Here is a 47,280-nt window from a genome sequence, read left to right as displayed (position 1 = left end):
TTGCGAACAAGATCGCAACAGCATTTGGGACAACCATTCCGGATTGGACTGTATCTGCCGATGGGACGAAAGTGATCTTTACAGCCAAACTTCCGGCAGCGAATAATAGCAAAGCTCTGGCAAGACTATCTGGCTTAAACACAGGAATCGGCATGCCAGATAGTAAGATTACAACCGTAGGGGCCACACATCCTGTTGGAGTTCCTCAAAAAAATTACTATCCCAGATGATGATAAATCTGATTTAAGGGTAGTTGCCTACCAGGAATAAAGAAATAGTAAGAATAGCTTAATAACTAAACACCTTTAGAGTAGATATATTCATATCGTTTCTCTAGAAGGTGTTTTTTGTATGGTGAGCGATTTGGGAATTACTTTCCTCAAACAGGCTCTATTTCAAAAACGAGCGAATGCCTGTGGTAACAAGGTCATGGTCTTCCTCATCAGGCAGACCTGATACCGTGATTGTTCCCACTTGCCCTTCTTCTTTTAAGATCAGCGGAAATGCGCCGCCAGCCAGTACATAATCGGAGCCAGATCGTTGGTAATCTTGCTCCAATGTTTTGTTTTCGCTCCGTAGTCGTAAGGCCGTATGCCAGGAGCTGGAGCCGAAGTGGTTGACCACGTTGTTTTTGCGCCGAATCCAGTTTTCGTTATCGGGGTGCGTGCCTTCCATCGCATGCAAAAAGAGACGATGTCCCTTTAGCGTAATATCAATAGTCACCGCTTGTGAACGGCGTTTCGCTTCCTGAACTAGATGAAGGCCGAGCTGTAGTGCTGTTTCGGAGTTGAATGTATCCCATACCAGTTCCTGTTCTTCCTGCTGCATTTGCGCAAGTCTTGCAGCGATTGCGGGATTAATCGAATTCAAATGAAAGACATCTCCTTCGTATGTGTGATGAAGCTCTACATTCGACGCGTAGCAGGGTCCTACCTGCTTGAAGTGAATTGCTTATTTTATCTGATGTTAGAAGAGACTTAAGATCGGATCATTTGGAGACGTTATAACCGCTGTGGTAGAGTAAGAAGAACGTTATAATGATTTTTCTGCAATTGAACATAAAGAGCGGCTTAGGCAGGCAGGGGGAAAACGATGTTGTTTTATTTTATCGCGTTGCTGGTTACGCTTGTGGATCAGGGTACTAAAATTGCAGTTCGGATGTATATGGAGGTTGGCGAAGTGATGCGGCTTGGGGATTCAGGGATGCAGCTGCAACATTACGAAAATAGCGGTATGGCCGGAAGCATGTTTCAAGGGAATGCACGTTTATTCGGGGTCATTGCCGTGCTGTTTATCGTAGGTATGCTCTATTATCGGCGTAAAGGTGAGATACGGGGATTCTGGATGCAGGCCGGGGCAGGTTTCATGGTCGGCGGTGCACTCGGCAACGCCATAGATCGCTTTGTTTATGCTCGTGTGACGGACTTTCTGGTGTTTCCGTCTGGCCGGGGCATATTGAATCTGGCGGATGTGGCGATTAACATCGGTGTAGTGATGATCATCATCGGCATGCTGATTCGTGCATACCAGCGGTATCGGGAGAAACGTCTACGTAATGCGCTACCTAAAGGGTAACAGTGATGGATATAAGAAATGATTAGTGACGAACATTCTAATGTATGGTTGCAAAAGAGCCGAAGCAGAGGTTAGTCCTGCTTCGGCTCTTGGTTATGGCGAATTTTTATAAGGGGTTTAGTCATTTAATTTAGATAATTCTGCATCAAGATCGGCTAGTTTTGCAGACGAGGTGGTTAGATCCTTTTGTAAGTATAGCCGGGTCATGATTGCCTCTTCGTTTGACAATTGGGCGAAATTTTCATTGATATATTTTTTATAAATGGCTGTGTTTATTTGGACGATTTCATTTGCAAGTCTTAAGCTCTTATCTAAGCTAGTAGTTACAACTAAGTCAGAAGCGGATTCGCTTTGCAAAAGAAGTTTTTCAAACATAGCTTTACTTGAATTAAAGTAGATAAAACCAGGAAGATAATTAAGAGTAATAGGTTCATTCTTATCCAAAGAAAAAGCCTTTTTCCCGTCAGGAGAGTTATAGACCAGTACATAGTTTGCATATTGAATCTGATTTTGTTTTAACTGTTCATAGCTATTGCATAAGAATAGCAGTTCTTCTCTACTAATCTTCTTTTTATTTATAGCGCTCTTCAAAGTTGACAAGATTGAATCTGAGGTAGAAAGAATGTTACGTTCGTAATCTGACAGCACCTGACTGTATTGTTGATTTAAATAATCTTTTAGTTTTCCGTTACTTGAATTATAACCAACAACATTTGCAACTAGAGAGGCTAAAAGAGCAAATATTAAAATGATAATCCAATTTTTTTGGCTCATTTTTTTCATAAGTTAAGAATCTCCTTAGAAAGTTAGGTATTTGATATCATTTTTCATATTGTCTATCATAATAGAATATTTCATAATATTATATATAATTACATATTAAGGAGTTTCGTGGGGGTGGAGCTTCCATTGCTCCATGTCCTCCTCTTATCATGTTCTAATCTATTGAAAATCAGTTGAAATCCATTGATCCCCAAATAAAACTATGTTATCTTGAATGAGTTAATTTAATCGATAAACAAAGTTGGTCCGCTAAGAGGAAAAGAAACATAAGAGAGTTTAATTTGTCGGCTCTTTTGCAAGCGCTTCAATATAACCTTAACAGAATAACGTAGATGAATTCGGCATCGAGTGTATCCCGTCATGCAAAAAGACGGGCGTGAGATGGTGGGTTCTTTTACATGCAGAAAGAGGAGGAAATCAAACGTTGCGGCGGAAAACCAGACATTTTAACTCACTTCGCAATCAGATCTTCGTCGGTTTTGTAATGGTTATGCTTATTGTGCTGCTACTCGCAGGCATAACAGCCTATGACCGTGTAGCGGCTTTGTTGAAAAGCAATGCCGAAAAGCATATCCATCAGACCGCGGTACAGGCCAGCGGCAGGTTGGATGCATTGATTGCACAGGTGAATTCCCTGACCGCTCAGGTTGCAGATGATGCTTACGTGCAACGTTTGCTGAACGAGGAGAAGCGGGGGCAGAAAGCCACGTTTAACCAGCGGCAGGCGTTGCTGCAGATCGCAGGCAGTTATCAATCCTTTATCAATGGCGCACAGAGCATGGAGATTTACACGACGGATTACAGCCGTATCTTTCCGATGGATGATCGTTCCTTAAGTCATAGGCTGGAGCGGAACTGGATTGTCAAAGCGGACGAGGGTAAGGGGCGACTGGTGTGGGCTGGCTCCGATCCCGACGATCCGGGCATTCTTCTGGCTGTTCGGCGGATCAGTCTGCTGGAGCGTTCCTTTGAGCACGGGGGATACGTGGTTGTACGTATGCAGCGCAGTTTTTTTCAACTGAATGATTCGGCTGGGGCAGACGGCTCCCAGGATTCAATCATGTTGCTGGACGGTGACGGTGAAGTGGTGACCTCTAATTTGGATGTGCATCTCGATCCTCAGGCAGTGATGAACAGTGAATCGGTTGTTCAGAATGGCAAGGAATCTTATATCGTGGTGAAGCAACGATCCGAGTTAACGGGCTGGACACTGGCTGTACTGACACCGCTACGAGAGACTACCGAAGGAGTGTCAATCCTGAGAACGGCATTGCTTGTATCGGGAATGATCGGCGTTGTGCTTTTCTTAGTGATGTCCTTCTTCCTCTCCACGATGATTACCCGTCCGCTAATTCGGCTGATGCGGGCGATGCGCGGGGCACAACCGGGGGCAATGAGACCTAACCTCATGGTCAGCTCCACCTTAGAAATCAATGAACTGAATGATGTGTATAACCAGATGGTGTATAGGCAGAATGAATTGACGCAGGTGGTACATGAGAAGGAGGTCATGCAGTCCCGGGCTGAGATGAAGGCTTTGCAATCCCAGATTAATCCTCATTTTCTGTTCAATACATTAGAGGCATTCTACTGGTCGTTGGAGGAAAAAGGAGAGGAGGAGATGGCGCGGATGGTTATCGCGATGTCCCGGTTATTTCGCTACATCATCTCCAGCCCCCATCAGGATGAATGGGTTACGCTGGCGGACGAGCTTGAACATGTAGAACGGTATCTGAACATTATGCAGATGCGGCTGGGTGACAGGATGCAGTGGGAGATCAGGCTGAGAGAAGAGTTGCGAAGCGTACCCATGCCTAAGTTGCTGATTCAGCCGCTTGTGGAAAATGCCGTTCTGTACGGCATCGAGAATACGTTAAAACCTGGAATGGTAAAGATCAGCGTATATCCTTCATCCATAACAGGTCACGTGTGTGTGGAGGTACGCGATAATGGGCCGGGTATAGACGAGGAACGTCTTCAGAACATTAAACAGGCACTAAATGGTGGTGAGCCTGTGGCTCCCGGAAGAGGAGCAGGTATGGGGTTGATCAATGTACATCAGCGTCTACGGATTTATTTTGGTCGTCAGCTTGGTGAGCATGCCAAACTTACGGTCGAGAGCGAGGTTGGAGCAGGAGCAGTGATCCGATTCGACATTCCTAGGGGAACGGAGGATGCACATGATTCATGAGAGAACGATTCTGATTGTGGACGACGAGCCGCGTACAAGAGAAGGCATACGTAAAACACTTGAAGCATGGTCTGCCGGGAAGAACCGGATTCAGACGGTTGCCAGTGGTGTGGAGGCCAGAGATTGGCTTGCAAGCCAGCCAGCTGACCTGCTGATTACGGATGTACGCATGCCAGAGTTGTCTGGCTTGTCTCTGGTGGAAGCTATTCAACATTTTTCTATCAAACCTGCGGTGCTGATCATGTCAGGGTATGCGGATTTCAATTATGCGCAACAGGCGATTAAGCTGGGTGTGGTCGATTATTTGCTCAAGCCGATTGATAAAGAGCAGCTACTTCAGACGGTACAGAAGGCACTCTTTCTTCATGAGCAGCAACGACGTATTCAAGCGATGCAAGAGATCGTTGACCCGAAGCTGGTAGATATCCGGGAACGGAGAGAGCAGCAGGATAATACCCCAATTGGAGAAGCTCTGACCTACATTGAGACACATCTGGGTGAACCGATGACGATGCGGGAGCTTGCCGATTCCCTGCACTTGAATTCCAGTTATTTCAGTGTGCTGTTCAAAGAACAGGTCGGACTGAATTTTAGCGAATATCTCATGCGCAAACGGGTACAGCGAGCGAAGGAATTGCTAGTACAGACGAACCTGCCCATATCCGAGATTGCCGAGAGAGTAGGTTATCAGACCGATAAATATTTTATCAAAGTATTTAAAAGCCTGGAGAACATCAGCCCGAGTAAATATCGCCATGCTGTGAACGAAAAGGATTAACCGATGGGATGAAGGAGGATTCACTTCTTCAACAAAACAGGGAATGAATACTTAAAATAGTGGAGTTTTTCCAAATCATTCTACCCTTATAGGCTGATGTTGCCCATGCTACAATTTTTTTAAAGCGGTTACAAAACCGAAATTCAACTATTGGGGGTTGGAAATATGAAAAGAAAGACACTGGCGATGATCCTGTCATGGACACTGATTTTGGCTGTCATTTTGTCTGGATGCAACAATGCAGGTTCCGGGGCGGGCAATGATTCCGGTAGTAATGCAGGCGGCGGTGACAGTGGCGGAGACGGCAAGGTTACTCTGAAATTCATGCATCTTTGGCCTGCTGGCAGTTCCGCACAGCAAAACAAGCTGGTTAACGATATTATCCAGCAGTATCAGACCGACAACCCAAATGTGACGATCAAGCAGGAAGTGCTGGAAAATGAACAATACAAAAACAAACTGAAAATTCTGTCTGCTTCCAATGAACTTCCCGATGTGGGCGTAACCTGGGCTGCGGGATTCCTGGAGCCTTATGTGAAGGGCAACCTGTTTGCACCACTCGATGATTTGCTGAAAGGGGACCTGGGCGAGAAGTTTATCGCCGGAACGACCGAGGCTTACGCGGTAGACGGTAAAACGTATGCACTGCCGATCGAGCTGAACATCTCCCCTATTTATTACAACAAAGCGATTTTTGAAAAATATAATTTGCAGCCACCTGCGACTTATGATGAATTCCTGAGCGTAATCAAGACACTGACTGACAACGGTGAAGTGCCGATTGCATTGGGGAACAAGGATCGCTGGACGGGGTCACTCTGGTACATGTACCTGGCGAATCGTGTAGGCGGGGATGCACTGGAGAAAGCGATTAACGGCTCTGGCAAGTTTGACGATCCGGCATTGACACAGGCTGCGGCCGAAGTGCAGAAGCTGGTGGATATGAACGCATTCAACAAAGGTTTTAACGGCCTGTCCAACGATGAGGGCAAATCCGAATTCATGAATGAAAAAGCAGCGATGTATCTGATGGGAACGTGGGAGTTGCCTAACTTTACAACGAACCCGGATATTCCGCAGGAATTCAAGGATAAGGTAGGATTTTTCAAATTCCCGACGATTGACGGCGGCAAAGGAGACATTAACAGCTGGGTCGGCGGACCGGGTGTAGGATTGTTTGCGGCTCAGAACTCGAAAGTGAAGGATGATGCACAGAAATTTATTCAATACTTTGTGGAAAAATGGGGCGAAAGCTCTGTGACCGAAGCAGGGGTCATTCCAGCAACTAAAGTGGATACGGCTGCAGTACAGCTGCCACAGCTTTACATCGATCTGTTGAACGAGTTAAATCAGGCGAGCAGCCTGACCCTCTTTGCAGATGTACAGATGAAACCGGCTGCTGCCCAGGCGCATCTCGATATGATTCAGGCACTGTTTGGTAAAGCGGTAACACCGGAAGACTTTGTGAAGAATCATCAGGCTGCGATCGACAAAGGCAACTGATGTAGACCTCACCGACACGTACACCATATGAATGTTTGAACGCTTGAAGGGAGGATTACGTCTTGGACAAAGTCATGTCGAACCGTCTAGTGGCTGCGCTGTACGTGCTTCCTGCGCTGCTTCTGCTCCTGGTTCTGGTCTACATCCCCATTGTACTTACGGGTTATTACGGTTTGATGCAATGGGATGGAATTGGGGCAATGACGTTTATAGGTTTGGATAACTACGCCAGATTGCTTCAGGACAGTACGTTCTGGCAGAGTGCGAATCATACCTTTTTATTAGCCTTGTTCTCTGCGCTGAGTCTCATCGGTTATCTGATGATTGCATTGGTGCTCTCAGGCAAGATCAAAGGCGCGAATCTGTTTCGCAAAATATATCTGATTCCGATGCTGTTGTCTTCCGTTGCGATCGCTCAGTTATGGCTGAAAATCTACCACCCCAGCAACGGTGTGCTGAACAGCTTTCTGGAAGCCATCGGATTTAGCAATCCGCCAGCCTGGCTGGCGGAGCCATCCCTGGTGCTGTATGCACTGTTCGTGCCGATTCTGTGGCAGTATGCAGGTTTCTATATTTTGATTTACTATGCGGCACTAAAAAATATCCCGGAATCGCTCATCGAGGCTGCGCGGATAGACGGAGCAAACCCATGGCAGATTGCTTTCCGGATCAAGCTGCCACTCATTACCGAAGTGATCAAAGTGACCGTGGTGCTCGCCGTGGTCGGATCACTTAAATATTTTGACCTGATCTATGTCATGACAGACGGCGGTCCGAATGGCGCAAGTGAAGTCATGGCCTCCTACATGTATCGTCAGGCATTTCGCAGTTTTGACTTTGGATACGGCAGTGCAGTAGGGTTCTTCCTGCTTCTCATCTGTCTGGTTGTGACGTGGTTACTGCGTAAGGCAACGGCATCCAAAGACACAATTCAATATTCCTGACGCTTACTTATAATGAAAGGAGGTCATTCCGTTGAAGATGGAACCGGCTGTTCGGTTGCCTGTGGGCCCGGAGACAGGCCATAGCCCGGTATGGACAAGAAGGCTTGGATACGTCCTGTTATACGTGCTTCTGTCTCTGGTGGCTTTGCTTCAGATTTTGCCTTTAGTGTGGTTGCTGTTATTTTCACTTAAAAATAATCAGGAAGTATTCGACATGGCTCCTTTTGCGCTCCCGGCTACGCCGCGTTGGGAGAACTATGTCAAGGTATGGACGGAAGGCAATATCAGCTTATATTTTTTCAACAGTGTATGGATTACGGTCGTTTCCGTGGTGTTCACGGTGCTGTTTGCAAGTCTTGTCACCTTTGCGATCACACGCATGCGCTGGAAGGGACGTTCACTGGTGCTGGGATTGTTTATGGTGGGTCTGATGATCCCGGTGCATTCCACGCTGATTCCGCTGTTCAGCCTGTTCTTGAAGTTAAATCTGACCGATCATCCGTTATCGGTCATTCTCTCTTACATTGCATTTAATATGCCGATTACGATTATGATTCTGTTGGGATTCTATTACGCGCTTCCGAGAGAGGTAGAAGAGGCAGCGGTGATGGATGGCTGCTCGGTGAACCGCATCTTCTTCCGTATCGTGTTGCCGATGACAGCATCCGTTATTGCGACAACGGCGATCATTAACATGATCTATGACTGGAACGAATTTATTTTTGTCAACACCTTCATCAGTTCGGATGCGTACAAAACACTGACTGTCGGAGTGCAGAACTTTATCGGGCAATACACCACCGATTGGGGTGCCATTGGTGCAACGCTGATGATCAGCATTTTGCCGATTCTGATTGCGTTCCTGGTGCTGAGCGAACGAATTGTCGAAGGGATCGCTGCAGGTTCGGTCAAAGGATAATTGCTTGTCCGTGTTTCCAATGATTTTAAACGTAAGAGAGTATAGCCCTCCCACTAATCGCTTAACATGCGTGCTGGGAGGGCTTTGTTATGTCCTGGGGGCATTATTGAGCATCATTCAAAAGGAGTAGCCAGACAGGTTTCATGAAAGCGTTAAAATACCTATTACTGGAATTTTCAAAATATTTTCAATTATTTTCGCAAAACTACTGCATTTTCAAACCACCTGTGCTAACATACCCTATGAAATCAAGCCCACGTTGGAAAGGTGAGAAAATGACAGCAATATCCTCCACCAAAGAGTCCCTCCGTTCAGATGCCAAGGATTTGAAGTTGATTCGGCTGACCTGGCCTATATTCCTGGAACTCTTCTTGTTTATGTTGATGGGGAGCGTAGATACGCTCATGCTTAGTTCGGTCTCGGATAATGCCGTATCCGGAGTGGGCGCAGCCAACCAGATTATCTCGATTGCGATTCTTGTACTTGAAGTCATTGGACATGGTGCTGCTATCGTTGTAGCCCAATATATCGGTTCGAAAAAGCTGACAGAAGCAGCACAGGTTACAGGCAATGCCATCACGCTTAATCTAGCGGTCGGGTTGATCCTGAGTGTGATCTTCCTGGTGTTTGGCGGACATTTGCTGTCGCTTTTAAATATACAAGGTGAAATTTACGATTATGCTCGTTCCTATATAAGTATTGTCGGGGGCGGAATTTTCTTGCAGGCCCTCATTAATGCACTGGCGGCAACGATTCGTACACATGGTTATACCAAGGAAACGATGTATGTTTCCGTGTTTATGAACGTCATTCACGTCATTGGTAACTATGCTCTGATCTTTGGACATTTCGGCCTGCCGAAGCTGGGTGTGGAAGGGGCAGCGATCTCGACGGTAGGTAGCCGTTTTGTCTGCTTGCTGATCTTCTTCTGGCTCTTGTATCGTGTGAGCGAGGTTCGTGTCGATTTTGAATATTACATTAAATTGTCCAAAAATTTTATTGGCAAAATTCTGCGCATCGGTATTCCGTCCGCGATGGAATCGATGGTCTATCACTCCTGCCAGCTCGTATTCACGCTGTATGTGACCTATTTGGGTGCGGAAGCGATGGCAACCAAGCAATATGCAGGTAACATTTCGAGTTATATTTATCTGTTCAGTATGGCGATCGGCATGGGAACGTCCATCATTGTCGGCCGGCTTGTCGGTGCTAGGCGCAAGGACGATGCGTATAAACGTGTATTCGACAGTGTAAAATGGGCGCTTCTGGCTACCGTTGCGATTGACGTGATCATTATCATTTTCCGCGTGCCATTGATGAGCATCTTTACGGAAAATCCGGAGATTATCAGGCTGGGAGCACAGGTATTGTTACTCAGTCTGGTGCTTGAAACGGGGCGTACGTGTAACATCGTTATCATTGGTTCCCTGCGTGCGGCAGGTGATGCGAAGTTCCCGGTATACATGGGCCTGATCTCCATGGTGTGCATGAGTCTGCCTCTTGGCTATCTGCTCGTGTTCCAGTTGAATCTGGGACTGGCAGGTGTATGGCTTGCTATTGCGGCAGACGAATGGACACGTGCGGTCATTATGTACTTCCGCTGGAAGAGCCGTGCCTGGGAGAAGCATGAGCTGGTAGAGCATGATGAAGAAGAGGCTGGTGCACAGCCGGTTCCGGCAGTCTAAATACGCGGAGAGTCAGTCAAGGACAGAGTTGTCCTTGGTCTGGCTCTTCTTTTTTTATTTTTTCCGCAAAAATGATCAAAACGGCTCCTTCGTGAACGCGTATAGTAAGGATATGGAAGGGGGCATCTTCAATTGAGTCGATATCAGGATATGATTCAGGACAGCCTGTTCTATATCGAGAACCATCTGCATGAAGAGATTGGACTGGAAGACGTGGCTTCCAAGGCGGCATTATCGCCTTATCATTATCACCGGGTTTTTCGGGATGAGGTGGGGATGACGGTGGTTGATTACATTCGGCATCGGCGAATGAGCCTCGCGTCTACCGCACTTCGTTCGACGGAAGCAGGGATATTGGACATTTCACTTGCCTGCGGATTTGAAAGTCAGGAAGCGTTTACTCGGGCTTTTCGCAAAATGTATGGCATACCGCCTGGTCGGTTTCGCAAATTATTTGATCTGAAACTGTTCACTGGTAAAACCAGAGGAGGAGAAATAAAGATGAATACGACAACGGCAATCAAAGGTTGGATGTTAACAGGGAGTCACCCGCAAAACTATGAGATGGGACTTGATCCTGCCGAGGTACATCAAGGCAAGGCTTCGGGGTATTTGAAGGCTGTGACGCCCATGGAACCGAATGAATTTGCTACGATGATGCAGCAGTTCCGGGCAGACAAGTATGTAGGCAAGCGGATGAAGTTGACCGGTTTTGTCAAAACGGATCGTGTAGAAGCATTCTGCGGACTATGGATGCGTGTGGATAACCATGTCCATGATGTGCTGCAGTTTGATAACATGCATGACCGGCCGATCACGGGTACACAGCCATGGAATCAGTACAGCATTGTGCTGGATGTACCGGCAGAGAGCGCAGTGATCTCGTTTGGAGTGATTTTGAACGGGAAAGGCAAGGTTTGGGTCGATAGCTTCCGCTTCGAAGAAGTGGACTTGAACACACCTGTAACGCATATGGAGACGGAATATGAGATGTCGGACGAGCCGTTAAATCTGTCGTTTGAGGAATGAATAATCAAATGATGCTATATAAGTTGAGCTGTTCATCTACACGTTGACGGAGAGGACAGAAAAAAACTGAAAAAGCGGAGCGGTCGCCTGAAAGCTTTCTGCAAGAAAGCTACATCGGAAGCATACGCTGTTCCCCGGATTTTCCCCTTTGGAGAAGGGAATCGAAAAAATCTGGGATAACAGCGATTGGAAGGTTGTTCTGTCATCGGAGTGGATTGTGTAAATACTTTAGTTCATTATTTTTAAACGGAAGGATGGATGGGAATTATGGTATAATGCTGGTGAAGAATGGAGCTGATGATGTGTGGCGGAACTGCTTGATCCACGGGTAGATTTTGTGTTCAAACGCATTTTTGGAAGTGAGCAAAATAAAGATGTTTTGTTGGCTTTTCTGAACAGCACGTTTATTGAAACTGGCGAGGCTCCGTTGACGGAGATTACGGTTATTAACACGTACACGGATAAAGATAGTCCAGAGGACAAACAGTCCATTCTGGATATTAAGGCAAAGACGGTCGAAGGCAAGCTCATTAATATTGAGATGCAGCTGTTCAACCCGTACCATATGGAGAAGCGCACACTGTTCTACTGGAGTGAGATGTACTTCCACCAGATTAAAAAGGGTGAGAACTACAACCTGCTTAAAAAGTGTGTGACCATTAACATTTTGAACTATTCCTGTTTGGATAATGAACGTTACCACAATGTGTTTCATTTGCGGGAAGACCACACAGGGATTAGCCTGACGGATGACATTGAAATCCATGTGATGGAGTTAACGAAGCTGGAGCAACACCCTATTCCACTGGAAAAGGGCGGACTTGTGAATTGGCTGTTATTTCTGAAAGGGATCGACACATCAAACTGGGAGGTGCTGGCCATGAACGAACCGATGTTAAAGAAAGCTATGGATACGCTGGAATTTCTGAGTCATGATGCCGCTACCCGTATGGCGTATGATGCCCGGATGAAGGCCCTGAGCGATGAGAAGTCGATGATTGAGGGTGCGCGGGCCGAAGGCTTACGAGAAGGCTTACGAGAAGGCAAACAAGAGATGGCTCGCGAGCTGTTAGCACTCGGTGTGGACATGTCGGCTATTGTGAAGGCCTCGGGTCTTACCGAAGAAGAAATTCGGAAGTTGCTTCCATAAGTGGCCTCGGGAGGTGCTGGCCATGAACGAACCGATGTTAAAGAAAGCTATGGATACGCTGGAATTTCTGAGTCATGATGCCGCTACCCGTATGGCGTATGATGCCCGGATGAAGGCCCTGAGCGATGAGAAGTCGATGATTGAGGGTGCGCGGGCAGAAGGCTTACGAGAAGGCAAACAAGAGATGGCCCGTGAGCTGTTAGCCCTTGGAGTGGACATGTCCACTATTGTGAAGGCCTCGGGTCTTTCCGAAGAGGAAATCCGAAAGTTGCTGCCTTAGCAATAGGTACCAACAAAAATGATTAGCGTGTAAATACTATCAGTGAATTTCACGTGGTTACACTCAACATATAATAGAGAAAGAAATTTTGAGCCAGTCCATCGGTGGAATGGCTCTCTTTGCCGTCTTTGGGGTATAAAAGAAGAAGAGCAACGTACCTACTGCGAGGTATCCATAGGGTAATGAAAACGACCAAAGTTTCATGGCGTAATGATCGCGATCTTGTTAACATAAACGCATAAACCAATGACACAGATAAAAGAGGATGAATCCGATGAATAGAAAAGTGCTTGTGGTGGATGATGAATCCAGCATCGTCAGTGCCATTTCGTACGCACTGCGGCGTGAAGGATATGAAGTAGAGACAGCGAATGATGGCGAAGAGGCTTTGGAAAAGGTGGCTTTGTTCCATCCCCAGGTGATGATCCTGGATGTGATGATGCCTAAACTGGACGGATATGGCGTGTGTCGCCGGTTAGAAGACCGAGAGGATATCGGCATTATTTTGCTCACTGTGAAGAATGAACTTGTGGATAAAATTGTAGGTCTTGAAATGGGCGCAGATGATTATATGACCAAACCATTCGAAATCCGTGAATTGCTCGCCCGCGTGAAGGCACTGATGCGTCGGGTGGAGAAGAGCAGTACGCCGCCGCAGGACGACTCCAAGAGCCAAGCGATTGTCAACGGAACACTGCGTATTCATGTTGCTCATCGCACCGTGACGGTGGGTGAAGAGAAGCTGGATTTAACACCAAAGGAATTTGACCTGCTAACCATCCTGATGTCCAATCCGGAACGGGTGTACACACGGGATGATTTGCTGGATCGAGTGTGGGGCATGGAGTACGCAGGGGGGACACGGACGGTAGATATTCATATCCAGCGTTTGCGCAAAAAAATCGGGGATACCGATCAGCAAATGTTGCAGACGGTATACGGGATTGGGTACAAGGCAGTTGCTCCTGAAGCAGGCGGAGCGGTATGAGAGTCAGCATCAAGCTGAAGTTCAGTGTGTTTCTGGCTGCGTTGCTCATCCTCACCGTGGTTGTACTTAGTTCTCTTGTGCTGCGAGGTATTGAGCTTAATCAGCAATCACAGGTGGAGCGTACTCTCGCGCAACAGACGCGTCTCATTAATCTGAATGTACGCCAAGCGTATTATACGGAGGCGATTCGCCAGGAACCGGAACAGTTCTTGCAGCAAAATGGACGTAGATTGGCGCAAGCTCTCTCTGACTCAACAGGTCTGCCAGTTGCACTATATGACATGAGTGGCAAACAAGTGGGAGCTTCTTTTGCGCCCAGTGAGAATGAACTCGTTCAGGAGACTCTGAATTATGCATTGAAGAATAAAATTGCCTATCATGAGCAAGGGGAGACGTTGCTCTATGCTGCCCCGCTTGACGGCCCGGAGGGACAGATCGGTGCCATCTGGATTCAATATTCCGTACAGAGTTATCAGGATTTCTATGCCCGGATTCAACAATTATTCCTATGGGCAGGCATCACGGTGGTTGCGCTTAGTTTCATTCTAGGGTATCTGTTCTACAACCGTTTTGCCGTAGCGATTACCCGGTTGAAGAAATCAGCGGCCTCCATTCAAGAAGGGAACTATATTACCGAATCTCCGGTCAAACGTAAGGACGAACTAGGCGAGCTGGGACAAGGGATTTATTATATGAGCACGTCTATTCAACAAAATATTGCAGCCATGCATGCCGAGCAGCAGAAGCTGGAACTGGCGATTGAGAAGTTGCAGGCACTGGAGCAGCAACAGAAACAATATATCGGCAACATCAGTCATGAGTTCAAGACACCGCTGACGTCCATCAAGGCATATGTGGAGCTCTTAAACATGTACAAGGATGATCCCCAACTGCTGGACGATGCGACGAATAATATCGGGAAAGAAACCGAACGATTATATGAAATGGTGGAGAAGGTGCTGCACCTGTCCGCGCTTGAAAAGTATGATTTCGAGAATCAGGCGGAGGATGTGGAAATCAGGGCATTGCTTGCGGACGCTTGCGGACGAATGCGAGGTAAGGTTGAAAAGTTTGCACTGAACATGGAGCTTGATCTGGAGCCTGCCATCATTCACAGTGACCGTGAGAGTCTGATGCATATTTTCATCAACCTGCTGGACAATGCGATCAAATATAACGTTCCTGGAGGCATCATTCGAGTGGAGAATGAGGGGCGTATAGAGGAACATCAGGCGGTCATTCGCATCTATAACTCAGGTACGCCGATCCCTGAAGAGGCACGGGAGAAGATTTTTGAGCCGTTTTACACCGTCAATAAGGACAGAGCTCGCAAAACAGGCGGAACCGGACTCGGTCTATCCCTCGTAAAGCAGTTTGTTGAGAAGCAGGGGGGAACGATTACATTATTGCCGAGCGATCCAGTGCATCAAGAAGGCGTGACATTTCAACTCGTATTCCCACTTGTAAATAAAGATAAAGATATAGATACAAGTTTACAAGTTGGAAACAAGTCTGAATAACTTTGGAAGTATACCGGCTTTATGATGGGTGTATAGCATAAGTAACCGAGGGGGATCACCACATGATGAAATGGATGAAAGCGACATTTGGAGCGCTGGGGGCAGCTGCATTATTGACCACGGTTGCGTGTGGAAGCACCACAGAGCCGGCTGGCAATACACAAGGTGCAAAAACAGGCACAGACATTACCGTAAAAGATAATACGAACACGTCCGTTTACCAGAATTTTAAACTTGAAAAGATAGATAAATTGCCTAATATGCGCGGGATCGCTTGGTTGAGCGAGAGCTCGATCGTGACGGATAAAGAAAACACGTCCATGAAACCCGTTAGTGTAGAGGGAGAGGAGCGGTATCCGCACAACCTGTACATGTATGATCTGACGAAAGGCGCGGATACACCGCTTATAGAGAGCGAGGTTAGCCTGGGAGCACCGCAGGTATCGCCGGATGGACAGCATCTGTTCTACTGGCAGACGGAGGAAGCGACAGGCTGGCCTTTCATTCTGAACCTGAAGAGCGGAGAAGCGGTTGCTGCGGGTAAAGAGGATGGATTTGTTCAGGAAGGTGCCTGGCTGGATAATGAACATGTCGTTTTTTCCAATATGAAAGGAGATTTAATCTCGGCTGCACTGGACGGCACCACGAAAGTATTGGTAGAGACAGGTAACTTTAACGTGCGCAGTATCAAGGTGACAGGCAATATGATCTATTACATTACCGGAGAAGACGGTCAACTGAACACCTATGATGCGAAGACGGGCGAAGTCAAACAGGTGCTCAAAAGCGTGGAGTGGGTCATCCCTTCGAACGACGGAACAAGGCTTGCGATTGTAAAAAGAACAGCGGATACCAAACGGGCGCTGGTGCTCACCGATCTGGAAGGTAATGAGAAGGCCACACTCGCCAGAGGCACGCAGATTTTTGGCACAAGCTGGTCGGGTGACGACTCCAAGATTGCGTACACGATTAATTCCGATAAGGATAACGAAAAAGGATTGTTTGTTTCCAACACGGAGTCGGCAGAACAATTCCAGATCTCCGCAGAGATGGACAATGTGGCTGATTCGTTAGCCTGGAGCCCGCAGGGGAACAAAATTTTGCTGTCACAATCCGTGATGGAGAATGAAAAATATCACTTTGTGACCTCGATCATTACGATTTCGGAATAGTTGTCACATCAAAGGATAGTGACGGCATGGAAGGCGTGTTCCATATCTTTCATGCCTTTCTATACATTTATATTGACTAAGTCCTTCTGCTTCCGATAAACTAGTATGCAGGAATATAAAGTCGAATGGTTAGACAGCAGTTCGAGACGATGTTTCGGGCGGCTGTTTCTTTTCTTTTTCTGCAAGTCAGGGTGCAATGTAGGTGGCTCGCCGGAGGAACCGGCCAACAACATGGAAGAGGAACAGGTGATATACATGTGTAACAGCGCGTATCGCGTGCTTTTATATTATAAGTTCGTGAAGATCGAAGACCCCGAGACGTTTACGCAGGAGCATCTGCAATACTGCAAAGACCTAGGGGTGAAAGGCCGTATTCTGATTGCTTCCGAAGGCATCAACGGCACAGTATCAGGAACACCGGAGCAGACAGAGCAATATATGAAGGACATGCATGCCAACCCGCTGTTCAAGGATATGGTGTTTAAGATTGATGATGTGGAAGAGCATGCGTTCAAAAAAATCTTTGTACGTCACAAAGCAGAACTGGTGACTTTCCGCGTAGACGAAGAGCTTGATCCGAATGAGATTAGCGGTAAACGCCTCTCACCGAAGGAATTTCACGAGCATCTGCAACGGGATGACGTCATTGTCATCGATGGACGCAATGACTATGAGTATGAGATCGGTCATTTCCGCGGTGCGATCCGCCCTGATGTTGAATCGTTCCGTGAATTTCCGGAGTGGATTCGCGAGAATCTCGGCGATATGAAGGACAAAACGATCATTACGTACTGCACAGGCGGTATCCGCTGTGAGAAGCTGACTGGATTTATGATCAAGGAAGGTTTCCAGGATGTTGCCCAACTGGAAGGCGGAATTGTGACCTACGGGAAAGATCCCGAAGTACAGGGACGTCTGTTTGATGGCAAATGTTACGTATTTGACGAGCGGATTTCCGTACCGATCAACCGTACCGATGAGGATATTGTCATCGCCAGCTGTTATCACTGTGGTACGACACATGACCGATATATTAATTGTCCGACCTGCAACCTGCAGCATGTCTGCTGTGAGGATTGCGAAGAGACGCATAACCGCTTTTGCTCGGATGCTTGCCGGGAGGCAGCGCCCGTACAGGCATAAGCAGGAGAGCAGGTGCTGAACATGAAGCGTGAAGAAGAACGTACAACGCGTGAACGGATTCTGTTCATGCTGAAGCAGCAAGGAACGATGACGGCTCGTGAAATTACGGCGGAGCTAGGGCTGACCGGAATGGCGATTCGTCGCCATCTGACAGCACTGGAGCAGGAAGGCTGGATCGAGGTGCGTGAGGCTCGTGCAACAGCAGGGCGTCCCTCCTCGGTATATCATCTGACGGATCGCGGAGACAATTATTTCCCGAAGTCTTACTCTTCTCTAACGCTGGAACTGCTCGATGAACTGTCTGATACGGCAGGCAGTGGAGTGGTGGACGCCTTATTTGAAGGTCGCCGTGACAAGTTGCTTCGCAGCGGCTTGCCGCAGATGGAGGGACATGACCTTGCCGGACGTGTCGAGGAACTGGCGCGAATCCAGAATGCCAACGGGTATATGGCTGATGCATCTATCGAAGAAGATGGTACGTATGTCATTACCGAGCTGAACTGCCCGATCGTGCAGGTTGCGAGTGTGTACAAGCAGGCTTGTCGTTGTGAGCTGGAGCTATTTCGTTCCCTATTGCAAGCGGATGTCGAGCGCACCGAATGTTACGCCGATGGCGGCAAGAAGTGCAAGTACCAGATTCGTGAGGTATCGGGGAAATAATAGCGTGACAGTTGAATACATTAGCAGGAGAGATGGTTTCGATTCGTCGAGGCTGTCTTTTTTTATATTAAAAGAGACGTTTTTGCGAGTTAAAAACGCAATTACGTTTGAATATTGAGTTGAACATGCTATAATTGAACTCACATCCAGTGCATTCTACATCTCTATATCTGTTAGAAAAGTAGCGGATATATACTGTTAAATTTGCGCATAGGAGCGAATAGTGATGAAAGAACTTCTTGATCCCAAGAATGATTATGTGTTCAAGCGTATTTTTGGAAGTGAAGATAATAAAGATGTACTTCTAGCCTTCCTTAATCAAACATTCAAGAATGCAGGGGAGTCTTTGTTAACGGAAATTATTTTACTAAATCCATACACGGATAAGAATACTCCGAGAGAGAAACAGTCCATACTGGATATTCATGCCAAAACGGATGAAGGTAAACTAATTAATGTGGAAATGCAGTTATTTAACCAGTATGATCTAGAAAAAAGAACTTTGTTTTATTGGGGGAAGCAATTCTCTGGACAATTGCTTGAAGGACAGCGTTATAATGAACTTAAGAAATGTGTGACTATTAATATTATAAATTTCAGTATACTCCCTAATGATCAGTACCATAATGTATTTCATTTAAGAGAAGATCATACCAATATACCTTTGACAGATGATTTAGAAATTCATTTTATGGAAATTCCTAAATTGAACGATAATAATATTAAGATGGATGACGGGTTGGTTCGCTGGTTATTGTTTTTGAGGGGGATAACCGAATCTAGCTGGGAGGCGTTTATGATGCATGAATTGGAACCTGCTTTGAAAAAGGCCATGACTGTGCTCGAGTTTCTAAGTCAAGATGAACAAGCACGTCAGGAATACGAGGCGCGGCAAAAATTTCTGCGAGATGAGGCCTCAATGATTGCAGGAGCAAGAGAAGAAGGACTAAAAAAAGGCCTTGAGGAAGGACTTAAAGAAGGACTTAAAGAAGGTGAGGCTGAGAGTAAACGCAAGATTGCGCAAAATATGCTGGCTCTTGGCCTTGATGAAGAGATCATTATTAAAGCGACAGGACTAAGCTCCACTGAACTGAAAACCATCCAACAACACAAATAAACTCAGAATGTTACTGTTCTTAAATTCCTAAATAGCTAAGGCAATTCGTAGATTTTGCGAGTTGCCTTTTTTGATCCCGTGTAAAGTAACCTGTCATACCTTTTCGCCAAATGAAATTGGAAGCGGTTCAACCATTGACGGAAGCCGGGATGCCCTTTAATATTAGGAAAACAATAAAAGAGCAACACGGCATGGACTTCAGTCGCATGCCAAAAGTCTATATTTGTCTGCTTTTGTCGATCAAAGCAACAATGCGTTGAAGCGTTTGTTTTGTTCCGCTCTATCGTACCCGAGGGGATATAAGATGGAGTGTAACCGGAAGACCACATTTTTAACATTTGGAGAGGGGTTCTTACAGATGAAAAAGAAGTTTTGGATGTCATTGATGATGGCTGCTTCGATGATCGTAGCGGCAGGTTGCGGAAATAACAGTGGTGCAGGCTCGGAGTCCAAAGGTTCAGACAGCACAACAGGGGGCGGAAGCGCAGAAAAATCCTACCAGATTGCCATCTCCCAGATTGTGGAACATCCATCGCTGGATGCTACACGTGAAGGTTTCATCGCTGCTCTGAAGGATGCCGGCATTGAAGAGAACAAAAACCTCAAGATTGATTATAACAATGCGCAAGGGGATTCCACGAATAACCTGTCCATTGCCCAGAAAATTGCGGGTGATTCCAAAAACGACCTCGTACTCGGGATTGCTACACCATCAGCACTGGCTCTGGCACAACAAGTGAAGGACAAGCCGCTCTTGTTTGCAGCTGTGACGGACCCGCTGGGTGCGAAGCTCGTGAGTGATATGGACAAACCGGGTGGCAACGTAACCGGTGCATCGGATACGAATCCAGAGGCGATTGTGCAATTGGCTGATTTTATCGCTAAAAATCTGCCAGATGTAAAAACAGTAGGACTGGTCATTAACGAAGGTGAGCCGAATGCAGTTGTTATGGCTAACAATGCCGAGAAGGCTCTGGCAACACATAACATCAAGCTGGTTAAAGCGCCAGTAACCAATACATCGGAAGTCAAACAAGCGACAGACTCGCTGGTTGGTAAAGTCGATGCGTTCTACATTACACTCGACAACTCCGTTGTAAGTGCTGTGGATACGATCATCCAGACGGCAAACAGCAACAAAATTCCGTTCTTCTCCAGTGATCGGGATACGGTAGAGAAGGGCGCTTTTGCAACCGTAGGATTTAAATATTATGACCACGGCTACCAAGTCGGTGAGATGGCTGTGGACATCTTGAAAAATGGAACCAAACCGGGTGATATGAAGGTGACTGTTCCGGACAAGCTGGATCTGATCCTGAACCTGAAGGCAGCTGAAGCTCAAGGCATCACGGTAACGGATGAGATGAAGGCCGAAGTGAAAGATCAGGCAAACAATATTATTCAATAATGAACCAATGACCGGATTCATTTATCGAGTAGCTGAAAGGTTGACATTATTTCGGCAGACGGAGGCGAGGCGAACGAGCAGGTGGGTTCGCCTCATTCTTTTCCGGTAGAGATAGACAGGGAGGAAGCAGTGTGAGTATAAGTTGGAATTCCATTGAAGGGGCCATTGAACTGGGACTGTTATATGCACTAATGGCACTTGGTGTGTATATAACGTTTCGCATTCTGGATTTCCCCGATCTTACCGTAGACGGAAGTTTTACTACAGGAGGCGCTATTGCGGCGGTCATGATCTCCAATGATTACTCCCCTTGGCTGGCCTGCTTGGCAGCTATGGCTGGCGGCATGATCGCTGGAGCCCTAACGGGTCTGCTGCATACGAAAGGCAAAATTAACGGACTACTGTCCGGGATTCTGATGATGATCGCTCTGTATTCGATCAACATGCGTATTCTTGGTGCACCGAATAAATCGATTATGGGCGTGGAAACGCCGTTTTCAGGCGAACATGTCATGATCATTATCATTATCGTTGTGCTGGTATTTAAAATCATGCTCGATCTGTTTATGAAAACAGATATCGGACTCGCGCTTCGCGCTACAGGGGATAACAAACGCATGATTCGCAGCTTTGGTGCGAACACGGATGTAACGACCATTATTGGTGTCAGTTTGTCCAATGGACTGGTAGCCTTATCTGGTGCGTTTATTGCCCAGCAATCTGGGTTTGCTGATATTACAATGGGCATTGGCATGATCGTTATTGGTCTGGCCTCCGTCATTATTGGCGAAGCGATCTTGGGTGCCAGAACGGTATTCTGGGCGACGCTGGCAGCAGTTGTCGGTTCCATTATCTATCGGATTGTGGTTGCACTTGCTTTGCAGGTGGAATGGTTTGATACATCTGATCTGAAGCTGATCACTGCCGTTATCGTTATTATTGCACTCGTCTTCCCGACAATGCAGCGTTCGATGAAACAGCGTAGCCTCGCTCGCAAACGGACCGAAGAGCTGATGCGTTCCGGCGGCCAACAGGCAAAGGGGGGCATGTAGCATGTTAGAGATTACACAAGTCACCAAACTGTTCAACCCGGGCACAACGGATGAGAAAACAGCCCTGGTTGGTGTGAACCTGACCATGAATCCGGGTGATTTCGTAACGGTCATTGGCAGTAACGGAGCCGGGAAATCGACCCTCATGAACATTATCTCAGGTGTGATGAAACCTGATATGGGCGATGTGCTGATTAATGATCGCTCGATCAAGAATCTGCCAGAGCATAAACGCAGTAGCTGGATCGGCCGTGTCTTTCAAGACCCGATGGCTGGAACCGCGCCGCATATGTCGATCGAAGAGAACATGGCGATGGCATACAAACGTGGCAAAGGACGCGGGCTCGGCTTTGGTGTGACACGCGCGAGACGTGAGATCTTTAACGCACAGCTGGAGAAGCTTGGCATTGGGCTGGAGAAACGTCCCAATGCCAAGGTGGGCCTTCTTTCCGGCGGTGAGCGCCAGGCGCTCAGCTTGTTGATGGCAACCTTCACTCAGCCACAGATTCTGCTGTTGGATGAACACACAGCGGCGCTTGACCCATCTCGTGCAGAGCTGATTACCGAGCTGACAGAGACACTTGTCCGCGAGATGAGACTTACCACGCTGATGGTAACGCACAATATGGAACAGGCCATTCGCCTTGGTAACCGCCTGATCATGATGGATAAGGGCCGCATTATTCTCGATGTCAGTGAAGAGCGTAAGCGCACGCTCACGGTGCCCGAGCTACTCGGTGAATTCGAGCGCATTAGCGGCAAGAAGATGGCGGATGACCGCGTGGTACTGGGATAGGCACCAGGGTGCAGGGATGCCTTCTGGAAAAACAGTGCGCATTCTTACCCCAAAAGGGTGGAATTCATGTTAAGTGAGATCCGGTATAATGTTGAGAAACAAGGCTCTTTGCGTTATCGCAAAGAGCTTTTTTATGTTATGTTGAAGAGGTTCGAGATGGGTGTAGAGACTAGATATAAGAGATAAGGGATAAGAGTCTGCAGAACCGCATGAAAGAAAATTGAAAAATGAAAGATGAAAGATGAAAGATACTGGAGAGATACATAAGATTGACGAGATAGAGCAGATAGCTGATTTATCATATGTCATACATCGAAGCACACAAGGGAGGAACGAGAATGTCTCTGCAATTTGATGAGGGAACCTATACGGTATCTCAGCAAATGGATTCGATTCGCTTGCTGGCGAAGGAGTTTGCGCTTTTGCATTTTCTGTACGAAAACAAAGATAAGGCCTTTACACGCAGTCAACTGCTGGATCGGGTATGGCCCTTGGAATATCCGGTGGAACGAACCGTAGATGATCACATCTATCGTCTCCGTAAGAAGTTGAAACGCTGGGATGAGATTAGCCTGGATACCGTGAGGGGGTATGGCTACCGACTTGCCTTACGGGAGAACAAAGCGATGTTGCCCTCTAATCCTTCGGTTCATGATCCAGAGATGCAGGAAGTGATTCACGGACTGCTTCGCAAATATCATCTGTTCGGGCAGGGTAATTCCATTCAGATGCTGGTTCATCAGCAGGAAGCGCTTGGGCTGAAGATCGCACCGTACTACCAATTATATATGCATTTTATCCAGGGAGATCTGGAATGGCTGACGAGCACAGATGACTTCCCTTTGGAAGAGCGCCTGTACTGGCTATTAATCTACGTGCATGCTCTCTTAGAACCACCCCAAAGTCTAGAATTATACAAGCTAGCGATTGATTCACCTGTGTTGCCCGCCGAGTATCGTCAGGAACTGCGCATTCTGAATATTATTGATATTTACGCCGAGACGGGTCAGTATCAGGAAGCCAAGAGGCTACTGAAAGAGACATATCAGGTAATGGAAGCAGAACAGTTGACTTATTTTAAATTACCCGTAGGTCTTGCCGCGTTATCGGTTGAACTGTGGGGTGGGAGTGGTGAAACTGTAGAGGAACAACTGGCTGAGCTACGATCTGAATTAAAGGATGCTCCCTACTTGCGAGAAATTGGGCGCTTTCAGGTGATGGAGGGCCTGTGGCTACTTCGACAAGGACGGGTACGAGAGGCAGAACTGCGAATGGATGACGGTCTGGATGTATTAAAAATGTCACTCAATGCTCCGCTCTATCTAAATTCAGCCTATCAGATCCTCCTGTATATGGATCACCATCAAATCGAGGGAAGGCTCCGCAATAAATATCAGCAGATATATACAGAGATCGGTAAGACATATGGTGTTCCCGCATATGGGCAACAGATCGTGAACACCATTCGTCGCTTTTTATTAACGGATTCCGAGTCGTCTGATCTTCCTCTGACATAATGCCTCTATGATTACAGCCAAGGAGCAATCCATTTTACAAGCTGGTTGTAATCAGGGGAGGAAAATCAAGTATGAAGCAACAATCATCAAGGACAGAAGAACACCACTTATCCAATGCAGAGAATCCATCTCGCCCAGTGAACTCATCAAGAAACGACGTATTTCCTTCATCTAAACCAGATGATTCATCTGGTGAATCTGCTACCAAAAACACTAAAAGCCTTTGGGCTAATCTGCGGTTTATGCGTCTATTCGTTGCTTATGCACTCGCCACCTTTGGCGACTGGTTCGATGCACTGGCAATACAAGTCATGGTGGCTTACCGCTGGGGTGCTGATCCGCTGATTATCGCGCTGATCCCTGTCTGTATGGCTGTACCAGGTATCTTATTTGGATCGGTAGCCGGAGCGCTGGCTGATCGACTCCATAAAGTGAGAATCATGATTCTCTGTGATGGCATTACCATCGCACTAACCGTAGGGATTCTATTTGTGCCAAGTCCGACATGGCTACTACCCCTTCTTGCTCTGCGTGCAATGATGAGTGTATTTCATGTTCCTGCTCAGCAGGCGTTGACACGCCAGATCGTATCGGAGGAGCAACTGTTTCAGGCGTCGTCCCTGAATGGTTTTGTGAATCAATGTGCGAAGATAGCGGGTCCGCTTCTGGGCGCGGTGGTATTAGCCTTTTTCTCTCCGCAAATCTGTATTCTGATCAATGCGTGTGCTCGTCTATTATCGGGCGCTGTTTTATGGCCATTGCGACGTTTGGTGGAGAAGAAGGAACCTGTTATCCAAAGCGGGAATGCCGGTGAAGTTCCGAAGGAACCGGAATCTTTCTTCACGCAGTGGCAGGAAGGCTGGAGGTATTTACGCCGGAGTCGCGCGGTGAGGAATACTATCGTGTTTGGATGTTTGGGCCTGATGTCTATTCTGATGATCGAATATCAATTTTCTACCCTGTTTCGGGGGATCAAGCCCGGTAATGAATCCCTGCTCGGCTGGCTCGGTTCATCCGTAGGAGCGGGAGCGGTGTTTATTATTTTGCTGTTAAACCGATTGCCAAGGTTAGGATACGGGTGGGGGCTTGGGGGCGGTTATTTTCTCATTGGGGCTGGCATTGCAGCACTAGGCTGGGTTGGTCCAGATACATCGACAGCATGGATTATTGTCTTGGGCTTGTGTATTGGTCTGGGTAATGGACTGTTTATGGTTACGATGAATTATTTACTGCAAAAAGAGACCTCTCCTGACTATGTAGGACGTGTATTCGGCATTCAAAACTCGTTATACAGTGTGGTGCTGGTCGCTGCTCCGCTGGCGGGAGGTGCACTCATTCATTCTGTCGGGCCGAGTCCGACCTTTCAAATGATTGGCCTGGTTACACTAGCCATTGGACTTGGGGGCATCTTGTTACAGCGAATGTTATGGTCGATTAGCAGAACTTCTTCGGTAGATAAGACAGGATCTGCCCAACAAGGAATTACGTAAAAGGCTTGTCCCATAGCTGGAACTAGATTTTATAAAAGAATGCGAACTCATAGAGATTCATGGCCTGTGCCTGATCTTTTCGGCGCAATCCACATTTGTGCATATAAAATAGCCGCCTTCGGTACTTATCCGAACGTGGCTATTTCTGTTGCTTGCACAGAGGCAAGGCTATAGACCATCATACTTCCCACCAAGTGAAATACGTCGTGGAGGCTAACAAACCAGCAACGGAGAGTGATCCGGTTACGGAAAGGTTAATCGCCTGACCTGGAGGAATCACGTATTTCCCGAACTCGTTGGATTGAAATGGACCAACTTGTAGAGGCATGGACATGATAGCGGTAGCACCGGATGGGGTTGCTGTAGAAAATCGAACAAGAGCAGCACTTGTGTTACTGCTGGAAAGATTGCTGTTTACGGCTGTAAGAGTGCTTGGAGATGAGAGGGTACCGTTTGCACTTAGAGTCATCGTTCCACTGAAAGAAGATAACAAGTTGAGTGCGACAGTAATGCCACCGGACAATCGCGAGACATACAAGGTTCTGCCACTTCCGGCCGGATTGGCGAGTTGCAAAGTGGCTGTTACACTCCCCCCTAACAAACCCAGTGTGGTGGAGTTGGTTGAACCTGCATTGTACAGGCTGCCCGTGCTACCCGCACTATTCTCGGGTGGAGCAACAATGCCGGGCGAGATGTATGTGTTTGTGTTTGACGTGTAGACGGGTTGGTTCAAGGGATTAAATACATTATTGTTCGGCATGATTTGCACCACCTTTACTCAAATTCATGTTAGAATTCCCACCAAAATAGATTGATAGACCCCACCTGGCTTCCGGTTCCCAAGCTTATGGATAACGATTGACCTGGAGGAACGACAATAGAGCCGTTCAAATCGAGAGCATACAGACCTGCGGTGAGCGGAATGCTTAGAAGGCTGGTGAAGGTACCCCCAAGTGTTCCTGTATTCTGCCTTGTCGTTACGATACTGGTGTTGGCATTGCCTAGCAATGTATTGACGGGTACGGGAGTGCTGCCGACAGTGACGGTTCCGCCGGAATAGACCACAAGTGTGGCTGCTGCTGTTGTGCCCCCTGATAAGCTCGCAATGCGTATCGATCTGCCGCTTCCGGCGGCATTTAGAATTTGTAGAAGGAGATTTTGGCTCGAAGGAATAGAAACATTGTTGGTTGTCAGTGCAAAAAAGCTTCCTGCCGCAGCCGCGCCAGTATCCGGAGCCGCCCCAATTCCCGGGGCCGCGAAGGTATTGGTAAGCTGTGTGTATAAAGGGCCGTTAGACTGGTTGAACACATTGGTATTGGTCATTCCGCTAACCTCCCCTGAACAATGGAATAGATGGAGAATGGCACATAGCCTGCTTTAATTCGCATGTCCTCATTACTAGCATGATATGTAAAAGGAAGAGAAAGCGTTTGGGGATTACATCCGAATTCCCAAATAACGGCGGATGCCGTGCCCGTATTTCGATTCCGGGCATACGATGCGTAAGCACATTTTTTAAGGGGAAATCGAGATGAGTCGAACAGCCAAGCGAAGCAGGAAGAGAACGAAACCTTCAGCCAAGCAGACAATGAAACCAAAAACTAAATATGTCAGCCGCCGCCCATCCCGTTGTTCTCGCCGCGCCAAACTGCTGAAGCCCCCTTGTTCCCGGATTACCCGTCCCAGGTTCAAACAGGGTGCTTTCTCACGCACGAAACTCCCTGGTGCTACTCACTGTTTTACAGAGCATACCTACACTGGAGCAGAGACAGGTCAAGGTGAACATGCCCTCCCGCCGCAGGATACCTCATCTCTGAGCATGTACAGCTATGGCGTGGTGAATCGCGGAAAACATCCAGCCATCGTTCAAGTTCAGGTCAGCCCGAATGCTGTAGATTATGCAGTAGATAGTCAGGAAGTCATTGAGGGGGGACAGACAAAGGCGCTGGTTCCCTTGCGATTTCTGCATTATACCCGGCTTGTGCTCCTGCCTGTAAATCCGGCTCAGCCTACTCGGCTTGATGTATATTTTCAGGCACAGCGTATGCTCGTAAGGTAGTTTAATTACACAGATTGTCCAGGGAGGAGGACGAGGCTCATGCCTAACTTTACAACGTTTAATACGAATCCGGATAACCTGAGAACACTGATTTTCGGTCAGGACAGTACAGGTACGGCCCAGCCCGTCAGAACGGATACAAGCGGGAATGTGGTAGGTATCATTCTGGACGGGACAATTAGTAACATTTCAGGTCTGACCACGGTTACGATTAATGCAGGGACAATCACCAACATTCTGAATGGTACGATCACGAATGTACTGGGTGCCACGATTACGGCAGGAACCATCACCAGTGTGCTGGGTGCCACAGTAACAGCCGGGACCCTGACCAACTTGCTGAACGGTACCATCACAAGTGTCCTCGGGGCAACCGTCACTGCCGGAACATTAACCAACCTGTTGAACGGTACAATTACCAGTGTACTTGGAGCAACGATCACCGCAGGAACAATTAACAGCGTACTCGGGGCTACCATCACGGCCGGAACACTGAGCAACTTGCTGAATGGTACCATCACGAACGTGCTCGGCGCGACGATTACAGCTGGTACCATCACCAGTGTACTGGGCGCGACGGTAACAGCCGGGACCCTGACGAACTTGCTAAACGGTACGATTACCAATGTGCTTGGAGCAACGATCACGGCGGGAACCATTACGAGTGTATTGGGTGCCACGATTACAGCCGGAACGATCACAAGTGTGCTCGGTGCAACGTTGACGGCAGGTACATTAACGAACCTGTTAAATGGTACGCTCACCAGCGTACTTGGCGCGACGATTACCGCGGGTACACTAACGAATTTGTTGAACGGAACGATCACGAGTGTCCTCGGCGCAACGATCACAGCAGGTACAATCACGAGTGTGCTTGGAGCAACAATTACAGCCGGAACGATTACCGGTGTGCTTGGTGCTACCTTAACAGCCGGAACGCTGACAAACCTTTTAAACGGAACGATCACGAGTGTCCTCGGTGCCACAGTGACAGCTGGAACGTTGACCAACTTGCTGAATGGTACGCTCACGAGTGTACTGGGCGCGACCATTACCGCAGGTACGTTAACCAACCTGTTGAACGGAACCATTACCAGCGTGCTTGGAGCCACGATTACGGCCGGTACACTGAGTAGCATTACATCCATCTCCCAAAAAAGTTTTCAAGAGAACCAGCTTATCGGCACGCCGACGGCTAACACGTTTACATCGCTGCCTGCTGTGACAACGAGTGTATTCGGCACATACTCTTTCTTCGTATATAACAGGGGGCCGGGATTGAACAGGGTGGATGCGCAAGTGGAAATCAGTGCTAACGGAACCAACTGGTATACGGATGTAGCTACGGTAACAGGGATTCTATCCGGTTCTGTGGATGTTTTGGTACCTCAACGGTTTCTGAAATACACACGTCTTTCTTATCGCTCGAGTCTGCTTGGTGCACCGAGTACGATTGACGTGTTCTTCAATGGACAAGGCACATAACCCGCTTGGCTGTCATATAGGTACATGGAGTTCACTTTGGTGGGCTTCATGTACTTTTTTTGTATCGGAGGTTAATGCGGATGCAGAACCGGTTACTCGGCATTCATATGATTGTGCAAAATGAAGAGCAGCACCTGCCCCGCTGTCTGGACAGCTTGAAGCAAGCGGGTTCGGAATGGTTCATTACAGATACAGGCTCGTCCGACCGGACAGCTGATATTGCCAGAACATATGGTGCGACAGTGCTACACGCCCGTTGGGAAGATGATTTTGCTAAAGCCCGAAATATTAGCCTGCCCCTGGCAACGACGGAATGGACTCTCTGTCTGGATGCCGATGAGTATGTCATCGAAGGATTGGAACAATTAATGAGTTTTTTGCCAAACGTCCATAAGAGCATCACCCGTTTACGCATCACAATCGAAAATCAATACGGAGAAGGGACCGAGGACAAGATCCTGTCCCATCCTGTACGGCTGTTCCGTGCCCAGCATGGCTATCAGTACACAGGGCGCATTCATGAACAGCTGTTTCGCCAAAACATGGATGACCAAAGCTCTGGCGTTACCCTAAATAAGTCCCAAAAAAAGATGAGCATACACTCTGATTCACCTGAAATATGTGCAGCAGGCAATTTAGCAGACGTAGATGTAGATGCAGACACAGACACAGATGTAAAAGTTGAGCCGCTTGCCCCTTTGCGTCTGGGGCATGATGGTTATCTAGCTACCGTAATCGCTAAAGGGGATAAAGCCAAGCGTAATTTGCGCCTGATCGAGCGGGAGCTTGCCGATCATCCGGCAGACCCTTTTCACCTGTACAATCTGGGCGTAACACGCTGCCAACTGGGTGACCTTGGGCAAGCGGCGGAGGCTTTTAGTGAGTCGATGAAACGAGCCGAATGGCCAGCTCCCTATCGCTCCACCCTTGTAAGAGATTTGGCGAAAGTACTGGTAGAACTGGAGCGTTACGAAGAAGCCCATCTGCTGCTTTCCGCAGAAACTCAACGTTACCCTGCATACGCTGATCTCCATTTGATATACGGTGAAGTTCTGGAGCAGCAGGGTTTGCAGGAACGGGCTTATCGTGCCTATGCACGGGCGAGCACCTGTGGCTCCGGTCCGAATGATCACGGAAGGTCTGGCGGCGGAGAAGCCGTGAATAAAGCTTTTTACGTGACAGAAGCAGGCTCTTGCAGTTATCGGGCATATACATCGATGGCGCGGCTTGCACAGAAACGGGGATTCGGGCAAGAAGCGGTTCGGCTATACGAGCTTGCCCTGGAGCAATTATCTGCCTACAGACCCGCTTGGATCGGATTGGCGGATGCATTGCAGCAACAGGGGCATTCGGATGATTCCATTGCAGGTCAGCTGATGCATTTAGCTAACCGATTACATCAGATCCGTGGAACAGATCATGCAGATCAAATGAACCGGCCGCACCCCACTTTGGAAAAGGAAACAGAGATCGTGCCGATTCATATGCTCTATGCCCTCGCTAATTGCGGAGCGTATAAACAGGCATTACTTCTTCTGGGTGGTGAGGCATCCCATATTCATGTTCCAGTAGGTGATCAACTTCACTGGATGTTGTGTGCAGGCCAAGTTACAGATGCATGGAACCTCGCTCAGAGTAGCTGGGGAGAAGCGGATAGAGAGGAGCATAAACAGATTTCTTTCCCGTCTGTCATCACGTCAGGAGTTGAGGATGATGCTGATATGAGCCTTCAATCGGATGAGCGAAGTGATTGGGCGCTAGCATGCTGGGCGAGTGGCAGGCGTTTGACTTCATCCTTCTTGGCTAAAGTATCTCCTCTGGAGAGGGGAATGTGGAAGGTAGCGGACCGGTTACTGTTTGAGTATCAGCCTGGAACTCTATCGGCTGGTTCTTCTAGACCTCCTGTACCTGCTGCATCGGATAGGCAACTTCTGCAATGGAGCGAACCTGTGCAAATGATCGCAAGGCAGTTAGTGGCTCGTGCGATCCAAAGCGGGCAATTGGTCATCGCACAGCAGTTGCATGAGCGTTTGGCTTGTATCATGTCAGATCCTGAGAGGACAGAAACAGCAATTCGGCGGAATTATGCGGGTCTGTTGCATCGGCATGGATACACGATGATTGCTGCCGAGATGCTGATTCAGTGTATGACGGAAGGAGAATTGGATGCGGAAGGGCTGTTCTGTCTGGGCGAAACGCTGTACTCCAAAGGACATTTGGAGCAAGCACTGTCGCTCTTGGAACAGGCACTGGAGCAAAAGCCGGATTTCAGTGAAGCCCGTGCTGGAGCGGCTATCTGTTACTTGCAAATGGCCCTTGGTTTAATTCGTCAGGAACGGAATCGTTCTTCCGAGGTTAGAGTACTTGCGAATCAGCAGCTGGCTTTGGAACAGCAGTTGCGAACAGCGGAGGGGATACCTTGGCGGACAGTATATCATGCAAAAGAAAGGAGGAATCACCATGCAAGCACATCAGCATCAGAGACAGCGGAGTCAGGCCGAGCGGATCTCTCTGTGCATGATCGTCAAGGATGAGGAAGAGATGCTGCCACGTTGCCTTGAAAGTGTGCGGGGTGCGGTGGATGAGATCATTGTAGTAGATACTGGATCATCTGATCGAAGTGTGGCCATTGCGCGGGAGTATGGCGCGTCGGTCGTTGAGTTTGAGTGGTGCGATGATTTTGCCGCGGCACGAAATGCTGGCCTGGAGCGGGCTTCCGGCGACTGGATTCTCTTTCTTGATGCGGACGAGGCGCTGGAAGCGACAGCTCGGGAGCAGATCAGAAGCTGGACGGAAGTCAGCGGCTGCGACGGATTGTTTTTAAACATTCATAACTATACGGGTTCGGGTCAGCAAGGCGCGACGGTCAATCCGGTGCTGCGTTTGTTTCGCAATCATCCCGAGCATCGGTTCAAGGGTCGCATCCATGAGCAGATTGCTGCAGCGATCTGTGAGCGAAATCCGGAGGCTGCGTTTCATATCACGAACATGGTGATTCACCATTACGGGTATCAGACGGTGGTTGTGGAGCGCAAGGACAAGGTGAATCGCAATGTGCGTCTACTGCAGCAGGCGGTGGTGGAAGAGCCGAATCAACCGTTCCATCACTATAACTTGGGCGTGGAGTATTTGCGTGTGGGTGAAGCGGAGCAGGCACTGGATTCATTCGGCAAAGCGCGGAAGATGATTGACCCTGCCGTGACCAGCTATGCACATTTGCTATTGAAATACGAAGTCCGCTGTCTGGAGCATTTGCAACGCTGGCAGGACGCACTGGAGCGTGTGGACGCGGCGCTGGAACTTTTCCCGGAATACACAGATTTGATGCATCATCGGGCGATATGTGCAGACGCTGTGGGGGATACGGAGGCTGCAGAGATATGGCTTCGTAAAGCCGTTAGGCAGGGGCCTCCTCCAGCGATTTTCCACACTGAAGAAGGAATGGGCACATACCAGACATGGTACACGCTGGGCCGCTTGCTGGAAGGAAAGGCCGATCTTGAAGGAGCGGTCGATGCTTATGTGGAAACGGTGCGGGCAAAATCCAGCTTGGTACCGCCGCTGTATCGCCTATTTCGAATCATGCGCGTATCAGGGCAGGAAGGGCAAATTCCGGCGGTGATCGAGTCGCGTTTTGCCCTGAGTTCGGAGGAAGCTTTGTCTAAAGTACTGGGTATTCTGGAACAGTGCCATTGTTACGATGCTGCGCTTGAATTGCTTGGGGAGTTAACGTCTGCTTCTTCCGGCGAGCAACGGGAGAAACGTTCCGTGGCTGAGGCCGTTCTGCATGTACAACGAGGGGACTGGAGTAGCGCGCGTTTGAAACTCGAAACGGTGAAGCGAAAAAGAGGGCCATTTGCCCCTATGGCTGCCCGTTGGCTTGAACGTTTACGATGGCTGGATGGGAAAGAGGGGCAGGAAACAAGCGGACAGGATGCTTTTACCCGTTGGCTGATGCACAGCTCACAGTTAGGCGAGGGCAGAGAGAGTGCATCTGAGGAAAAGTCGGGGTCTACAGGATGGGGAAAGGCTGTAGTAGAGATGGAGAACAGATCGAAAAAGGAGAATGTAGCTGGACTTGAGAGTGTGGCGGACTCTGATCATGCAGGGCTGTATGAGGGCTGGCAAGCTCTCGGGCTAATGCTGGAAGGGTGTGTCCAGTCTGGAAGATGGCAGGCGCTGCATGGATTGATTCAACGGGGACGTCAGCTGCTGGATGCAGGTGGTGGAATCGTGGGAAAAGGTTTGGAAGAGGAAAAGTATGCTGGCAGTAAGCCGGAGCATGAAGAAAATCGGGTACAACAATCCGAGAGTGAGCGTACGGATGCCAAAGAAATATTGGCTAAGGAGCCCTTCGCAGGAGCCTTGGATACGTTGAGCGGAACAGGATGGTTGGTTCAAGGCATGGTGAGTGCAGCTGATCGCCATCTGGCGAAACTTATGTCTGATACGGAACAGGTGGAGCCTGGGAAAAGGCAGCGTCGTTCATACTGGCCTGTCATTCAGCATATTCGGCTGGAGTTGCCTGGAGCAGACGGATTCGAGGGCTGAGTCGGAAGAGCGGCGGACAATAAATGGAAGGCGAAGGATCGGCAGGGAGGGTTTTGACGGAAGGAGGGCAGGATGCGGGTGAAGGAAGGTATCAGCTTATGTATGATCGTGAGGGATGAAAGTGAGTTTCTGGAACGTTGTCTGGATTCTGTACGTGAAATCATAGACGAGATCATTATCGTGGATACAGGTTCGGCTGATGATTCCGTAGCTATTGCTCAGCGATATGATGCAACGATCATTAGTACAGAGTGGAACGGAGACTTTAGCCAGGCGCGTAATCTTTCGCTTGCTGCCGCGAGTTATTCATGGATTTTGGTGCTGGATGCCGATGAAATGTGGAAGCATACGTTATGGACAAAGTCAGAGTTGCTGGAATGGCTTGAAGCGGGGAGTGAAGAGGTCTGGGGGTATTGGGTTAAGGTGACGAGTCTGCTGGGTATTTCAGGCGAAGAACGTGTAACGGACGAGGTGTGCCGTTTATTTCGAAATGACCCCCGAATTGCTTTTCGTGGAAGAATCCATGAGGAAGTCGCTTCTTCTATTCTCGCTTTGATGCCGCAAGGGATTCGTCATTCGGACATCGAGGTTGTTCATTACGGTTATTTGGATGAGGTCATTGCTGCTAAGCGAAAAGATGTGCGTAACATGAGGTTGATCCGGCTGGCTCTGCAGCAGACACCAGATCAGCAGGAACTGCTCTATGCGCTGGCTGCCGAGTGGTTTCAGCAATCGAAGTATGATGAAGCACTTCGATTGCTGTTGCCGCTGCTGGCAAAGCTTGATCCGACGTGTGGATATCATTCGGATGTAGTGCTAAAAACAGCATATACGTGGAGAGAATTGGGGCAGATCGAGCTGGCGCTCTCTGTGGTGGAGACCTGGGTAACGGTGTATGATGATTTCCCGGATCTGCTTGAGCTTGCCGCGGTGTTGGAACTAGATCAGGGCCGTGCAGATCGTGCATTAGAGTGGTTAAAGCAGGCGAAATCCGCTGCATCGACAGCAGTGCGGTATACCTCGGTGTCCGGTGCCGGAAGCTACCGCAGCCTAACATTGGAAGGCATGGCACATGAGCAGGATGGCCGCTGGGCAGAAGCGGAAGCGTCCTATACGGAAGCGCTGGGCATACAGCCCGGCAACGGGGCGGCATGGCAGCGAATGCTATTCCTTGGGGCAGCCACGGGACGGCCGCAGGCCATTGCTGGCGTAGCCGAGTGGGGGAGCTTGCCGCTAGCGGCGTGGCAAGCACTGGTCTCGGCCGCGCTGGCTGCGCATCGGCCGGAATGGCTGCTGCGCCATGCGGGGGCGCTGGGCCCGGCGCAACGCGGGAAGCCGCTTGCCGAGGGGCTGGCGCTGGCCCAGATCGGCGAGGATGCAGCCGCGAGCACGGCGCTGCGGCTGTGGGTAGCGCATGCGCAGCATGGGCCAGAGGCTGCGCTGGCACTGTGGGCGCTGGGCCACAAGCAACGTGAGCGCGGCGTGCCCGGGCGTGCGGCGGCAACTCGCCAGCAGGCAGCCGTGCCGGAGGTGGCGCGTGCTGCCGAGGTGCTGCTGCAAGGCGAGGGCGCGGCGGCTTGCGGCACTCCGAGCAGCTTGGCGCTGCCCGCGCAAGCGCTCGCCGCCGTGGGCGCCTGGCACGCATGGCTGCGCCTGCTGCAGGCCCTGCCGCGGGGCGGCGCGCTGGCGCTGCTCGCCGCGCTCCCGCCTGCGGCCCGCTGCGGGCTGCTGCGCGCGCCCGCTCACGTCCGCGCAGGGCTGCTTGCGCTATGCGGCACGCCGGGCGGCGCGCAGCAGCCCTGCGCGGACGAAGTGCCCGCCCCGGCGCTCGCAGCGCATGCGCTCCTGGCGGGCACGCTCGCGCTGCTCGCCGGGCGGCAGAGCCTGGCGCGTGATTGGGCCGATTACGCGGCCCGGATCACGGCACGGCATGCTGCCGCCCAAGGCGGCCCGGCGAAGACACCGCCGCCGGGCCTGCAGACCCTGCTGCGCCTGACGGAATCTGGCGCAGCCCATGCCCTAGCCTTCCAGCAGCAGTGCAACATGCTGCTGGTGTACCTGTGATCCGGCGTACCTTAGCGCCGGATGCCCCGGGATGCCCGGCTTTCAGCACAGCAAAAAAGCCGGGGCATCCCGGCACAAACTGCATTTACCACAAGTTTGGCCTGCTGTTTCAGACGGAAAAACACATAACTATGCAATTCGTTATGCAATCCGCAATACTACCCTTTCCGCGTATTATGTTCGAATACCTAATCGCTTTCTCATCAGAAGCCTCTATGGTAATGCTCGTTTAGAGGCTAGATGAGATGAGCTACTGTACAGCAATTGATGTATTAATGGCGTGCGGGACTAACGTCTCTATCCTTTTTCCGCCTTGCATATCACAGCCCTGAAGCAGCGGATGGGCGCGCCATACATCTCCGAGGAGATGGCGTCCGCAGGTTCTTCCACGGTTAACTTATCTTCAATCGTCAGTCCTGTGACAGCCATGATCGTTTCCAGTAGATCCGGTCGCATCTCGGGTACATCAAACGTGGCGATTAACTGTCCGTTTGGCTTCAACACCCGGGCGAATTCGCGAAAAGCCCGTAGCATCGTGCCCGTGTCCAGATGCTCCAGAACAGAGATGCAGAATATGCGGTCAAACTGCTCGGGACGATATGGAAGCTGCGCCAGATTGGCCTGAGCGCGATGAAGCCGGGTGAGGTAATGTTCGGGCAGATGGAGAGCCGCCTGTTCGCCAAAATCAGCCGCAATATCTAGACGAATCGCCTCTTCCGACAGGATGCGTTCATCCCAATCACATGCGTGAACTTCGCGGCAATGCTCCGTGAGCCAAAATTTGAACGGGTGCGAAATGCCGCAGGCCGCATCCAGTACCACGTCGCTTGAACGTGCAAATTGCCTCGCCCACTCATACTCATAAGGACGGCTCCACCAGGCGGGATGGAGCGGGAAAACGAGCGTGTCTGTCTTCGGATCGCTTTGCCGGATGTACCTTGATTCCATCATTGACGTGGTGTCGGGTGTGTCCATCATGTTTGAATCGCCTCCTTCAATCCTGTTTCAGCTAAAAAAGATTCCAGAACCCTGCTCCACCGGCTACGCCATATGGACAGATCATAAGACAGTGCGGTTTCGCGCGCATAGATGCCAAGCCGCTCCCGCGTGGCGCGATCCTGAACGAGCCTGATGAGCGCGGCAGTCAATGCCTGCTCACCCGGGGGCACGAGCAATCCGTTGAACCCATCCTGAATCAGATCATTGAGTCCTCCGACATTGGAAGCGATAACCGGAAGACCGCAGCTCATCGCTTCCAGGCATGCGTAGGAGGTTCCCTCCGAGAATAACGTAGGTATGACAACGATATCCGCCTGATGGTAAGCGTCACGAATATCTTTGAAATCGTACGTATGCTGGCGGATGCGGACCGTATGCGGATGTGTACGCTGCCAATAGCGAAAGGCTCTGCCTACCGTACTGCCTTCGACCAGTTCCCCGGCAAATTCAACCTCCACATCCGGAAAAGCCCCCAGCAGCTTATCTGCCGCAAGCATCATAGGAATGATACCGCGCTCGCTGCTGATGCGGCGGGGATACAGAATGCGGATTGGACGTGGAACTGACACAGGCACAGCGTCATTCGTATGATCGTGACCTTGATGAGAAGGAGGTTCGGCAAATTCATTTTCGAAAGAAAAAGCACCTACACCGGAGACTTCACCCTGCTCTCGCTTAAAACTCTTCGTTCTGGCTTTTTCCCCTGAACTGCGATCTAAATCTGAATCATTAAGGCCTGCTGTATGATGATCTGCTGCATCCCCCCTGTATTCCTTAACAAGAATGTCTTCCTGTTCAGTCTGGAGTGGCAAATCTCTTTTCCATGTCGTCATCCATTCCTCTTCATGCTGCGGTGTGAGCATCCTGCTTGGCGGAGCAGGGATGAAATAAGAGGTGTCCACTGCGTTGGGAATCAGCACAATTTGTTCTGAATCGGTGTACGTACAGGCTGCCCGGCAGAAGGTCTGGAAATGGGAGTCTACCGAAACGATGCGAACCAGTCCGTCCAGCGCCAGCTGAATGTGATCGGCAACCTGGCGTTTCGTCTCAAGCGGCAGGCGGGGGCGATCCCAATTAATGCCATGACATATCCCGAGGCTGCCAGGTTTATAGGTAATGGGTTGCCAGAGGCAACTGGCATAGATGATTGGACCGCGGGCTGCTGCGGCCATCCGGTCAAAGGCTTCCGGTACATTTTCCATGTCGTAATCGTAACCATAGACGTCAATCTGTTCGGTTCGGGTCTGGAATGCTTCGAAATAGGACAGCTGGTGCACTTCCGGAATATGTCCGAGTCCGCGGATGACACTGCATAGATCGAGAATATAACGTTCCAGTCCGCCGCCAAATACCCGGCCAAACTCCCGGTTGTAACCATCGGTAAAACTATGGGTCAGGATGCTGACCACACCCATATTACGACTCCTCCTTCCAAGGGAGCAGGCGCGGTTCAGGGTCCAGAATGGACTCATACTGCGCTGGGTTACCCCATTCCCCATGCGGATCAATCCGTTTGTAACGTAAATATTTGCGTACCCGATCCTCCAAACTCCCTGCCCAGCCGAGATGCTGAACCTTCAGTTCCGTGCATACCCCTGGTAACACGGTGCAGGACGCGGGAAGACGAGGAACATGGTGATTCTGTTGCGGGTAAAAGTAAGGATAGCCCGGCATGTAACGGACAAGGGAGGCGGTGTGACGTTTGTGCATCGACCACAGCTCATCCTCCCGATAATGTGTTCGGCAACCCCACATATCGTAGAATCGGAAGGCAAACCAGTCTGCATAGTCTTGATTAATGAGCTTGCGTATCGCCTTTTTGGCTTCAGTACTGTATAGTTCATCGGCATCTACCGATAGAAGCCAGTCTGGATCTGTACTGACTGTTGCTTGCCATAATGTGTTGCGAAGGCGCCATTCCTCGGCAAATAGTGGCTTCTCTAACACATCTAGACGAACTACTTTTGGGAAAGCTCTGCATATTTCCGGTGTTCCATCTGTACTGGCATCATCCACGATGACGATTTCATCCACGAATTCACTCAGATCTTGCAACACTTCTTCCAGATACCGTCCTTGCTCATTACGTACCTGAAGCATGGCAGTCAGCTTGTTGTTTTTATTTTTGCGTATCCGACGTACGGAAGAGTTTTGTTCGTACGCATCCACTTCTACATCACGGCTGGTGGAGGGGGTGGCTTCCTCTTCGATCCGTGAATTCACGATGCGATGAACTTGACTTGAGGCGCCTTGGGCTTCGGAACTCGAAGACGTTTGAAGCGAATCATGCATAACGGGCCTGCTTCCAGGGGTTCTGCGCTTCTTCGGGTCTATCATTAAGGCACCTCCCCAAGCAACTGCTGTACGGCTTGATCCAGCAACTCCAGTTCCATAATCCGGGCCAAGGCCTCTTCATCCTCCGCAGCTGTCTCCAGAAACAGCCTTACCGCACCGTGGCGTTCGCCTCGAAGAGCCAGTGCTGTCCCGGATAGTTGTCGATATTGCAGAAGGCTGGTTGCATCCTGAATATCACTGGCATGAACGAGCGCAAGCGCATCCTCCACACACTCTGTTTCCTGATAGATACGGAACTTCCAATGCCTTGCCGTTTCCCCGCCAAGCTCATCCAGAACGCGCAGAGCACTGCCATAATCATCATTGATACGCAGCAGTTCTGCGCGAACCAACTGTTCTTCTCCGGCTTCAAGCCAGCGGCACAATTGCTCATAATGATGACGTTCTTGCTCGTTATTTGCACTGATGCCAAACACCTGCAGAGCTTCTTCAATCTGACCTGATCTCGCATAGATGGCGGAGAGGAACCGGTAATGGGACACCACACAATCCTGCCTTCCGTTGATGACAGCATGAGTGAATGCTTCCTTGAGCGAGGCGGCGGCACGGGAATCTTCCAGTAAATACTCATATGCGGACAGAAGAAACGAGATGGTTTCATGAGCACCTGTTTTGGCTCGAAGCTGTCTGTAGTAGTCGGCTCGCACACGACATTGAAGCGTGGTAATGCGGTCTGGTTTACCAGTCAGTGCCTGCTGAAGTGCATGCATAAAAAATATCTCATAATCCCGCAGTGGAATACGTTTACCGTCATATTGGATGTAACCGGCTGGTGAAGTGTCTTCTCCCCCTAGCCAGATGGCACGGGTACCTTGAAAGAGCAACTTCATATACCGGGTTTCCGAGGATGTGGCGACCAGATCGGCAATGCCGACAAGTCTGGAGATACTGCTCTCCCAGAGTGGAGATGATGCTTCGTCTCCTACCGGTTCAGGCAATAGTGCAATACATATTTCCGGTTGTAGTGAAGCTACAGCCATGAGCCAGTATGGATGTGCAACGATTGCAGCTGTGTGAGGTTCCTGTAGTCGTTTCTCCGCTTCCGCAAGGGAGATTACTTGAATGGCCTTTGGCAATTCCTCATCCTCAGCTGTACGGCTGCTGACATAAAAGATCGTACCTTCTTGAGCTGCAAATAGAGCAGCGATGTCCGGGTAAGGGAAGGATGACCAGCCTCCTTTTCGCGGGAAAAGCACATATTGGACTGCAATGTCTGTGGACACAGACAGATCGGTGGCTGTCTTCTCCAAGTCCTCTTCATGCTTTGGTTTTGGCTTTGAAGCAGTATCTGTTAATGATTCCGCATGTTCCATCTGTAACTCACCACACTTTGACAAGGGATTTTTGGTATGTAAAAAAGCCGTTGCAGCACTTCACATATCTCCGTCTGACACTAACATATGGGCATTTGTCTCCAAACATGAACAACTTCCAAGAATACATGCAACAGTTCAAGACAAATCAGGCCGCGGGCATGTGGGTTAGATAGGCTTAATTTTATCTATTGTGTGACCAAGGTCACTTTTTTTCGCAGGGGAGGTGGGTATTGTGATAATTCTCACATGTGAGTTGTACGTAATCTGGCACAATACGTTCATCAACGTATTTGGAGAACAGACAGCGAAGATGAACGCTTCAACGCCACTTACGTATCTTGCTAAAGCGAACAGAAAGAAGGGGTAAAGGTATGGATCCGATTATGTTATCGCGTATCCAATATGCACTTACAACGATTTTCCACTTTTTCTTCGTACCGCTGTCCATCGGCCTTGTGCTGCTAGTTGCGATTATGGAGACGTTGTATGTCATGAAGGGAAAAGAGATTTACAAAACGATGGCGAAGTTCTGGGGCAAGCTGTTCCTGATCAACTTTGCCGTCGGTGTGGTCACCGGTATTTTGCAGGAGTTCCAGTTCGGCATGAACTGGTCGGAGTATTCCCGGTTTGTCGGTGATGTCTTCGGTGCGCCGCTGGCGATCGAGGCTTTGCTAGCATTTTTTATGGAATCTACATTTATCGGTTTATGGATATTCGGCTGGGATCGTTTGTCCAAAAAAGTGCATCTGGCCTGCATCTGGCTCGTATTTGCCGGTACATTCCTGTCAGCGGTGTGGATTCTGGCAGCGAACTCGTTTATGCAGCATCCCGTTGGGTTCGCCATCAGCAATGGCCGTGCGGAGATGAATGACTTCTTTGCACTCATTACGAATGGACAGTTTCTCGTTGAATTCCCGCATACCATTTTTGGTGCGTTAATGACGGGAGCTTTTGTGGTGACGGGCATTAGTGCGTACAAGTTAATGAAAAAAAAGGACGTGGAAGTATTCCGCAGATCCTTCAATATTGCGGTTATTATCGGGCTTGTATCCTCGCTGGGAGTGGCTTTCTCGGGACACTTTCAGGCGCAATATCTGGTGGAGACACAGCCGATGAAGATGGCTGCAAGTGAGGGCACATGGACAACCACCGAAGATCCGGCACCGTGGACGGTCATCGCCTCCATCGACCCGGAAAAGCAGGAAAATTCGGGTGAAATCAAAATTCCTGGATTGCTTAGTTACCTGTCTTACAGTAAATTCTCAGGCAGTGTTAAAGGCATGAAAGAACTGAATGCCGAGTATCAACAAACGTACGGACCTGGCGACTACATTCCGCCTGTACGCACGACGTTCTGGAGCTTCCGTGTCATGATTGCTGCAGGCGGCTTGATGATCCTGCTGGCGATGTACGGAACATATCTGGCTTGGCGCAAGAAGCTGGAAGTGGCGAAACCATGGTTTATGCGTCTGATGGTTTTTGCCATATCCCTGCCGTTTATCGCCAATACAGCAGGCTGGATTATGACCGAGGTTGGCAGACAGCCATGGACGGTATTTGGATATATGACAACCGAAGCCGGTGTATCGCCTAACGTTTCAGCAGGCATGATTTTGTTCTCCACAATTGCCTTTACTGCGGCGTATACGGTTCTGGGCATCGTGATGGTGTATCTGTTTGTACGCAAAATCAAAGCAGGCCCATATGCCGTTGATAAGTCAGAAGAGCATGATGAGCCGGCCGATCCGTTTGGTGTAGATGGGGGGTATTCCGTTGTTACTAAGTGAGCTGTGGTTTGTGCTGATTGCCGTATTGTTTATCGGGTTTTTCTTCCTTGAGGGATTTGACTTCGGGGTGGGTATGTCTACGGGGCTGATCGCCAAAACAGATCGTGAACGTCGTACATTAATCAATTCGATTGGTCCGTTCTGGGATGGTAACGAGGTCTGGCTGCTGACCGCGGGCGGTGCCATGTTTGCAGCCTTCCCGCACTGGTACGCAACATTATTCAGCGGATTTTACCTGCCGCTGGTTGTGGTGTTGCTGTTGCTGATTGGACGCGGAGTTGCCTTTGAGTTCCGCAGTAAAATGAAACAGCAGCGCTGGCGTAGAACGTGGGACATCATTATTGTGGTGGCAAGCGCCTTGCTGCCATTCCTGTTTGGGGTCGTTTTTGCAACGTTGATGAAGGGACTGCCTATTGATGAGAACATGCAGATGCATGCCGGTTTCCTGGATATCGTGAATCCATACACCGTTGTAGGCGGCTTGAGTGTAACGTTATTGTGTCTGGTTCACGGGCTGTTATTTGTTTCCCTGCGTACCGTAGGTGAATTGAGGGAACGGGCACTTCAACTGGCGAAAAAGGTAATGATACCACTGGTTGCAGTGCTTGCGATATACGCATTATTGACCTATCTGATGACCGACGTATTCACAGTTCGCGGCTGGGCGCTCTGGATTATGGTTCTGCTGGGTGCTGCGGCGCTGGCTCTTGCGGCTTACTTCATTCGTCAGCAACGAGAAGGTTGGGCTTTCGGGATGACAGGTGCGGTTATTGCCATTGCCTTTGCCTCCGTATTTATCGGATTGTTCCCACGAGTTATGGTAAGTTCCATCAATTCGGCATTCGATCTGACCGTATATAACGCAGCATCGGGACCTTATTCATTAAAAGTGATGACTATTGTTGCGTGCACCTTGTTGCCGTTTGTGCTTGGATATCAGATCTGGAGTTATTATATTTTCCGCAAACGTCTGAACGAGCAGCACCACCTGGAGTACTGACATGGGACGCGGGCTAATGAAGCTGCCGGGCATCCGGCCGGTACTCGCACTGGCATCTGCATTGGTGCTGTTGCAGGCGATGACGATTATTATGCAGGCCAAATGGCTGGCACAGGCCATTACGGCGTTGTTCGAAGGTGCCACGGTTTCGTCACAGTATCCGGTGCTGCTGTTGTTTCTGGCTGCTTTTGCTGCCCGCTACGCCTTGTCATTCTGGTTACAGCTTGTCACTACGCGGTATGCGGAGAGAACCGGAACCGATCTGCGTAGAGAGATGACGGAACAATGGTTCAGGCTCGGGCCGCGTTATGCCAAAACAGAAGGTACAGGACATTTGGTGACGCTGGCACGTGAAGGGGTTTCCCAATACAAAACGTATCTGGAGCTGTTTATTCCGCGTATGCTGGGCATGGGGTTCATACCTGTTGTTGTTCTGCTTTATGTATTCAAACTGGATACAATGTCCGGTGTGATATTAATGCTAACGCTACCGATCCTGATCGTGTTTATGATCCTTATTGGTCTGGCGACTCAGCGCAAGATTGACGGACAGTTCAAGTCCTACAAGGCGCTGGCCAATCATTTTGTGGATACGCTGCGTGGGCTGGAAACGTTGAAAACGCTGGGTCAAAGCAAAACACACGAAGGCTCCATCATGCAAGTAAGCCAGCGATACCGAAAAGCAACCATGTCCACACTGCGCATGGCCTTTTTGTCCTCATTTGCACTGGATTTCTTCACCATGTTGTCAGTTGCGTCCGTTGCGGTAGGTCTCGGACTCCGGCTTACGGAAGGACAGATGTCACTGTTTCCTGCCCTAACCGTTTTAATTCTAGCACCAGAGTATTTCCTGCCTGTACGCATGTTGGGTGCAGATTACCACGCGACTCTGGATGGCAAGGAAGCCGGAGAAGCGATTAATCAAGTGATTGCACGAGGCAAGGCCGCAGAACAGCGCGAAAAGGATGCCTATGCAAGTGTAGTGGATCAGTCAGGGGTGTTGGATGAAAATGGAGCTGTTTCCCCTACGCAACTGCGAGTGGTATTTAACCGGGATAAACATGGGATGCAAGATGCGGCAACCGCAGCATCTTGGGGAGAGCATAGTCGGTTAGCACTGACCAATATTCAGGTTAGGCACGAAGCGGAGGGAGCATATTCCCTTCAGGATGTTACTTTCCAGCTGAAGGGTCTTGGGAAAATCGGAATCATTGGCGCTAGTGGGGCGGGAAAATCAACGCTCATCGATGTTCTCGCAGGTTTTCAGCCTCCAACAGCCGGACAAGTGCTGGTCAACGGGAAGCATCTGACCCCGGAACTGCTCCGAGATTGGCGCAGCCAGACGGCAGCGATTCCGCAGCATCCGTATACTTTCAGTGGCTCGATTGCGGATAATATTCGTTTTTACAAGCCAGAGGCATCGGATGCGGAAGTGGCTCAAGCAGCACAGGTAGCGGGGCTGACAAAGCTATTGTCATCTCTGGCAAGTGGGCTACATGAACAGATTGGTGCAGGGGGCAGACAGCTCAGTGGTGGTCAGGAGCAACGTGTGGCGCTCGCAAGAGCTTTGCTGAGCGAACGCAGCGTGCTGCTGCTTGACGAACCTACCGCGCATCTGGATGTGGAGACCGAATACGAACTGAAACAGACGATGCTACCCTTGTTTGAAGGTAAGCTTGTCTTTCTGGCAACGCATCGTCTGCATTGGATGCCGCATATGGATCGCATTATTGTCATGGATGGCGGTACGGTAGCGGAGACAGGCACACATCAGGAACTGCTTGCACGAAAAGGGGTATATTATCACATGATTGAAGCGCAGATGGAGGCGATATGAGATGAGATCCGGACATCCAGGGACAGAGACCGAACGAGGCGGACAAGGTGGAAAAAATGGTTGGATTACTCCATACGCGACACAGTACCGCTGGCGAATGATCGGTGCGATTGCACTGGGCACATGCGCGGCTCTCTGTGCGGTGATGCTCCTTTTTACCTCCGGGTATCTGATCTCCAAGTCTGCGCTGCGTCCTGAAAATATTTTGATGGTCTATGTTCCGATTGTTGGTGTACGTGCCTTTGGTATCTTCCGGGCGGTGTTCCGTTATGTCGAACGACTGGCAGGGCATGATGCTGTTTTGCGTGTGCTTGCAGATCAGCGGGTGAAGCTATATCGCATTTTGGAACCACAGGCTCTGTTTCTGCGTTCACGAATGCAGACCGGTGACGTGCTCGGTGCACTGGCCGATGATGTAGAACGTCTGCAAGATATATATTTGCGTACCGTATTCCCTGCTGTTACAGCACTTGTGATCTACGGAGCGGCGGTACTGGCATTTGGCAGTGTAGATCCGATGTTTGCGCTATGTATGGCACTGTATATGTTGTTTATTGTTGTTGCAATTCCCGCAATTTCACTAAAAATGACATGGAGATGGCGTGTACAGCTCAAAAGAGAAAACAGTAAGCTCTACACACGGCTGACCGATGGCGTGCTTGGGCTTGGAGATTGGATTGCCAGTGGCAGAGCGGCAACGTTCGTGCAATGGCAGGAAGAGGACGAGGAGCATGCTGATCAGATTCGCCGTAGATTGCGTCGCTGGAGCCGTTGGCGCGATTTTATTGCTCAATGCATCATTGGGGTGATGGTTGTTATGGTCACCATGTGGGCAGGACAAGCGGCGTCAACAGCTCAGTTGCCTGCGGTTATGATTGCGGCATTTGTGCTTGTCCTGTTCCCTTTAACGGAATCATTGCTACCGGTTGGCGACGCAGTAGGGCATGTGCCAGATTATCGTGAATCGTTGGACCGATTAAACAAGCTGGAGGGCTCGGAAGATAAGGGACGTCAGAATGGGAAAGATCAGAAAAAGAAGTCCCAAACATTTGAGTCACATAACAGACATCGATCTGGTTCAGTTGCGGTGCAATCGACCTATGAAGTACCCGTAGCGGATAAGGGAATGACTGCAGATGGACGAATCCGTCTACGCATTCCCCCGAAACTCCGGGCGGATATTAGCATTGAGCAAGTGAGTTATCGGTATGAAGCAGAGACAGCATATGCCGTTCGGGATATCTCTCTGGATCTGCCTCAGGGCAAACGTATGGCTATTCTTGGACGCAGCGGTGGTGGTAAATCAACGTTACTGAAGCTGATCCAAGGTGCCTTGTCTCCCTCATCCGGCAAGGTTTTAATCAATGATCTGACTGTAGAGATGCTTGGCGAGAGTGTAACCGAAGTGATAGCAGTACTCAATCAGAGCCCACATCTCTTTAATACGACGGTTGCGGGCAATCTGCGGATTGGTCGTCCAGATGCAACGAATGAAGAGATACGGCAGGTCGCTGCGCAGGTTGGTTTGGCTGAACTGATCGAGTCTCTGCCACAGGGGTATCAGACACCGATGCTAGAGACAGGACTGCGCTTCTCCGGCGGAGAGCGTCAGCGGATTGCACTAGCCAGGGTTTTGCTACGGAAGACGCCCGTTGTTATTTTTGATGAGCCGACTGTAGGGTTAGATCCCGTGACAGAACGCGAACTGATGCGCACCATGCTGGACAGCCTGCAAGGCAAAACGTTAATCTGGGTTACCCACCACCTCATTGGTGCAGAGAAGATGGACGAGATTGTGTTTGTGGAAAATGGAAACATCGTCATGCAGGGTTCTCACGAACAGCTGCTGGCTCGGGAAGAGCGATATCGCCGACTCCTTGAACTGGATCGGCCCGGATGGTTGGAACGGCAGCGCAAATCCCCGCTACCTCCCACCGCTGCTTTCAAGTAACCGACTGTGGCAGGAGATTATGACCCTATGTGAGCAGAGATTCCGTCCCTCCACTAGTCGTCCTGTGGATGTCACCGAGTAGTAGGTAGGATGCGGGAAAGTGACATGATGCAGGTGAATAATGTGAAAAAAGACGAAGCAGGCACAGCCCTGCTTCGTCTTTTTGTTGTCGCCCG

General features: G+C 49.4%; 39 protein-coding genes and 1 pseudogene. 32 read left to right on the top strand and 8 right to left on the bottom strand.

Annotated features, from left to right (window positions below; genetic code table 11):
* Window positions 1-230, top strand: a 230-nt coding sequence (locus FS818_RS28875; protein ID WP_186375541.1) for a hypothetical protein, incomplete at its 5' end; no start/stop codon positions are given.
* Between the two features lie 160 nt (window positions 231-390).
* Here FS818_RS28875 and FS818_RS18730 read toward each other — a convergent pair.
* Entirely contained in the window at window positions 391-870 is a 480-nt protein-coding gene (locus FS818_RS18730; protein ID WP_260989913.1) for a heme-degrading domain-containing protein, read from the bottom strand.
* 222 nt (window positions 871-1,092) lie between these two features.
* Here FS818_RS18730 and lspA point away from each other — a divergent pair, with 222 nt between their 5' ends.
* Window positions 1,093-1,575, top strand: a complete 483-nt coding sequence (gene lspA / locus FS818_RS18725; protein ID WP_090921622.1) for a signal peptidase II — start codon at window positions 1,093-1,095, stop codon at window positions 1,573-1,575.
* Between the two features lie 117 nt (window positions 1,576-1,692).
* On the opposite strand, the gene FS818_RS18720 is transcribed toward lspA, so the two are convergent.
* Complete coding sequence (locus tag FS818_RS18720; protein WP_145333651.1) at window positions 1,693-2,358, bottom strand: hypothetical protein; 666 nt, start codon at window positions 2,356-2,358, stop codon at window positions 1,693-1,695.
* Window positions 2,359-2,782: 424 nt separating this feature from the next.
* Here FS818_RS18720 and FS818_RS18715 point away from each other — a divergent pair, with 424 nt between their 5' ends.
* The 20 genes and pseudogenes from FS818_RS18715 (at window position 2,783) to FS818_RS18620 (ending at window position 25,700) form a co-directional block, all read left to right on the top strand.
* Window positions 2,783-4,549 (top strand): cache domain-containing sensor histidine kinase, encoded by a 1,767-nt coding sequence (locus FS818_RS18715; RefSeq protein ID WP_145333650.1) that lies wholly within the window; start codon window positions 2,783-2,785, stop codon window positions 4,547-4,549.
* Entirely contained in the window at window positions 4,539-5,327 is a 789-nt protein-coding gene (locus tag FS818_RS18710) for a response regulator (protein ID WP_145333649.1), read from the top strand. The genes FS818_RS18715 and FS818_RS18710 overlap by 11 nt, the downstream gene beginning before the upstream one ends.
* A 165-nt stretch (window positions 5,328-5,492) precedes the next feature.
* On the top strand, window positions 5,493-6,830 hold the full coding sequence (locus FS818_RS18705) for an extracellular solute-binding protein (protein ID WP_145333648.1): 1,338 nt from the start codon (window positions 5,493-5,495) through the stop codon (window positions 6,828-6,830).
* Window positions 6,831-6,892: 62 nt separating this feature from the next.
* Window positions 6,893-7,774 carry a carbohydrate ABC transporter permease gene (locus FS818_RS18700; protein ID WP_145333647.1) on the top strand — a complete coding sequence of 294 codons (882 nt, stop codon included), beginning with the start codon at window positions 6,893-6,895 and terminating at the stop codon, window positions 7,772-7,774.
* Window positions 7,775-7,811: 37 nt separating this feature from the next.
* Window positions 7,812-8,693: a carbohydrate ABC transporter permease gene (locus FS818_RS18695; RefSeq protein WP_260984721.1), complete on the top strand. Its 882-nt coding sequence runs from the start codon at window positions 7,812-7,814 to the stop codon at window positions 8,691-8,693.
* 275 nt (window positions 8,694-8,968) lie between these two features.
* The gene (locus tag FS818_RS18690) at window positions 8,969-10,378 is read left to right on the top strand and encodes an MATE family efflux transporter (protein ID WP_145333645.1); all 1,410 of its coding nucleotides are present in this window, start codon (window positions 8,969-8,971) and stop codon (window positions 10,376-10,378) included.
* A 132-nt stretch (window positions 10,379-10,510) separates the two neighbouring features.
* Complete coding sequence (locus FS818_RS18685) at window positions 10,511-11,407, top strand: helix-turn-helix transcriptional regulator (protein ID WP_260989912.1); 897 nt, start codon at window positions 10,511-10,513, stop codon at window positions 11,405-11,407.
* 304 nt (window positions 11,408-11,711) lie between these two features.
* Window positions 11,712-12,557, top strand: a complete 846-nt coding sequence (locus FS818_RS18680; protein WP_145333644.1) for an Rpn family recombination-promoting nuclease/putative transposase — start codon at window positions 11,712-11,714, stop codon at window positions 12,555-12,557.
* Window positions 12,558-12,567: 10 nt separating this feature from the next.
* Window positions 12,568-12,837: pseudogene (locus FS818_RS18675) on the top strand (Rpn family recombination-promoting nuclease/putative transposase); the annotation flags it as partial.
* A 274-nt stretch (window positions 12,838-13,111) separates the two neighbouring features.
* Window positions 13,112-13,825: a response regulator transcription factor gene (locus tag FS818_RS18670; RefSeq protein WP_145333643.1), complete on the top strand. Its 714-nt coding sequence runs from the start codon at window positions 13,112-13,114 to the stop codon at window positions 13,823-13,825.
* Window positions 13,822-15,345: a sensor histidine kinase gene (locus tag FS818_RS18665; protein WP_145333642.1), complete on the top strand. Its 1,524-nt coding sequence runs from the start codon at window positions 13,822-13,824 to the stop codon at window positions 15,343-15,345. Before FS818_RS18670 ends, FS818_RS18665 begins: the two co-directional genes overlap by 4 nt.
* Window positions 15,346-15,407: 62 nt before the next feature.
* On the top strand, window positions 15,408-16,517 hold the full coding sequence (locus FS818_RS18660) for a hypothetical protein (RefSeq protein WP_145333641.1): 1,110 nt from the start codon (window positions 15,408-15,410) through the stop codon (window positions 16,515-16,517).
* A gap of 255 nt (window positions 16,518-16,772) precedes the next feature.
* Complete coding sequence (gene trhO, locus FS818_RS18655; protein ID WP_145333822.1) at window positions 16,773-17,660, top strand: oxygen-dependent tRNA uridine(34) hydroxylase TrhO; 888 nt, start codon at window positions 16,773-16,775, stop codon at window positions 17,658-17,660.
* A gap of 21 nt (window positions 17,661-17,681) precedes the next feature.
* Window positions 17,682-18,320 (top strand): helix-turn-helix transcriptional regulator, encoded by a 639-nt coding sequence (locus tag FS818_RS18650; RefSeq protein ID WP_145333640.1) that lies wholly within the window; start codon window positions 17,682-17,684, stop codon window positions 18,318-18,320.
* A 226-nt stretch (window positions 18,321-18,546) separates the two neighbouring features.
* Window positions 18,547-19,437, top strand: coding sequence for an Rpn family recombination-promoting nuclease/putative transposase (locus FS818_RS18645; protein ID WP_145333639.1), 891 nt, complete (start codon window positions 18,547-18,549; stop codon window positions 19,435-19,437).
* 358 nt (window positions 19,438-19,795) lie between these two features.
* Window positions 19,796-20,845: an ABC transporter substrate-binding protein gene (locus tag FS818_RS18640; protein WP_145333638.1), complete on the top strand. Its 1,050-nt coding sequence runs from the start codon at window positions 19,796-19,798 to the stop codon at window positions 20,843-20,845.
* A 191-nt stretch (window positions 20,846-21,036) separates the two neighbouring features.
* Window positions 21,037-21,897, top strand: coding sequence for an ABC transporter permease (locus FS818_RS18635; RefSeq protein ID WP_240036800.1), 861 nt, complete (start codon window positions 21,037-21,039; stop codon window positions 21,895-21,897).
* 1 nt (window position 21,898) lies between these two features.
* Window positions 21,899-22,693, top strand: coding sequence for an ABC transporter ATP-binding protein (locus FS818_RS18630; protein ID WP_145333637.1), 795 nt, complete (start codon window positions 21,899-21,901; stop codon window positions 22,691-22,693).
* 338 nt (window positions 22,694-23,031) lie between these two features.
* The gene (locus FS818_RS18625; protein ID WP_186375540.1) at window positions 23,032-24,210 is read left to right on the top strand and encodes a winged helix-turn-helix domain-containing protein; all 1,179 of its coding nucleotides are present in this window, start codon (window positions 23,032-23,034) and stop codon (window positions 24,208-24,210) included.
* A gap of 71 nt (window positions 24,211-24,281) precedes the next feature.
* On the top strand, window positions 24,282-25,700 hold the full coding sequence (locus FS818_RS18620) for an MFS transporter (protein ID WP_145333635.1): 1,419 nt from the start codon (window positions 24,282-24,284) through the stop codon (window positions 25,698-25,700).
* A gap of 178 nt (window positions 25,701-25,878) precedes the next feature.
* Here FS818_RS18620 and FS818_RS18615 read toward each other — a convergent pair whose 3' ends face one another.
* Window positions 25,879-26,460 carry a hypothetical protein gene (locus tag FS818_RS18615; RefSeq protein WP_145333634.1) on the bottom strand — a complete coding sequence of 194 codons (582 nt, stop codon included), beginning with the start codon at window positions 26,458-26,460 and terminating at the stop codon, window positions 25,879-25,881.
* Window positions 26,461-26,489: 29 nt separating this feature from the next.
* On the bottom strand, window positions 26,490-27,023 hold the full coding sequence (locus tag FS818_RS18610) for a hypothetical protein (protein WP_145333633.1): 534 nt from the start codon (window positions 27,021-27,023) through the stop codon (window positions 26,490-26,492).
* A gap of 208 nt (window positions 27,024-27,231) precedes the next feature.
* On the opposite strand from FS818_RS18610, the gene FS818_RS18605 reads away from it, so the two are divergent.
* The 5 genes from FS818_RS18605 (at window position 27,232) to FS818_RS18580 (ending at window position 35,859) form a co-directional block, all read left to right on the top strand.
* Entirely contained in the window at window positions 27,232-27,759 is a 528-nt protein-coding gene (locus tag FS818_RS18605) for a DUF6385 domain-containing protein (RefSeq protein WP_145333632.1), read from the top strand.
* A gap of 39 nt (window positions 27,760-27,798) precedes the next feature.
* A complete protein-coding gene (locus tag FS818_RS29350; protein ID WP_260989911.1) occupies window positions 27,799-29,244 on the top strand; it encodes a DUF6385 domain-containing protein in 1,446 nt (481 codons plus the stop codon).
* 80 nt (window positions 29,245-29,324) lie between these two features.
* Complete coding sequence (locus FS818_RS18590) at window positions 29,325-31,778, top strand: glycosyltransferase (RefSeq protein ID WP_186375539.1); 2,454 nt, start codon at window positions 29,325-29,327, stop codon at window positions 31,776-31,778.
* Entirely contained in the window at window positions 31,705-33,795 is a 2,091-nt protein-coding gene (locus FS818_RS18585; RefSeq protein ID WP_186375538.1) for a tetratricopeptide repeat-containing glycosyltransferase family 2 protein, read from the top strand. Before FS818_RS18590 ends, FS818_RS18585 begins: the two co-directional genes overlap by 74 nt.
* A 72-nt stretch (window positions 33,796-33,867) precedes the next feature.
* On the top strand, window positions 33,868-35,859 hold the full coding sequence (locus FS818_RS18580) for a glycosyltransferase (protein ID WP_145333629.1): 1,992 nt from the start codon (window positions 33,868-33,870) through the stop codon (window positions 35,857-35,859).
* A gap of 297 nt (window positions 35,860-36,156) precedes the next feature.
* Here the strand turns inward: FS818_RS18580 and FS818_RS18575 are convergent, their stop codons facing one another.
* From FS818_RS18575 to FS818_RS18555, 4 genes are read right to left on the bottom strand one after another with little or no spacing between them, the layout of a single operon-like run.
* Window positions 36,157-36,837: a class I SAM-dependent methyltransferase gene (locus FS818_RS18575; RefSeq protein ID WP_145333628.1), complete on the bottom strand. Its 681-nt coding sequence runs from the start codon at window positions 36,835-36,837 to the stop codon at window positions 36,157-36,159.
* Complete coding sequence (locus tag FS818_RS29345; protein ID WP_260984691.1) at window positions 36,834-38,273, bottom strand: glycosyltransferase family 4 protein; 1,440 nt, start codon at window positions 38,271-38,273, stop codon at window positions 36,834-36,836. The genes FS818_RS18575 and FS818_RS29345 overlap by 4 nt, the downstream gene beginning before the upstream one ends.
* A gap of 1 nt (window position 38,274) precedes the next feature.
* Window positions 38,275-39,195: a glycosyltransferase gene (locus FS818_RS18560; RefSeq protein ID WP_145333627.1), complete on the bottom strand. Its 921-nt coding sequence runs from the start codon at window positions 39,193-39,195 to the stop codon at window positions 38,275-38,277.
* Complete coding sequence (locus FS818_RS18555) at window positions 39,195-40,526, bottom strand: hypothetical protein (RefSeq protein ID WP_145333626.1); 1,332 nt, start codon at window positions 40,524-40,526, stop codon at window positions 39,195-39,197. Before FS818_RS18555 ends, FS818_RS18560 begins: the two co-directional genes overlap by 1 nt.
* A 235-nt stretch (window positions 40,527-40,761) precedes the next feature.
* On the opposite strand from FS818_RS18555, the gene FS818_RS29340 reads away from it, so the two are divergent.
* The 5 genes from FS818_RS29340 to cydC are packed head-to-tail and all read left to right on the top strand — an operon-like array spanning window position 40,762 to window position 47,104.
* Window positions 40,762-40,896 (top strand): hypothetical protein, encoded by a 135-nt coding sequence (locus FS818_RS29340; protein WP_260989910.1) that lies wholly within the window; start codon window positions 40,762-40,764, stop codon window positions 40,894-40,896.
* A gap of 4 nt (window positions 40,897-40,900) precedes the next feature.
* A complete protein-coding gene (locus FS818_RS18550; RefSeq protein WP_145333625.1) occupies window positions 40,901-42,316 on the top strand; it encodes a cytochrome ubiquinol oxidase subunit I in 1,416 nt (471 codons plus the stop codon).
* Window positions 42,303-43,316 (top strand): cytochrome d ubiquinol oxidase subunit II, encoded by a 1,014-nt coding sequence (cydB, locus tag FS818_RS18545; protein WP_260989909.1) that lies wholly within the window; start codon window positions 42,303-42,305, stop codon window positions 43,314-43,316. The genes FS818_RS18550 and cydB overlap by 14 nt, the downstream gene beginning before the upstream one ends.
* A gap of 1 nt (window position 43,317) precedes the next feature.
* Entirely contained in the window at window positions 43,318-45,153 is a 1,836-nt protein-coding gene (cydD, locus tag FS818_RS18540; protein WP_145333623.1) for a thiol reductant ABC exporter subunit CydD, read from the top strand.
* 1 nt (window position 45,154) lies between these two features.
* Window positions 45,155-47,104: a thiol reductant ABC exporter subunit CydC gene (gene cydC, locus FS818_RS18535; RefSeq protein WP_145333622.1), complete on the top strand. Its 1,950-nt coding sequence runs from the start codon at window positions 45,155-45,157 to the stop codon at window positions 47,102-47,104.
* The last annotated feature ends 176 nt before the right edge of the window (window positions 47,105-47,280 follow it).

Origin of the sequence: Paenibacillus xylanexedens (assembly GCF_007680605.1) — a bacterium.
GTDB classification, from domain to species: domain Bacteria; phylum Bacillota; class Bacilli; order Paenibacillales; family Paenibacillaceae; genus Paenibacillus; species Paenibacillus xylanexedens_B.
Note: the sequence above shows the minus strand (reverse complement) of the source record. Positions and strands in the feature narration are given on the sequence as shown.

Bases quoted from the DNA above. Each gene is read 5' to 3' on its own strand.
- lspA (WP_090921622.1), top strand. From the start codon at position 1,093: ATGTTGTTTTATTTTATCGCGTTGCTGGTTACGCTTGTGGATCAGGGT.
- FS818_RS18720 (WP_145333651.1), bottom strand. From the start codon at position 2,358: ATGAAAAAAATGAGCCAAAAAAATTGGATTATCATTTTAATATTTGCT.
- FS818_RS18710 (WP_145333649.1), top strand. From the start codon at position 4,539: ATGATTCATGAGAGAACGATTCTGATTGTGGACGACGAGCCGCGTACA.
- FS818_RS18705 (WP_145333648.1), top strand. From the start codon at position 5,493: ATGAAAAGAAAGACACTGGCGATGATCCTGTCATGGACACTGATTTTG.
- FS818_RS18695 (WP_260984721.1), top strand. From the start codon at position 7,812: ATGGAACCGGCTGTTCGGTTGCCTGTGGGCCCGGAGACAGGCCATAGC.
- FS818_RS18690 (WP_145333645.1), top strand. From the start codon at position 8,969: ATGACAGCAATATCCTCCACCAAAGAGTCCCTCCGTTCAGATGCCAAG.
- FS818_RS18670 (WP_145333643.1), top strand. From the start codon at position 13,112: ATGAATAGAAAAGTGCTTGTGGTGGATGATGAATCCAGCATCGTCAGT.
- FS818_RS18665 (WP_145333642.1), top strand. From the start codon at position 13,822: ATGAGAGTCAGCATCAAGCTGAAGTTCAGTGTGTTTCTGGCTGCGTTG.
- FS818_RS18660 (WP_145333641.1), top strand. From the start codon at position 15,408: ATGATGAAATGGATGAAAGCGACATTTGGAGCGCTGGGGGCAGCTGCA.
- trhO (WP_145333822.1), top strand. From the start codon at position 16,773: ATGTGTAACAGCGCGTATCGCGTGCTTTTATATTATAAGTTCGTGAAG.
- FS818_RS18650 (WP_145333640.1), top strand. From the start codon at position 17,682: ATGAAGCGTGAAGAAGAACGTACAACGCGTGAACGGATTCTGTTCATG.
- FS818_RS18645 (WP_145333639.1), top strand. From the start codon at position 18,547: ATGAAAGAACTTCTTGATCCCAAGAATGATTATGTGTTCAAGCGTATT.
- FS818_RS18640 (WP_145333638.1), top strand. From the start codon at position 19,796: ATGAAAAAGAAGTTTTGGATGTCATTGATGATGGCTGCTTCGATGATC.
- FS818_RS18635 (WP_240036800.1), top strand. From the start codon at position 21,037: ATGGCACTTGGTGTGTATATAACGTTTCGCATTCTGGATTTCCCCGAT.
- FS818_RS18630 (WP_145333637.1), top strand. From the start codon at position 21,899: ATGTTAGAGATTACACAAGTCACCAAACTGTTCAACCCGGGCACAACG.
- FS818_RS18625 (WP_186375540.1), top strand. From the start codon at position 23,032: ATGTCTCTGCAATTTGATGAGGGAACCTATACGGTATCTCAGCAAATG.
- FS818_RS18620 (WP_145333635.1), top strand. From the start codon at position 24,282: ATGAAGCAACAATCATCAAGGACAGAAGAACACCACTTATCCAATGCA.
- FS818_RS18615 (WP_145333634.1), bottom strand. From the start codon at position 26,460: ATGCCGAACAATAATGTATTTAATCCCTTGAACCAACCCGTCTACACG.
- FS818_RS18610 (WP_145333633.1), bottom strand. From the start codon at position 27,023: ATGACCAATACCAATGTGTTCAACCAGTCTAACGGCCCTTTATACACA.
- FS818_RS18605 (WP_145333632.1), top strand. From the start codon at position 27,232: ATGAGTCGAACAGCCAAGCGAAGCAGGAAGAGAACGAAACCTTCAGCC.
- FS818_RS29350 (WP_260989911.1), top strand. From the start codon at position 27,799: ATGCCTAACTTTACAACGTTTAATACGAATCCGGATAACCTGAGAACA.
- FS818_RS18590 (WP_186375539.1), top strand. From the start codon at position 29,325: ATGCAGAACCGGTTACTCGGCATTCATATGATTGTGCAAAATGAAGAG.
- FS818_RS18585 (WP_186375538.1), top strand. From the start codon at position 31,705: ATGCAAGCACATCAGCATCAGAGACAGCGGAGTCAGGCCGAGCGGATC.
- FS818_RS18580 (WP_145333629.1), top strand. From the start codon at position 33,868: ATGCGGGTGAAGGAAGGTATCAGCTTATGTATGATCGTGAGGGATGAA.
- FS818_RS18575 (WP_145333628.1), bottom strand. From the start codon at position 36,837: ATGATGGACACACCCGACACCACGTCAATGATGGAATCAAGGTACATC.
- FS818_RS29345 (WP_260984691.1), bottom strand. From the start codon at position 38,273: ATGGGTGTGGTCAGCATCCTGACCCATAGTTTTACCGATGGTTACAAC.
- FS818_RS18560 (WP_145333627.1), bottom strand. From the start codon at position 39,195: ATGATAGACCCGAAGAAGCGCAGAACCCCTGGAAGCAGGCCCGTTATG.
- FS818_RS18555 (WP_145333626.1), bottom strand. From the start codon at position 40,526: ATGGAACATGCGGAATCATTAACAGATACTGCTTCAAAGCCAAAACCA.
- FS818_RS18550 (WP_145333625.1), top strand. From the start codon at position 40,901: ATGGATCCGATTATGTTATCGCGTATCCAATATGCACTTACAACGATT.
- cydD (WP_145333623.1), top strand. From the start codon at position 43,318: ATGGGACGCGGGCTAATGAAGCTGCCGGGCATCCGGCCGGTACTCGCA.
- cydC (WP_145333622.1), top strand. From the start codon at position 45,155: ATGAGATCCGGACATCCAGGGACAGAGACCGAACGAGGCGGACAAGGT.